Origin of the sequence: Gottfriedia sp. NPDC056225, assembly GCF_042267765.1 — a bacterium.
Taxonomy (GTDB): Bacteria; Bacillota; Bacilli; order Bacillales; family Bacillaceae_G; genus Gottfriedia.
Map to the genome: position 1 here is coordinate 1 of NZ_JBHJTJ010000018.1, position 57,671 is coordinate 57,671.

General features: G+C 33.3%; 51 protein-coding genes, 1 pseudogene and 2 riboswitches (1 of these 54 running past the window's edge). Of the genes and pseudogenes, 16 read left to right on the forward strand and 36 right to left on the reverse strand.

Annotated elements, in window-relative coordinates:
* The first annotated feature begins 195 nt into the window (after positions 1–195).
* From ACFCYN_RS13260 to ACFCYN_RS13275, 4 genes are all read left to right on the forward strand, one after another.
* On the forward strand, positions 196–2,421 hold the full coding sequence (locus ACFCYN_RS13260) for an alpha-galactosidase (RefSeq protein WP_375949753.1): 2,226 nt from the start codon (positions 196–198) through the stop codon (positions 2,419–2,421).
* 206 nt (positions 2,422–2,627) lie between these two features.
* Positions 2,628–3,821 (forward strand): COG4705 family protein, encoded by a 1,194-nt coding sequence (locus tag ACFCYN_RS13265; RefSeq protein WP_375949755.1) that lies wholly within the window; start codon positions 2,628–2,630, stop codon positions 3,819–3,821.
* A 364-nt stretch (positions 3,822–4,185) separates the two neighbouring features.
* Positions 4,186–4,734, forward strand: a complete 549-nt coding sequence (locus tag ACFCYN_RS13270; RefSeq protein ID WP_375949757.1) for a hypothetical protein — start codon at positions 4,186–4,188, stop codon at positions 4,732–4,734.
* 102 nt (positions 4,735–4,836) lie between these two features.
* Complete coding sequence (locus ACFCYN_RS13275) at positions 4,837–5,148, forward strand: hypothetical protein (protein WP_375949759.1); 312 nt, start codon at positions 4,837–4,839, stop codon at positions 5,146–5,148.
* A 249-nt stretch (positions 5,149–5,397) separates the two neighbouring features.
* Here the strand turns inward: ACFCYN_RS13275 and ACFCYN_RS13280 are convergent, their stop codons facing one another.
* The 16 genes from ACFCYN_RS13280 to ACFCYN_RS13355 all read right to left on the reverse strand — a co-directional run bounded on the left by ACFCYN_RS13280 (position 5,398) and on the right by ACFCYN_RS13355 (position 26,274).
* A complete protein-coding gene (locus ACFCYN_RS13280; RefSeq protein ID WP_172444999.1) occupies positions 5,398–6,063 on the reverse strand; it encodes a DUF2642 domain-containing protein in 666 nt (221 codons plus the stop codon).
* 26 nt (positions 6,064–6,089) lie between these two features.
* Entirely contained in the window at positions 6,090–7,427 is a 1,338-nt protein-coding gene (locus ACFCYN_RS13285) for an arsenic transporter (protein ID WP_216854247.1), read from the reverse strand.
* A gap of 351 nt (positions 7,428–7,778) precedes the next feature.
* Positions 7,779–8,300: a GNAT family N-acetyltransferase gene (locus tag ACFCYN_RS13290; protein WP_172445001.1), complete on the reverse strand. Its 522-nt coding sequence runs from the start codon at positions 8,298–8,300 to the stop codon at positions 7,779–7,781.
* A gap of 270 nt (positions 8,301–8,570) precedes the next feature.
* Positions 8,571–9,092, reverse strand: coding sequence for a DUF2628 domain-containing protein (locus ACFCYN_RS13295; RefSeq protein WP_375949762.1), 522 nt, complete (start codon positions 9,090–9,092; stop codon positions 8,571–8,573).
* 191 nt (positions 9,093–9,283) lie between these two features.
* Positions 9,284–9,709: a VOC family protein gene (locus tag ACFCYN_RS13300; protein WP_172445003.1), complete on the reverse strand. Its 426-nt coding sequence runs from the start codon at positions 9,707–9,709 to the stop codon at positions 9,284–9,286.
* A gap of 251 nt (positions 9,710–9,960) precedes the next feature.
* Positions 9,961–10,443 carry a CcdC protein domain-containing protein gene (locus ACFCYN_RS13305; RefSeq protein WP_172445004.1) on the reverse strand — a complete coding sequence of 161 codons (483 nt, stop codon included), beginning with the start codon at positions 10,441–10,443 and terminating at the stop codon, positions 9,961–9,963.
* Positions 10,444–10,763: 320 nt separating this feature from the next.
* Positions 10,764–12,362: a xylulokinase gene (locus ACFCYN_RS13310; protein ID WP_375949764.1), complete on the reverse strand. Its 1,599-nt coding sequence runs from the start codon at positions 12,360–12,362 to the stop codon at positions 10,764–10,766.
* 42 nt (positions 12,363–12,404) lie between these two features.
* Positions 12,405–13,889, reverse strand: coding sequence for an L-arabinose isomerase (gene araA / locus ACFCYN_RS13315; RefSeq protein WP_375949766.1), 1,485 nt, complete (start codon positions 13,887–13,889; stop codon positions 12,405–12,407).
* 72 nt (positions 13,890–13,961) lie between these two features.
* Positions 13,962–14,657, reverse strand: coding sequence for an L-ribulose-5-phosphate 4-epimerase (araD, locus tag ACFCYN_RS13320; protein WP_172445007.1), 696 nt, complete (start codon positions 14,655–14,657; stop codon positions 13,962–13,964).
* Between the two features lie 97 nt (positions 14,658–14,754).
* A complete protein-coding gene (locus tag ACFCYN_RS13325) occupies positions 14,755–18,489 on the reverse strand; it encodes a CBM35 domain-containing protein (protein WP_375949769.1) in 3,735 nt (1,244 codons plus the stop codon).
* A 66-nt stretch (positions 18,490–18,555) separates the two neighbouring features.
* The gene (locus ACFCYN_RS13330; protein ID WP_375949771.1) at positions 18,556–20,691 is read right to left on the reverse strand and encodes a glycoside hydrolase family 36 protein; all 2,136 of its coding nucleotides are present in this window, start codon (positions 20,689–20,691) and stop codon (positions 18,556–18,558) included.
* 12 nt (positions 20,692–20,703) lie between these two features.
* Positions 20,704–21,549 carry a carbohydrate ABC transporter permease gene (locus tag ACFCYN_RS13335; protein ID WP_098121207.1) on the reverse strand — a complete coding sequence of 282 codons (846 nt, stop codon included), beginning with the start codon at positions 21,547–21,549 and terminating at the stop codon, positions 20,704–20,706.
* 23 nt (positions 21,550–21,572) lie between these two features.
* Positions 21,573–22,523 carry a carbohydrate ABC transporter permease gene (locus tag ACFCYN_RS13340; RefSeq protein ID WP_216854158.1) on the reverse strand — a complete coding sequence of 317 codons (951 nt, stop codon included), beginning with the start codon at positions 22,521–22,523 and terminating at the stop codon, positions 21,573–21,575.
* 109 nt (positions 22,524–22,632) lie between these two features.
* Positions 22,633–23,931 carry an ABC transporter substrate-binding protein gene (locus ACFCYN_RS13345; protein WP_257131595.1) on the reverse strand — a complete coding sequence of 433 codons (1,299 nt, stop codon included), beginning with the start codon at positions 23,929–23,931 and terminating at the stop codon, positions 22,633–22,635.
* Positions 23,932–24,118: 187 nt separating this feature from the next.
* On the reverse strand, positions 24,119–25,141 hold the full coding sequence (locus tag ACFCYN_RS13350; protein ID WP_375949773.1) for a LacI family DNA-binding transcriptional regulator: 1,023 nt from the start codon (positions 25,139–25,141) through the stop codon (positions 24,119–24,121).
* 398 nt (positions 25,142–25,539) lie between these two features.
* The gene (locus ACFCYN_RS13355; protein ID WP_172445012.1) at positions 25,540–26,274 is read right to left on the reverse strand and encodes a GntR family transcriptional regulator; all 735 of its coding nucleotides are present in this window, start codon (positions 26,272–26,274) and stop codon (positions 25,540–25,542) included.
* A 356-nt stretch (positions 26,275–26,630) separates the two neighbouring features.
* Here ACFCYN_RS13355 and deoD point away from each other — a divergent pair, with 356 nt between their 5' ends.
* Positions 26,631–27,341 carry a purine-nucleoside phosphorylase gene (gene deoD / locus ACFCYN_RS13360; protein ID WP_172445013.1) on the forward strand — a complete coding sequence of 237 codons (711 nt, stop codon included), beginning with the start codon at positions 26,631–26,633 and terminating at the stop codon, positions 27,339–27,341.
* A gap of 352 nt (positions 27,342–27,693) precedes the next feature.
* Entirely contained in the window at positions 27,694–27,936 is a 243-nt protein-coding gene (locus tag ACFCYN_RS13365) for a hypothetical protein (protein ID WP_375949776.1), read from the forward strand.
* Between the two features lie 104 nt (positions 27,937–28,040).
* Here the strand turns inward: ACFCYN_RS13365 and ACFCYN_RS13370 are convergent.
* The 7 genes and pseudogenes from ACFCYN_RS13370 to ACFCYN_RS13400 form a co-directional block, all read right to left on the reverse strand.
* Positions 28,041–28,606 (reverse strand): annotated as a pseudogene (locus ACFCYN_RS13370) (SpoVR family protein); the annotation flags it as partial.
* Positions 28,607–28,862: 256 nt separating this feature from the next.
* Entirely contained in the window at positions 28,863–30,197 is a 1,335-nt protein-coding gene (gene glnA / locus ACFCYN_RS13375) for a type I glutamate--ammonia ligase (RefSeq protein ID WP_172445015.1), read from the reverse strand.
* Between the two features lie 116 nt (positions 30,198–30,313).
* Positions 30,314–31,615: a glutamine synthetase family protein gene (locus ACFCYN_RS13380; RefSeq protein ID WP_375949778.1), complete on the reverse strand. Its 1,302-nt coding sequence runs from the start codon at positions 31,613–31,615 to the stop codon at positions 30,314–30,316.
* A gap of 57 nt (positions 31,616–31,672) precedes the next feature.
* Complete coding sequence (locus ACFCYN_RS13385; RefSeq protein ID WP_172445017.1) at positions 31,673–32,074, reverse strand: MerR family transcriptional regulator; 402 nt, start codon at positions 32,072–32,074, stop codon at positions 31,673–31,675.
* An 837-nt stretch (positions 32,075–32,911) separates the two neighbouring features.
* The gene (mtnA, locus tag ACFCYN_RS13390) at positions 32,912–33,961 is read right to left on the reverse strand and encodes an S-methyl-5-thioribose-1-phosphate isomerase (RefSeq protein WP_172445018.1); all 1,050 of its coding nucleotides are present in this window, start codon (positions 33,959–33,961) and stop codon (positions 32,912–32,914) included.
* A 3-nt stretch (positions 33,962–33,964) separates the two neighbouring features.
* Complete coding sequence (gene mtnK, locus ACFCYN_RS13395; RefSeq protein ID WP_375949779.1) at positions 33,965–35,134, reverse strand: S-methyl-5-thioribose kinase; 1,170 nt, start codon at positions 35,132–35,134, stop codon at positions 33,965–33,967.
* Between the two features lie 80 nt (positions 35,135–35,214).
* Positions 35,215–35,373, reverse strand: a riboswitch (SAM riboswitch).
* Between the two features lie 51 nt (positions 35,374–35,424).
* Positions 35,425–36,219: a carbon-nitrogen family hydrolase gene (locus tag ACFCYN_RS13400; RefSeq protein ID WP_375949841.1), complete on the reverse strand. Its 795-nt coding sequence runs from the start codon at positions 36,217–36,219 to the stop codon at positions 35,425–35,427.
* Between the two features lie 143 nt (positions 36,220–36,362).
* Here ACFCYN_RS13400 and ACFCYN_RS13405 point away from each other — a divergent pair, with 143 nt between their 5' ends.
* From ACFCYN_RS13405 to ACFCYN_RS13425, 5 genes are all read left to right on the forward strand, one after another.
* A complete protein-coding gene (locus tag ACFCYN_RS13405; protein ID WP_375949780.1) occupies positions 36,363–37,550 on the forward strand; it encodes a pyridoxal phosphate-dependent aminotransferase in 1,188 nt (395 codons plus the stop codon).
* Between the two features lie 58 nt (positions 37,551–37,608).
* Positions 37,609–37,713: riboswitch (SAM riboswitch) on the forward strand.
* Positions 37,714–37,776: 63 nt separating this feature from the next.
* Positions 37,777–38,997: a 2,3-diketo-5-methylthiopentyl-1-phosphate enolase gene (locus ACFCYN_RS13410; RefSeq protein WP_172445021.1), complete on the forward strand. Its 1,221-nt coding sequence runs from the start codon at positions 37,777–37,779 to the stop codon at positions 38,995–38,997.
* Positions 38,998–39,004: 7 nt separating this feature from the next.
* On the forward strand, positions 39,005–39,658 hold the full coding sequence (locus ACFCYN_RS13415) for a 2-hydroxy-3-keto-5-methylthiopentenyl-1-phosphate phosphatase (protein ID WP_172445022.1): 654 nt from the start codon (positions 39,005–39,007) through the stop codon (positions 39,656–39,658).
* A complete protein-coding gene (locus tag ACFCYN_RS13420) occupies positions 39,655–40,281 on the forward strand; it encodes a methylthioribulose 1-phosphate dehydratase (protein WP_172445023.1) in 627 nt (208 codons plus the stop codon). Before ACFCYN_RS13415 ends, ACFCYN_RS13420 begins: the two co-directional genes overlap by 4 nt.
* Positions 40,282–40,300: 19 nt before the next feature.
* On the forward strand, positions 40,301–40,813 hold the full coding sequence (locus tag ACFCYN_RS13425) for a cupin domain-containing protein (protein ID WP_172445024.1): 513 nt from the start codon (positions 40,301–40,303) through the stop codon (positions 40,811–40,813).
* 49 nt (positions 40,814–40,862) lie between these two features.
* Here ACFCYN_RS13425 and ACFCYN_RS13430 read toward each other — a convergent pair whose 3' ends face one another.
* Complete coding sequence (locus ACFCYN_RS13430; protein WP_375949782.1) at positions 40,863–41,561, reverse strand: DUF421 domain-containing protein; 699 nt, start codon at positions 41,559–41,561, stop codon at positions 40,863–40,865.
* A gap of 357 nt (positions 41,562–41,918) precedes the next feature.
* On the opposite strand from ACFCYN_RS13430, the gene yjeM reads away from it, so the two are divergent.
* A complete protein-coding gene (yjeM, locus tag ACFCYN_RS13435) occupies positions 41,919–43,418 on the forward strand; it encodes a glutamate/gamma-aminobutyrate family transporter YjeM (protein WP_375949784.1) in 1,500 nt (499 codons plus the stop codon).
* 82 nt (positions 43,419–43,500) lie between these two features.
* Positions 43,501–43,641: a hypothetical protein gene (locus ACFCYN_RS13440; protein ID WP_375949786.1), complete on the forward strand. Its 141-nt coding sequence runs from the start codon at positions 43,501–43,503 to the stop codon at positions 43,639–43,641.
* Positions 43,642–43,679: 38 nt separating this feature from the next.
* On the opposite strand, the gene ACFCYN_RS13445 is transcribed toward ACFCYN_RS13440, so the two are convergent.
* The 5 genes from ACFCYN_RS13445 to ACFCYN_RS13465 form a co-directional block, all read right to left on the reverse strand.
* Positions 43,680–44,192, reverse strand: coding sequence for a hypothetical protein (locus tag ACFCYN_RS13445; protein ID WP_375949787.1), 513 nt, complete (start codon positions 44,190–44,192; stop codon positions 43,680–43,682).
* A 132-nt stretch (positions 44,193–44,324) separates the two neighbouring features.
* Positions 44,325–44,543 carry a hypothetical protein gene (locus tag ACFCYN_RS13450; RefSeq protein ID WP_098121772.1) on the reverse strand — a complete coding sequence of 73 codons (219 nt, stop codon included), beginning with the start codon at positions 44,541–44,543 and terminating at the stop codon, positions 44,325–44,327.
* A gap of 39 nt (positions 44,544–44,582) precedes the next feature.
* Complete coding sequence (locus tag ACFCYN_RS13455) at positions 44,583–44,738, reverse strand: hypothetical protein (RefSeq protein WP_375949789.1); 156 nt, start codon at positions 44,736–44,738, stop codon at positions 44,583–44,585.
* A 469-nt stretch (positions 44,739–45,207) separates the two neighbouring features.
* Positions 45,208–45,822, reverse strand: a complete 615-nt coding sequence (locus ACFCYN_RS13460) for a TetR/AcrR family transcriptional regulator (protein ID WP_172445027.1) — start codon at positions 45,820–45,822, stop codon at positions 45,208–45,210.
* Entirely contained in the window at positions 45,776–47,038 is a 1,263-nt protein-coding gene (locus ACFCYN_RS13465; protein WP_216854164.1) for an MFS transporter, read from the reverse strand. The genes ACFCYN_RS13460 and ACFCYN_RS13465 overlap by 47 nt, the downstream gene beginning before the upstream one ends.
* Positions 47,039–47,331: 293 nt before the next feature.
* Here ACFCYN_RS13465 and ACFCYN_RS13470 point away from each other — a divergent pair, with 293 nt between their 5' ends.
* On the forward strand, positions 47,332–48,792 hold the full coding sequence (locus ACFCYN_RS13470; protein ID WP_375949791.1) for a flavin monoamine oxidase family protein: 1,461 nt from the start codon (positions 47,332–47,334) through the stop codon (positions 48,790–48,792).
* Between the two features lie 443 nt (positions 48,793–49,235).
* Here ACFCYN_RS13470 and ACFCYN_RS13475 read toward each other — a convergent pair whose 3' ends face one another.
* From ACFCYN_RS13475 to ACFCYN_RS13495, 5 genes are all read right to left on the reverse strand, one after another.
* Positions 49,236–50,510 carry an ATP-binding protein gene (locus ACFCYN_RS13475; protein ID WP_375949793.1) on the reverse strand — a complete coding sequence of 425 codons (1,275 nt, stop codon included), beginning with the start codon at positions 50,508–50,510 and terminating at the stop codon, positions 49,236–49,238.
* Between the two features lie 487 nt (positions 50,511–50,997).
* Positions 50,998–51,975: a VanW family protein gene (locus tag ACFCYN_RS13480; protein WP_375949795.1), complete on the reverse strand. Its 978-nt coding sequence runs from the start codon at positions 51,973–51,975 to the stop codon at positions 50,998–51,000.
* Positions 51,976–52,090: 115 nt separating this feature from the next.
* Positions 52,091–52,975, reverse strand: coding sequence for an aminoglycoside phosphotransferase family protein (locus ACFCYN_RS13485; protein WP_375949797.1), 885 nt, complete (start codon positions 52,973–52,975; stop codon positions 52,091–52,093).
* A gap of 56 nt (positions 52,976–53,031) precedes the next feature.
* Positions 53,032–53,481 carry a VOC family protein gene (locus tag ACFCYN_RS13490; RefSeq protein WP_172445031.1) on the reverse strand — a complete coding sequence of 150 codons (450 nt, stop codon included), beginning with the start codon at positions 53,479–53,481 and terminating at the stop codon, positions 53,032–53,034.
* 26 nt (positions 53,482–53,507) lie between these two features.
* Positions 53,508–54,692 carry a MalY/PatB family protein gene (locus ACFCYN_RS13495; RefSeq protein ID WP_375949799.1) on the reverse strand — a complete coding sequence of 395 codons (1,185 nt, stop codon included), beginning with the start codon at positions 54,690–54,692 and terminating at the stop codon, positions 53,508–53,510.
* Between the two features lie 397 nt (positions 54,693–55,089).
* Between ACFCYN_RS13495 and ACFCYN_RS13500 the strand changes: the two genes are divergently transcribed.
* The gene (locus ACFCYN_RS13500) at positions 55,090–55,278 is read left to right on the forward strand and encodes a hypothetical protein (protein WP_098172804.1); all 189 of its coding nucleotides are present in this window, start codon (positions 55,090–55,092) and stop codon (positions 55,276–55,278) included.
* A gap of 103 nt (positions 55,279–55,381) precedes the next feature.
* On the opposite strand, the gene ACFCYN_RS13505 is transcribed toward ACFCYN_RS13500, so the two are convergent.
* A complete protein-coding gene (locus ACFCYN_RS13505) occupies positions 55,382–55,990 on the reverse strand; it encodes a hypothetical protein (protein WP_375949801.1) in 609 nt (202 codons plus the stop codon).
* Between the two features lie 394 nt (positions 55,991–56,384).
* Between ACFCYN_RS13505 and ACFCYN_RS13510 the strand changes: the two genes are divergently transcribed.
* Positions 56,385–56,993 carry an RraA family protein gene (locus ACFCYN_RS13510; RefSeq protein ID WP_375949803.1) on the forward strand — a complete coding sequence of 203 codons (609 nt, stop codon included), beginning with the start codon at positions 56,385–56,387 and terminating at the stop codon, positions 56,991–56,993.
* A 96-nt stretch (positions 56,994–57,089) separates the two neighbouring features.
* Here ACFCYN_RS13510 and ACFCYN_RS13515 read toward each other — a convergent pair whose 3' ends face one another.
* On the reverse strand, positions 57,090–57,671 hold the 3' portion of the coding sequence (locus tag ACFCYN_RS13515; RefSeq protein ID WP_375949805.1) for an NAD(P)H-dependent flavin oxidoreductase. The gene runs 498 nt beyond the window's last position; only the last 582 of its 1,080 coding nucleotides appear in the window; the start codon falls outside the window, past its right edge — the gene reads right to left on this strand; it ends in the stop codon at positions 57,090–57,092.

The following is a 57,671-nucleotide window of genomic DNA, read 5'->3' on the forward strand; positions in this document are numbered from 1 at the left end:
TAATAAAACTCTAATATGAAATTCTCATGAAAATTAAGATAAAATTTCATTTAAATTTTTATTTTTCTTCGTAAAAATGTAAAAAATATTAATTTTTTAATAGTTTGTATCATAACAATTTGACAAAGTTAACTTTCAATATAGTTAATTACGTTTACTAGGAAAACATTAAATTTAAAACCTTGAGGTGTTATTATGCTTATTTTTGTAGATGAAGATCAAAAACAGTTTCATCTTACAAATGGAAAAATAAGTTATTTGTTTTATGTAATGAGAAACGGTCATCTAGGGTCATTATATTTTGGAAAGGCTATTGATATTCATTCTGATTTTTCTCAAATTCTAAATGATCATACCCCGACAACCTATACTTCTTATTATTCTGGTGACCGATCATTTAGTCTTGAAACGTTAAGACAGGAATACCCAGTCTATGGAACTTCTGATTATCGGGAACCTGCACTTAGTATCCGTCAGCTTAATGGAGACCATATTTCAAATTTTATCTATAAATACTATTCAATAACAAAAGGAAAACCCCTTTTACAAAGTTTACCAGCTACTTATACAGAGAATGAAGAAGATGCAGAAACCATTCAAATTGTCTTAGAAGATTCAATCCTTCATGCCGAACTTATATTATCCTATACAATTTTTAAAAATTTATCTGTCATTACTAGAAGTGCGTATATTTATAATCAATCGTTGCATCCATTTTATTTAGAACGATTTATGAGTGCATCCATTGATTTTCCTGACAAAGAATTCACTATGATTCAATTAAGTGGTACTTGGGCAAGAGAACGACATATAAAGGAACGAACTTTAGAACAAGGTACCCAAAGTATCTCTAGTATACGCGGGTCGAGTTCACATCAGCATAATCCATTTATTGCTCTTAAAAGAAAAGAAACAACAGAAACGCAAGGTGAGGTATATAGTTTTAACTTCATTTATAGTTCAAATTTTTTAGCCAATATAGAAGTCGATCAATATGATACAACAAGGGTATTAATGGGAATCCACCCATTTCGATTTACATGGAAACTATCTGAAAATGAACACTTCCAGTCACCTGAGGTCGTAATGGTATATTCTGAAAATGGTTTAAGCGGAATGAGTCAAACCTATCATGATCTATATCGCAACCATTTAATAAGAGGAAAATGGAAAAATGCTGATCGACCAATTTTAATTAATAATTGGGAAGCTACTTATTTCAATTTTAATGAAGAAATTCTTCTTAATTTAGCTAAAGATGCAAAGGAATTAGGAATTGAATTATTTGTCCTAGATGACGGATGGTTTGGGAAAAGGAATAATGCTTCTACCTCTTTAGGTGATTGGTATCCAAATTTTGCGAAATTCCCTAATGGTTTTAAAAATTTTGCACAAAAAATTAATGAACTAGGGTTAAAATTTGGACTTTGGTTTGAACCAGAAATGGTAAGTGCAAATAGTAATTTGTTCAAAAATCATTCTGATTGGATCATTAGTACACCAAATCGCCCAATTACACTAGGAAGAAATCAATTTGTATTAGACTTCTCAAAGACAGAGGTCATAGAGGAAATCTATCTTAAAATGGCCAGCATTATACGAGAAACAAATTTAGAATATATAAAATGGGATATGAATCGAAATATTACAGAAGCTTATTCAAGTTCACTAAATTCCGATCAACAAGATGAATTTTTCCATCGCTATATTTTAGGGGTTTATGATTTATTCGAACGATTAATCACTAAATTTCCAAATGTCTTATTCGAATCATGCGCTGGTGGTGGAGGACGATTTGATCCTGGTTTACTTTATTATGCCCCACAAGCTTGGGCTAGTGATAATACCGATCCAATCGAACGAATTAAAATACAGTATGGTACATCACTCCCCTATCCAATTTCAAGTATCGGTTCTCATATATCCGCATCGCCTAACCATCAAACTCAACGTTATACCCCATTATCAACGAGAGCAAATGTCGCCTTGTTCGGAACATTTGGTTACGAATTGAATCTATCTGTTCTTTCCGAAGCAGAAAAATTAGAAATTAAAAATCAAATTCTGTTTTATAAAGAACATCAATCATTAATCAGAAATGGTGATTTTTATCGTTTAATTAATCCGTTTAAAGGAAATGAAGCTGCTTGGATGATAGTTAGTAAAGACAAAAGCGAATCAATTATAGGCTGGTATAAAATACTTGCAACTCCAAATCCAGCTAAGTTTCCAAAATTAAAATTGGTCGGATTAGATCCAAATCTCAACTATTTAATAAGTGGCCAAAATCAAACTTTTTTTGGAAGTGAGTTAATGTACAATGGTATTCCGCTATCACCTGAATTCAACGGTCCTAACAAAAAGACTGCTAAACGATTCGGTGATTTCCAATCTGTGATTATATATTTAGTCAGTATTTAATAGAGTTAGCCAAAAAGAATCTTCACCGTGAAGATTCTTTTTGTTTAAAAAATGTAAGCTAAAGATCCGTCAGATCAATGTTCTATTAAAAGATTAAGGTGCTCTAAAAAATTTTTAATAAAATTGCCTGCATTTTCATTTTCCTTTCATAATTATTTGTGAATATATAAATGTAATTAAATAGATCAAATGAAAGGAATTTAATGATGGAGGAAAATAAAATTAATCTGAAAGCATTGCTTAACAAAGTACCTGAAGTAACAATTTATTTCTGGATTATCAAAATTTTATGTACAACTGTAGGAGAAACATTTGCTGATTTCCTGAATTTTAACCTTGGTTTAGGATTAGGGCTAACTACGATTATCATGGGCGTTGCATTTTTTATCTCACTATTTTTTCAGTTCAAAGCAAACAAATATTCTCCAAGTATTTATTGGATAACTGTTGTTCTAATCAGTGTATTTGGAACATTGGTAACTGACAACTTGACTGACGCAATGGGAGTACCTCTTGAGACGAGTACAATTGTTTTCTCCGTATTACTAGGATTAACGTTCCTATTTTGGTATCTTAGTGAAAAAACACTCTCTATTCACTCAATTTTCACAAGAAAAAGAGAAGTTTTCTATTGGCTTGCCATTCTTTTCACTTTTGCACTAGGAACTGCAGTTGGAGATTTATATTCAGAACAACTTGGGTTAGGGTACTTTAATACAGGATTAACAGTAATTATTGTTATTCTTTGCGTCTTTTTAGCCTGGAAGTTTTTGAAACTGGATGGGATGTTAGCTTTTTGGATTGCATATATACTAACTCGCCCACTTGGAGCATCTTTAGGGGATTACTTGTCCCAACCAAAAGTGAATGGTGGATTAGGGTTAGGTACTACAAATACAAGTATTATCTTTCTAGTCGCAATTTTAGCAATCATCGTTTTCCTTGCTGTTACAAAAATTGATATTTCAGCAAAAGATGAATACACAAAAACAAACAAAGTAACCGATCGTAAGAAAAATATAATGACACAAACTATTTTGGTACTATTTATTTTCTTAGCAGTTGGTATTGGAGGCTATGTTAAATTATCATCAAAAGCCGCAACTACTGAAACAACATTATCTGGCCAATTATCAGATTTTGTTACGATAGAAAATAATCTACTAACTGAAGTGAATACAAAGAACTTTACTACAGCTAAAAAAGATGCTGACAATTTGGAACATCAATGGGATCTATCAGAGGCTAAACTTAGAAAAATAGATGGAACCACATGGACTAAAATTGATGGCACAATCGATGTAGTATTAGCAACTGTTCGTACAACGAATCCAGATGCTAGCAAATGTAAAACTGTAATCAATCATTCGCTTAGTGTAATAGACGCTGCGAATAAATAAAAATCGTTTACGAAATTGGAGCAGAAATTTAAAAATTTTGTTTTTTATTAAAGTCTCTCCTCTTTCCATAAACATAATGATTAAGACACTAGTTTTTGAAGATCAACTTCAAAAGCTAGTGTCTTAATTTTTTTAAAAACCCCTTTTTCTACTTCGTTTCTCATAATAGTCAGCATTCGACTTCTTGTTTATTTTCTCCGTTCATTTAAAGATATTAGATATTTAAACGTTTTCTAGAATTGTACGACAATTTAGTTTAACAAGGATTTAATTAAATAGTATAGAAATATATATAGATTAGATATTTATTAAAACGTACTTAACGGGAAATTAATAATACTCCATCAAATAGGAGGAATGTGGCTTGAAGAAAAAATGGATAATTTCAGCATTGATAGTTCTCTCTTTATTTGGTTGTAACAATACGAAAAACGGTACTTTAAATACATCTAATTTAAAGAAAGTTGAACAATCAAAAGGAAATATCACTGAGGAACAATTAAAAACCTTACCAGTGAGGTATGAAGCGTCCTCATTAAAAGAAGGGTTAGATTCACTTCCTTTTAACGTAAAAATTCCGAATGATATTCCATTTGATGCTATGCCTTTTCGAATTTCTACAATTGATGATATTAAACACGATAGAAAAAAATTGAGAGTTGGTTTTACAACATTTTCAAAAGAAAAAGACGAAATGATTATCTTAACGATTACCGTTCACAATTTTGAAGTGGAGTATAGTGGTACCAGCGAGGAGGTTAAACTGTCAGGTGGAGTAATCGGTCACTATTATGGAAATTCGCTCACATTTGAAAAAAATGGTATTTATTACGAAATCGGATACAATAACAAGAATATATCATCTGAACAACATAGGAAAGACATGATCAAAATCGCAAACCAAATGCTATAAATTTTTAAATAGCAAAATAAGACCCATATTATAAAACAAGTTGTTTAACTAACATATGCGATTGGTTGAAGGATTAAAAGTTTTAAAAATAGGTGAAAACAATTGAAACTAAAGACATTTTATACGTTTATTTTATTACCATTAATCACACTGGGAGTAATTTACTTAAGGATAAAACATAAAATTACTACTAGTACATTCGGGTTAATTGGTCTATTTCTTGCAATTATTGGATATGTACGTATTCAATTTTTTGAAACTATGAAAACTGAAGAAAGACCAAACACTGACTTAGAAGACCATTTAAATCCTATCAAAAATAGGAAATATTATGTTGGTGGATTAGTAATGGTTTTAGGCGTTTTTTACTTTTTAATTTTGATTTTTAGCACTTTTGGGGAAATTAAAAATTAAATCAACTAGTTTTATGTAAAAGAAGTAGATTTCCATCTACTTCTTTTTTAATTCGCTTTCTTATATAATTGATTCTTATTTATCAACTCCAAACTTAATATAGTTATAAGTTAGAAATGTAAGATAATAATTTTTGAAATACATCCACATCATTTGTGATTAGGAAAACGGGAAGGAACATCAGTGTAATTACTGGAAGGAGATTAGCAATGAAAAGGAAGATAAATAATCTTTTTATGAATTTCATTGCTATGGAGTGTGATAAGATTTAATATGATTCAGCCTCAATAATGTTACCTCTCCACTTGCAGCTACTAATTCAATTACTCCTTCCTCCACTTTTTTGAGCAAACCAATTTTCATTGGATCAAGTCCGCCATCAAAAACGACAAATTTTCCTTGTTCTTTTTTTAATTGTGATTCAATTAAACGTGAAAATGGCATATTGGATGGATTTACTGGTAATATTTCGATTTCTGCGTTGTAGGGATTTGCATTATGGTTGTATGGTGTTAGCCATTTTAAATGAGATAACGAGATATATAACATTTTAAAAACTGGTGAATAAAACACGATATAGTCACTTAATACGTTTGTAATATATCCATGAAATGTGATGTTTCCAGTTACATAAATTTCTGCAAAAATTCCTTTTGCATTCATTAATATTTTTCGATAAGATACTGTGCCTATGTCTTCAGCAATTGAAGGGTTAACTGGATGATCGATCTTATCTTTAAAGTTGTTACTAAGATTAACCCTGTGGACATGAAACCATGGAATATAATAATATTTCTGACCGTTATATAAAACTAATACGTCTTTTCCATAATCAGTTAGAATGCCTTCAAAATAATTCTCTCCTGATAATTGGACATAAACTTTTTCACCAAGCAATGATTGTACATTACTCAATTATATTTCCTCCTTTATTCTTTAAATTAAGCAAATACTAATTGCACCCAATAATATAGTAGAAACAGCGAAACAATTGTTGTTAATGGGATTACGATTATTGATACATTTAGATAATCCTTCCATTTTACTTTAATATTATTTTGTTTTAATATGTGCATCCATATTAGAGATGCTAAAGTACCTACTGGAAGTAATAATGAACCAATATCACTACCGATTATATTAGCTAGATAAATAGTCTTTAACGTTATTGGATCAAGACCCATTTCTGTCAGTGTAATCGTTCCAACCATCAGTGCTGGATGATTATTAAACAAATTCGATAGGATTGATACTAGTCCACCCATAATAAAACTTGCTTGTAATAATCCTTGATTTACGATTGGTTCACAGAATTTTACTAAGGCTTCAGTTAAACCAGCATTATGCAGTCCGTAAATAATCACATACATCGAAAATGCAAAGACTAAAATATGCCAAGGTGTCTTCTTTAAAATATCTACAGGGCTTGTCCGTAAGTGATACCATCTCCAAGCCAATAAGACGAGTGAACCTAAAACTGCTACATATTGAATCGGTATTCCCATAAATGAAGCGACGAATAATAAGCAACGCATTAGGAACACAAATCCTAATACCTTTAACATAAATTTTGTTCTTTTTTGTTTTGTTTCTACTGACATTTTTCCTTTTAAAGGATGAAAGTTTTTAATAAAAAAAGACTCTTCAATATCATCGGTAGACACTGGTAATCGTTTTGGTAATTTATTTCTTAATACCATGTACATTAGCCATGACATAAAAAGTAATCCTGTACTTGCAGGGACAAACATCATAGCTGTGTGCATATAGAGAGTCATATGAACAATTTTTAAAGCGATTAAGTTTACGATATTACTTACACCAATCGGAGCACTTGAAGCTGTAGCAATTAATGCGCCACTGAGAAGATATGGGATTTGTTGATGTGGTTTTAATCGTAGGTTTTTTAATAGAAGAATTAAAATCGGAGTTGTTATTAAGATACTGCCGTCATTATTGAAGAGTAATGTCATTAAAAAGCAAAGTAGCTGGATATACCAATATAATCTGCGCCCTGACCCTTTTGCTAAACTTGCAAGCCTAGCTGCAGACCAATGGAAAAATCCAAAGCTTTCTAAAATAATCGCCATGACAATCGTTGCAATGATGGTAATCGATGCTTCACCAATTTTGTGTACAATATCGATTAAATTACTTTTTGTCACAATCCCAGTTAGTAAAATGATGACTGCCCCAATTGCAGCAGGCCATGCTTCATTTATTCCTTTTGGTCTCCAAAAAATGATTGCCATTGTTAAAAGAAATACACTAGCACTCATTAGAATTTCAAAATTCAATAAAACTCACCTTCTTTTAAAATATTTTTCAATAGAACTTGTCCATTTGTTATATTATTATTCAAATATAACATTCATGTTTTAGGTTATTTCATTAAATTATGAAAGATAGTTGTTTTACCTATATAATTCAAATGTCCCGTAAAGATAAATGACTATCGTGGCATTTGTCCAATGTAGTTGGGAGATTATCCGCTTTTACTATATAAATGAAAATAAAAAAGAGAAGCTCTCAATAAAGAGCTTCTCAGAATGTTTAAATATATATTAGTCAATAGTTAAAATGTTACTAATTGTTGGAAGAACAAATTCTTCATAAAAGAATTCTTATATTCAAAACTTTGCTAATACATTTTCAATATCTTTCCATTCGTAAACTAGAAGATTCAATTCTTTCCCTGCCATATTTATCTTTTCAGATTTCAATAACTCAGCCCCATAATACTCGTAAAAATATCGGGTTTTATTGTCTTCTAACACTTCAACGAATACACTATTAAAATTTAATTCTTTAAATTGATTAAAAAGTTGCTTTAATAATTGCTTTCCAATTCCTGTTCCTTGATATTCTTCAAGTAGATAAATAGAAGTTAAGTCACCCGAATGTTCAACTTTATTCTTTTCTCTTTTACCGCATGTCCCAAAACCAATAATTTCTCCCTCATTATTTTCTGCTACATAAATAAAATTTCTTTTATTAGAAAAATTTTGATTCCATATATCAGTTCTTTGATCATATGATAGGCTTTGTAAAAAATGATCTGGTATTATGTTTCTATAAGTAGTTCTCCAACTATCGACGTGTACCTTAGCTATTCCTTTTGCATCATTTAGATTAGCTTTTCTAATATTCATTTAATCCACCTCAAACTTTAGAATTAAATATATATATTACAGTTAACACTTGGATAGTCCTTCTATTATTCCATATTCCTCCAGTTCGCACAAAAATAGACTACCTAAGTAGTCTACCGCCGTTCTGTTAACTTTTGCTAGATTTTATAGAATGCTTCAGCTAATAATTATTACATCTATCGTGAGGAACATGGCTTAAAAATTTAAAATGTGTACATTCATTGGTAATCTATCTGTTTTTTTCAGCTTTAGAAAGCCGTTAAATGATTTTCATTTATTCCATTGGTACTCAATAAGGGAGAGTACCGTTATGATAGCGATTGTGAGCACAATTACAAGTGCTACTGATTTACCACTTGTACCACCAACACGTTCATATTCGGCGTTTTTTTCTTGTGCTGAAATTGATGTTCTTTTAATTGCATCAATTTTCTTCGCAGCATGAGCGAAATACATCGCGTTGCCGTACATTCCGAGGAGAACACTGATGATTAAATTCACAAAGCGGTCTAATGCACTCACCTGGCTAAACAATAAATCGGACAGGATATAATAAGCAAAATAAATACTGACCCATCCCCACATCTTACGGTACGCCATCCAGTACACACCTAAAAAGAAACTTGCCCAGTTCCAACTCAATTGTTTGTGTTCCTGTGCGTAATCATAGTCAGATTGCGAAAAAATTCTTAAACGATTTGCGTACACATTCGAATTGTTGCCTGCAAACTGCCAAAATCGTTCGACATCATTTGTGTCCGTTATATTACTTGTTTGATCTTGTTCTGACATAGATATTTCTCCCTTCTTTAATTAATAATATGAAAGACAAAATTGTTTATGAAAATAGTTTTTTGAATTATCTGAATATTACTTACTTCCATCGAGGCATTCGAAATTTGAGTCTAAAACGTTTGGGTATTTATTTTGGATTCAAAACAAAAAAAGATCTTCGAATTTGAAGATCTTCTTTATAGACTATTTTATTGAGCTGGTATAGTTGAAATCTGCCATGTAACACCAAATTTATCTACTACTTGTCCGTATAAGGGACTCCAAAAAGTTTCGTGTAGTGATATGATGACTTTCCCACCATCTTGTAATTTGCCGAATACTTCTTTCGTTGTTTCGACGTCAGTAATTGATAGTGCTAAAGAGGTTTGATCGCCAATTTGATAAGGTAGACCTGTAAATGTGTCAGAGATCATTAAATCTGTTGAACCAACTTTGAGATGTGCATGTAAAATGCGGTTTTTCTCTTCGTCAGTTAGATTTGTATTTTCTTCCCCAGGCATGTCTCCAAATCTTTGAAGCACAAGGGTCTTTGTATTGAATGCATGTTCATAAAATGAAACAGCTTCCTGTCCATTTCCATTCAATATTAAATAAGGGCTGATACCTAAAATCATAAGAAACACCTCTTTTAAAATTTTGAACTAACCTCTACATAGAGTTTCCATTTCTATATTTTCTACTTTAAGTCCTTAATTCCTTTAAATTTTAAAGTGGGTTATTTTAGTCTTGGTTTAATGCCTCACTGAGTTTTAAATGCTAGAAATTAACTATCCTTTACACTTCCATTTACTCTGATACACCTTTAACAGAAAGGATTTCGCTTTGATTCGCAAATAAATATAGTTATATCGTATTAGAATTTATTCTAATGGGATTCTTTATTTTTTTTATTATATATTCCTCGAAACTTAAGAAATGAAACAATTCTCCAAGGGATAATATATGCGATTGCTATAGTTATAAACAGTGCTGCCACAGTCTCTGCGCCAAGATTCTTTAAATAATCGCGGAGTACAAACCGGATAATAAAGATCATTACAAAGAAGACGATGAAACTTTTATTCTTTGTAGCGTATATATGTTGATCGGATCGGAGCTCATAGTTAGTCGTCCAAATAAGTGGAATAGATAAAATAAATCCAAATAATAGTGCACAAATCCATTCCCAGAAAGCAGCATGAACCGCTGGATTCAAAATAATGGGAATACTAGGTATCAGTATATAGAATATTGGGAGGAGTAGACGAACTCCATTTCCTTTAATTGGGCGATACATCGCTCTCGTTCTACGCCATAAAACTAATGCAGCAATCACAATAACAATCATGTAAAAAGAAGAAGCATTCATAATTTCACTCCCATAATTTAACATTAAACATTTATGTATATTCTTTAGTTAACTAGTTAAGAAGTATAAAAGAAATAGATGAATTACTAATGGTAATTTATAAAAAACTCATTGAATAGTTGTTCACTAGGAGATTTCTCCATTTTTATCTCTCAACTACTACTTCTATTGTTTTAGTATAAAATTAATTTTTTAATCCTTTAGCGAATTTATCTACTATAATATTGATTAGCGAATTTTTATCTTTTCTCTATTTCTTCTTTTTAACCAATAAAAAACCCCCAACACAAATAGCGTCAAGGGGTAAGATTTCTCATTCATTATTTAAGAAAATCTATTGCTGCTCTTTCGATTTCCAAACCATTAATGTAACGTTCCATAAATAACTCAAATCCTTCTACATCTTTTGGATCAGGAGATATTGATTTCCCTACTTTTTCTATAAATACTTGCTGGTTTAAATATTCTTCCAATAATTCGTTGCCTGATTTGTTGAGCATATAAGATGCTAGCAGTGCAATCCCCCATGCTCCTCCCTCTCCTGCTGTTTCCATTACCGATACTGGAACATTAAGAGCGGCGGCCATGATGCTTTGTCCTACACCTTCCGTTTTAAACAAACCACCGTGACCTAGTATTTCATCTAGTTTCACTTCTTCTTGTTTGAGAAGAATATCCATCCCAATCTTCAGTGCACCTAAGGCTGTATATAGATGAACACGCATGAAATTAGCCAGATTGAAATTGCTATTTGAAGAACGTACAAACAATGGACGCCCCTCTTCGAAGTGAGTCATATGTTCACCTGAAAAGTAACCATAAGCAAGTAAACCGCCACAATCCGGATCTCCTTGAAGAGCTAAGTTATAGAGAGTTTCATATAATTTATTTCCATCAACTTCCATCCCTATTACTTTTGAGAATTCATCAAACAGGCTGGTCCATGCATTTAAATCTGAAGTGCAGTTATTAGAATGAGCCATGGCTACCAAATTACCACTAGGTGTCGTGACTAGGTCAATTTCAGGATATACTTTGGACAACTCATTTTCTAATACTACCATTGCAAATACAGAAGTTCCCGCTGATACATTGCCGGTTCGCTTAGCTACACTGTTTGTTGCGACCATACCAGTACCTGCATCACCTTCTGGCGGACAAAATGGAATACCAGGCTGAAGTTCTCCAGTAACATCTAGAAGCTTTGCACCTTCTTTTGTAAGATAACCTGCATATTCGCCTGCAACCAACACCTTGGGCAGAATCTCTTCTAGTTTCCAAGGTAAATTATGTGCTGCAATCAAATCATTGAATTGATCAATCATTCTTTGATTATAGTTTCTAGTATTCAAGTCAATTGGAAATACACCTGAAGCTTCACCAATTCCTAGCACTTTCTGTCCTGTCAATTTCCAATGGATATAACCAGCAAGAGTAGTCTGAAAGGTAATATCTGCTAAATGTTCTTCCTGATTCAAAATTGCTTGATATAGATGTGCGATACTCCAGCGCTGAGGAATTTGATAGTTAAATAACTCTGTTAGCACTTTTGACGCATGTTCGGTAATATTGTTACGCCAAGTACGAAATGGTACTAAAAGTTCTGCATCTTGGTCAGACGCCATATATCCATGCATCATTCCACTAAAGCCAATAGCTTCTACTTTTTGTAAGGTGACTCCGAATTGGCGTTTTACTTCATCAGCCAACTTTTTATAGCTGTTTTGTACACCCTTCCAAATATCCTCTTCACTATAGGTCCATATATTGTTGATATAACTATTTTCCCAATCATGACTACCCGAAGCAATCGGTACATGATCTTCTCCAATGAGCACTGCCTTAATTCGAGTTGAACCAAGTTCTATTCCAAGAACTGTTTTACCACTTTGAATGGCGTCTCTTCGATCGAGACTCATCTTACTCACCTCAAGCCCTAGAATTTATGCAAATCTATTAATCTATCTGTAAATAACATCGTTCCAACGTAATTCATTATTGAATGCCTCTGTTTTAGTATCTTTGTTAATTACAACCATCTCTATTCCAGTAAGTTCAGCGAAATCTCTCAGCTGTTCAGTCGTTACTTTGAAAGAAAAGCTAGTATGGTGCGCTCCTCCGGCTTGAATCCAATTTTCAACCGCTTGATTTAAGCTGGGTTCGGTTTTCCATAACACTCTTGCAACTGGAAGATTTGGCATCTCTATTTCTGGTTGAACTGCTTCAACCTCATTAACTAGTAATCGAAAGCGATGTCCAAGGTCAATGATCGTTGCATTTAATGCGCTACCGCCTCTCCCATCAAATACAATTCGAGCTGGATCTTCTTTGCCACCAATTCCAAGTGGATGGACCTCAATTTTTGGACGAGTTGCTGAGATTGAAGGGCAGACTTCAAGCATATGCGCACCAAGAACCATTTCATTTCCCGGTTCAAAATGATAGGTGTAGTCTTCCATAAATGATGTCCCTTCATTTCCTGCTATAATTTTCATCAATCTTACAAGTGCTGCCGTCTTCCAGTCACCTTCACCTGCAAAACCGTATCCTTGTTCCATCAAACGTTGAACAGCAAGACCTGGAAGTTGTTTCATGCCATGCAAGTCTTCAAAAGTTGTCGTAAATGCAGTATATCCGCCTTCTGCAAGAAAATTCTTCATCCCTAGTTCAATTCTAGCTTGATAACGGATTGAATCTCGGATTGGACTATCACTCAGCCCTTCAGGCGTAATGTCATATTGCTGCTCATATTCAGCCATTAACTGGTCAATTTCAGGTCCGGTTACATCATTCATTCGCTGAACGAGGTCTCCCACTCCATATCCATTCACAGTCCACCCAAGCTTGATTTGTGCTTCAATCTTATCACCCTCGGTTACTGCAACTTGACGCATATTATCACCAAATCTTGCAATTTTAAGATTTTTACTTTCCTCAAATCCTGCTGCAGTTCTCATCCAGCTGCCAATTCGTTCTCTTACTGTTGGATTCTCCCAATGGCCCATAATAACTTTACGCTTAATATTCATGCGAGCTGTGATAAAACCATGTTCGCGGTCTCCATGCGCGGCCTGATTCAAGTTCATGAAATCCATATCAATTGTATCCCATGGTATATCTCTATTAAATTGCGTGGCTAAGTGTAGATATGGCTTTTGAAGTGAAGAAAGACCCGCAATCCACATTTTAGATGGTGAAAAAGTGTGCATCCACGTAATGATTCCAGCACAATTTTGATCAGCATTTGCTTCTAACATTAATTTACGGATTGATTCTGAATCTTTTAATACTGTTTTAAAAAGTACTTTATATTGGATACGAGAATCATCGTCCAGCCCATTTACAATCGCTTTAGAATTCTCCTCCACTTGACGAAGTACATCTTCTCCATACAATAATTGACTTCCAGTTACAAACCAAAATTCATAGTTTTTTGTAGATAACAATGTAAATCCTCCTAAGTAAATAAAAGATCGTAATCTAAAAAAATAGGTTAAGTTAAACTAAACTCCTCTGCATTACTTTTGGCCATAATAGGCATTTGCACCATGCTTACGAAGATAATGCTTATCAAGAAGAAATTGGTCAATCGCCTTTATTTGAGGGTTCAGTATATAAGTATTTAACGCCATTTTTGCTACTTCTTCTAAAACCACGGCATTATGTACCGCTTCGTAAGCATTTTTTCCCCAACTAAATGGAGCGTGACCAGATAGTAAAATACCTGGTACTGCCACAGGGTCAAGCCCTTCTTTTTTGAAGGTTTCAATAATAACGTTTCCTGTTTCACGCTCATATCCACGGTCAATTTCCTCCCTTGTCAACGTACGAGAACATGGAATATCTCCATAGAAATAATCCGCATGAGTTGTACCAAGTGCAGGAATTTTCCTCCCTGCTTGGGCCCAACTTGTAGCCGCCGGAGAGTGAGTATGCACAATTCCACCTATTTGAGGAAATGCACGGTATAAGGCAAGATGAGTTGGTGTGTCAGAAGAAGGTCTTAAGGATCCTTCAACTATATTTCCGTATAAATCTAAGACAACAAGATCATCTATTTGTAGCTCGTCATATGGTACACCACTGGGTTTAATGACAACCAATCCTGTTTCATGATCAATTCCACTCACATTTCCCCAAGTAAAAGTGACTAAACCATGTTTTGGAAGCTGAAGATTCGCTTCCAAAACATCTTTTTTTAATCTTTCTAACATGATGTCTCCTCCTTTGGATTAGGCAAATTTCGCCACAATCAAAGTGATTTTAAAGACGGGAGTTTCAGATTTACTTACTAGATTGAAATTTTCATATCTACTTAATATAGAACTCAAGTTCAGCAACATTGCCATACCCGCCATCAGGGCTAACATATCGAATATAGCGATAAGCTGTTTCGCCTGATAATTCTGCTACATTCCATCCAAGCTCAGGTGTTGAAGAAATCGTGTATAGATCAACAAAACCTTCAGTCTGTGATATGTTTGAGCCTTGAATTTTTCCTCCTACCATTCTTCCTGTATAGCCTGCACGCGGATAGTAACGTATTTCTTTTACCACACTTTGATTACCTGATCCTAAGTCAATTCCTGTATAGCCACCATTTGCTTGACTAAAGTCATAGAAAGTATTGATATTTCCATCAAATGCCTTATCAAATTCCCCGCCTGGTGCCCATGGAGGATTTTTTCCAAATGGCACTCCTGTTACTTGAGCTAGCTGATTTGTAATATTTACGACCATTTCACTTACAACTCCAGATCCATCCGCTGCCGTAGCTACAACTTTCACTTGACCATTTTTACCTACTTTATTTGCAGATAACAATCCATCCGAAGAGATCGTAGCTAATTCAGTTTCTGAACCATTTAAATTAAATACGGACCACTTAACACTCTGCTCAGCATTTGCAGGAATAACCTGTGCTTCCAGTTGCAATGTGCCACGATTTGTCGTAATTGTTTTCTCTCCATTTTTTCCGGTCAAACTAATTTTAGATACATTATCATAAAGATCAATCGAATTAACGCTGTCCTCAATAGTAACTGAATCTCCATTACTTTTTCCTAAAGTTATATTCGATGATGAAATATAGGTCGTTAACTTTTCATTTACCTTAGCTTTCATATTGATTTTTACTAGATCACTCACTTGTTTAAAATGTCCTGGTGCGCCTTCTAGTACAATATCCACTACTCCTGGCTCGACTGATTTCTTAGTTGTAACCTTAATTTTGCTACTTAGAGATTCAGCTGAAACAAAATCCATTGTTTCAGAATCATAGTTTAGTTGCATCTTAAATGAGTGAATATTATCTTCTAAATCGTTAAGCGAATAAGTAAGATTAAACGAATTATTTACTTTTACTGAATTCGGTCCTTTTACCGATAATGTCGTATCAGTTGTTTCTGGTGCTGCAATCTCAATTTTATCAATATTCGGTGCATATTGTTCATAATCCGGTGACTCCGTATCGTTATAGAATCGAATAGTGTTAGTACCTTTTTTAAGATTTACCTCCAAAACAATCGATTTAAATGTTTCCCAACTATACGTACTTCTAAAGTAAGTCTTTTCTCCAGATCCACCATTAACGCTTATGTTTGCATGTCTTTCAACTACGTTTGCATTATAATCATGATTACCTTTTTGTTCATTATTTGCATAGTGAACAATCAACTTATATTTTCCACTTTTTGGAACGACAATTTCATTAAACTGAAGATAATTATTGGCACCTTTTCCGATTAAACCAACATATTTATTCCCTGAAGCATATGCGCTTTCTTGTACATTAGCTGTGCCAGCAACAGTATTACTCGTTTTTTCAGCCTCGATAACTTGAATTAATCCCTCAGTATCCTTAGGTGCCGCTTTTACCTCTAGATTATCGATATTTAAATTACCTTTTACATTCTTTAATTCTATTAAGTTAATTCCAGCTTTTAGATAGCGAATTTCTGAATGAGTATTCCAATCATCTTCTGAATTTGTACGTTCTAACTTAATATCCTTCACTTTGTTTCGGTCGACATAGTATTCCACACTGCTGTTTGCACTGTCTGTTGAGTACTTAAAATTCGCCTCATAATATCCATTTTTTTCTACATTCACGACAAACATAACGCCTGAATGATCATCTTTTGAAAAATCAACATAACCAGTGCCACTATATTGATCAAGTTTTGAGTTTACTATTCCATCTGTTTCAGCATATTCCGCCTCGTACAAATCAGCTTTTGGAGCTAAAACCCCTGCATACTTACCAACTCGTGTAATGTCAATTCGGTCTAGAAGAGCTACTCTCGTTAAAAGGCCATCCTGCATGACGGGCATTCCAGAGAACGTTAGTGTATGTTCACCAGCTTTTAAGTCTAAATATACCTTTTTGATGCCTATAAATTTAAAGCCAATATTAGCTGGATAAACAATTTCGGTTGCATCTCCGTTATCAACCTTAAACGCGTGTTTCGCAGTTTTTCGTCGATCGGCAATCGCTGCTTCAGGGCCTAGTGGACCGTTTCCATAATAAACATCCATTAAATATTTTCCATCTTCAGGTACATTGACTGTAAATTTCACACTGCTATTTTCATCATCAATGCCTCCAACTTGTTTCCCACCAGAAGTCGGCCATTCTATATATGCGCTGCTATTACCTAAATCATATACACTTGCTTTTCCACTAAGCTTTGCATTTTCTGCTTCATAGATTTTTTTCCATGGCTGTTTCGGATAGGTTGTTTTTGCTGTTGCAGGAGTGACAATCGCTTTATATGCAGACATATTGTTCATATTTGAGACAGGAACGATTACTTTACCATCAACAACTGGATAATCTTTTTCTTGTACGACTACTGGATTACCTGCAGCACCATCAAATCCAGTCCAAGCACTTTCCCAAATCGTTACATGTACTGAATTACCAAATTCTTGGTGCTTATTAAGCCCTTTTAACACAAGATCAGCACTACCATTAGTACCTCCAAAAACGACTTGAGATTGCTTTTTCGATTGGTCAATTGTTGCAATTCCTTCTAATCCCATTTCGTTAACATTTGGAGGAGTTACTTCAACCGATTGTTTTCCCTTCATTTCCGCGGTCCATTTATAAAGCCACCAAGCTCCATTAACTTGATTATTTCCTACAACCAAGTCATTTAAATTGTCAGCCATATGCCAATATGGAAGTTCTCCATATACTTTACTTCTTTCAAACTTTGCAAGAAATTGCAAAAGTACGCCTTGATTAGATGGATCTCTCGGACGAGCATATTCATTAATATTAATTTCAAGCGGTCCTATTCCTAAGTCTTTTTCGATTGAACGAAAATCATTATATCTGGAGTTCCATCCTGAGAAGAAATTATCTCCTAGTTCATGCCAAGTTACGATATCAGGTAAAACATTATTTTCTTTAGCAAATTTGAAGAAATTATGATAAACAGTGGAGTTATAGCTAGCAAAGTTTGGTCCTGCAATCTTGGCATCTGGATGAAGTGATTTTATTTTCTCAACGACAGTTTTCCAATCTGAGAAAAAACGTGCTTGTGCATCAGCATTCATTCCGCCATACCAAATTTGATCTGGTTCATTGAACGGTACATAAACAAATGTATTTTTATTTGGATTCTCAACAACTTTTTTCACAATCGTTTCGACTTTATTCACATAATCTGGTATACCAGTAAATTCGTATGGCCACTTTTCATAATAATCCTGCAAGTAGATTTGTATTTGTTGACCTCCCGCTTCAAGGAAATAGTCTGAAATCTTTAAAGCATCACCATTTGGATGTTGCAACCCATCTGGGGCTTTTTGAACTGCTGCATTTGGCTTAAGCGGGATAATCGTGTTAATGTCAGGAACATTTGGTTCACTCATACCATATAAGAAACCAGCTCCTCCGTTTAACATCTTTCCAGTTTCTTTCGATAAATCAACTTCTAGCTGTGGGTCGGCTGCTGCAGAGGTCTTTCCCGGTGCAAAGCTAATTCCGCTGCAAATTAAGATTGTACAAAAAAGACAGGTAACGATTTTTTTTAACATTCATTTGTCTCCCTTTTTATTATTTTTACAATCTAGATCTCCACGGTGTAAGAACTTGATGAATTTTTAGTTTTTTTTCTGATTGTTTACTGTAACTTCAAATAGTCTTGCAGCATTCCTTTTAGGAATATTAACTGTTAATGTGCCACTATGTTTGTTCCATTTGTAATCTACTTCACCTTTTGATGGATAAGCTAATTTCACTTCTACATCTTTATTATTTAGATGGTTTAAAGGGATAAAGAATTTTTCCTCACTTGAATCCTGTCTCCAAACGGCTATAAAATTCTTATTTCCGTTTCTTAAGGCAAAGCTCATCCAAGAATCACCAAGATTAGGTAAACCGGTTGGCCAATAAGGGGTACTAGTTGCGATGTATTGACGAATTGTTTTATAGTATTCAATTGCTTCTTTTACTAAAAGAAAGCGTTCTGGACTTATTTCAGCAAGATGTCCGCTTTGATGAATTCTTAGGAGTAAGCTATTTACCATGTTAAAAATTACTTCTTCTTCATCTCCTTCTTTTAACGGATATGACCAAACTGCACACTGTTCGGGTGTTACTAGAGAGGCAGCTGCAGCAGCTATTGTACCATTTTTTAAGTAGTCTGTTTGATCACTGCTAGATTGAAGGCTATGACGGCTTAGTAAACTATAATCCATTCGCATCCCACCGCTACTACAGTTTTCGATTACTAAATCAGGATATTTTGCAAATATTTGATCAAGCCAGCCTAAATAAGCCCGGTTATGCTCAAGTAAACCATCACCCATTGAATCTGCATGATAATCAGTACCCACTCCAGCATTAATGTTATAGTCCATTTTGATGTACCCAACACCATACTCGGCTACTAATCTATTAATTATTCCAGTTGCAAAATCTCTTACCTCAGGATTTCGATAATCTAACTGATACCTAGAATGATCAATCACTCTCTTACCATGTCGCAGAAAAAACCATTCATCTGGAACTTTACTTGCAAGTGGGCAGTTGATTCCCATTACTTCTAGCTCTAACCAAAGTCCAGGTACCATACCCATGCTCCGGATATAATTTAAAACTTCAGTAATTCCATTTGGAAAACGCTCTTTAGAAGGAATCCACTCCCCTACTCCATCCCACCAATAACCATCTGAATACCACCCACAATCGATGCAAAAATATTCGCAACCAGCTTCAGTTGCAGCATCAATTAGCGGTAGCAATTTTTCTGTCGTTGGGTCGCCGAATAAGCAATTCATATAGTCATTAAAAATTACTGGTAAATGTTTATTATCATTATTTGGACGACGAATTCTTCTACGATATGTAGTAATTTCTGAAATTGCATTTTCCATCCCCCCACAAATTGCGCCAATTGCAACAGGTACAGAAACAAAGGTTTCGCCAGGAATTAGCTCTTTCCACCACTGATTCTCATTTTCTGTAGGTCCACTTAACTGTAAATAAAGTGAACCCGCTATATCGCTTATTTCCCAATGCCAAGAACCGTGGTGTTCAATTTGCCAAATAAAACCTGTTCCAGTCTCTGTATTTTCTAAAAAAGCCATTGGAACATATTGTGAAGTTGACCACGTTCCAGTACTTGAATAAGATAATCTTTTCATTGAAAATTCATTAACTGTGTATAACCCCAATTCGGTCAATGAGTATTGTTGCCATTGTGCTTCTCCATACCATGTATTATGGGGGATATGTAATCTCATTTTTTCCTCTCTGTTTGCTAACCCCTCTTTATCAATACCTGTATAAGCAAAAGATGAAACATACTCCATACCAACTGGCTCGTTTCCTTTATTAACAACCTCTGTCCACGTTCTTACAATCTGAACACCGTTAAAAAATTGCAAAAATGAATTGACCTCAACATTAGTTACTTCATCAATCATTTCAAACACAATTCTACGGCCGTTTAAATTGCCAGTATCCATAAAATTTCGTAATTTTAATCGTCTCCCCGGATTTGTTACAGTATGTTTTGAACCATGATGATAATTTTGATTTTCACCAGAAAAATTAATTTCAACAAGACGATACTTACTTCTTTTACGATCATCCCAATTTAAATACTCATTTGAAGGAATAGACGAAAAGTGAAGAAATCTAACATCTTTGTCCTCGGTGACCTCAAATGCAAGGAAAATTCCGTTTTCTTCGATTTTGATTATTTTTCCAACTTTTTCTATTACTTCTGACATGTTGAAACCTCCTTATCCTTTAACTGAACCAGCTGTCATACCTTCGATCAAATATCTTTGTAAATAAATGAACATAATGACGATTGGAATTACTGCTAACACAGATGCAGACATGATACTACCCCAATCTGTAGAATATAGCCCTTTAAAAAGTGTGATTCCTGGTGTTAACGTACGATGAGCTTCGTCATTAATGAAAACATAACCAAACATAAACTCATTCCAAGCGTTAACAAACGCAAATAGTGCTGTTGCTACAATACTTGGAATAGAAATCGGAAGGATAATTTGAAAAATTATTCGAACCCTTGAACAGCCATCCATTTCCGCTGCTTCTTCTAACTCATATGGAATAGAATCAAAGAATCCTTTTAACATAAAAGTGCATAAAGGAACCATAAACGTTGTATATGCTAGAATCATAGATGCATATGTGTCCAACAAGCCAAACCTTTGCATCAAGATATAAAGTGGTACTAATAATAGAACCCCTGGAATCATCTGAGATAATAGCATCGTTATATTTAGGAATTTAACCCCTTTAAATCTTTGAAACCTACTCAATGCATAGCCAGCAAAGATCGATACCAATATCGATATAAGCGTTGTAGAAATTGCAACTATGAAACTATTCATAAAAAACGTAATAAATTTTGTATTTACTAGCACATTTTGAAAATGTGAAAAAGTAGGATGTTTAATAAAGAAACTAGGATGGGTACTACGTATTTGATCAGTTGGTTTCAAGGACGTAACCAACATCCATAGAAATGGGAACACGCAGAATATCGAGATGACGATTAGTACAACATAGGTTACAATTTTACTGACGAGCATCCTTCTTTTACTCATTAGCATGTCACTATCACTCCTTACATAGATTAAACTCTATTTTTTCTGACATTATAGTAGTAATTGACTACAAAAATAGTAATCATAAATCCGATCATCATCGTTGCCAAAGCTGATGCTGACCCAACATCAAACTGTTTCATTGCATACCGATAGATCATAATTGGGAGGGTTTCAGTCGCATTAAGTGGTCCGCCTTCTGTCATTACCCAAATAAAATCAAAATTTATAGCTGTCCAAATTAGATGTATAAATATTAATACAACTGATACCGGTTTTAATTGTGGCAACACAATTTTAAAAAACCGCTTCATCGCACCTGCTCCGTCAATCGCTGCTGCTTCTAATAATTCTTTAGGAATCGATTGCATTGCAGCTAGTAAACAAATAGTATAGTATGGAAAACTTCTCCAAATATTAACAAAGGTTACTGTTAGCAATGCTGAATTTAATTCACCTAACCAATAGTAAGGTTTATCTAATATCCCAAACTTTGTAAGAAGAAAATTAATAATTCCATAATCAGGGGTTAACATCCAGATCCATGTCGTTCCCGCAATGACAATTGGAACAACCCAAGGTATAATAATTAATCCTCTAAAAATCGCTCTTCCTTTTAACTTTTGATTTAAGGCTACTGCAGAAATTAAACCTAAAATAAACTCACCTGCTACAGAAAGTACAGTCCAGATGGTCGTATTGGAAAGTGCCTTAGTAAAATTTTCATCATGAATAACATTTTTATAATTTTCCAATCCCGAAAAGGAAGTTTTTAAAGTACTAACGAGGTTTTTAAAATGGAAGCTATCCCACACGACATTGATCAGAGGCAATGCAATTAGGGCAAGAAAGAAAAGTATCGCAGGAATTATAAATAAATAAGCTTGAAACATATTCTTCTTTTCTTTGGAAAGTCCCCGTTTCACTTTTACTTGTTTTAATCCAAATTCTTTATTAACTTGCTTAGTTTCTATGTTCAAGAGTATGTACCCCCACTTTCGATACGGATGTTAAACGGATGATTTTAAGTAATAAAAGAGCAAGTATTGCTTGCATGCCTATACAATACTTGCTACTTCTTAAACGAATTTATTTACCGCTAAGTTCGCCTGATTTCTGTAAATCACTATTAATTTGATCTGATAACCATTCTGCAACTTTTTTAGGACTTTGCTTTTGCAATAATGACTTTGCAAGTGCATCCTCCATACTTTTTGTAACGCCACCTAAAGAGATTTCAGGATAGGTTACTCCAGTTGACGCTAAGTCAGTAAAACCTTTACCCCACTGGCTATCGCTGACAACATCTGTACGTGGAGAATTAGTCGGACGAATGTTAGATTGCCATTCTTTTCCTAAGATATAGCTTGCAAATTCCCATGTTTCTTTCGGATGTTTACTGTTTTTGTATAAATATAGAGGGCTAATTTCTAGGAATGTTGCTGGTTTTTCCTTATAAGGAGGAGCTGCTACTTTTACATCTTTCATTTCTTTAGGATTTTCTTTTGCTCGATCTTCAATCCATGGTCCGTTTACGACCATTGCATACTGTCCAAGAGAGAAGTTAGTATCTTCTTCTTCCCATCCCCATGCTTTCGCATCCGCTGGAATTACGCCTTTATCTTGCATTTCTTGATAAAATTTAAAAACGTCTGCCGCTTTTGCAAGTTGATCGGGATTATCTTTCCAAGTATTTTTGAATTTGCCATCATCCATTTTCTCAGCAATCTTAAGATCATTTGAAGCTAAGTATGCAAGTAGCTCTTGAGGCGAACGCACTCCTGCACCTGCTATACCGAAAGCTGGTTTACCAGTAGCTTTTTTAATATCACCTGCTACTTTAATTAAATCGTCAAAGGTTTTTGGAGGTTCTTGAACCCCAGCTGCTTTTAACATATCTTCATGGTATAAAAGTGCTCGAATTCCCAAATATTGAGGTAGAGCAGTAACCTTCCCTTCGAATGTTAGGGCTTTCATTACATTCGGATAAATTTTATCTTTATCAGCCCAAGCATTTACATAAGGAGTTAAATCCTGTAAAGCACCCATTTTGTTAAATTCTCCATACCATTCACTTAACCCCCAGCTTAAATCTGGAGCTGCACCACCACTAATTGCTGCTACTAATTTATCGTGAAGAGCATCGAACGTAATAACTTGCGTATTAATCTTAATATTTGGATGCTCATCTTCAAATTTTTGAATTTGCTCTTTCGTTTTTTTCTCTTCTTCAGAACCTGGTGCCCATGAAGCCCAGTACTGCAAAGTCACTTGTTTATTTCCGTTTTTATCAGTCGAAGCTTCTTTCGAATTATTACATCCGGCTAATGTAGTCGAAAAGACGAGTAGTAACATAAATATTATTAAAAAGGACTTTTTCTTCACCACTATAAAATCTCTCCCTAAGATTTTTTATAAAATAATTACAAATTGCAAACTCTCATATTCACTAAAGTAACCACTTTAAGACAAAATGCTAGAATGATGGTTAAGAAATAACTAATGCTAAACATTAGAAAACTATGTAACTACTAATCTTTTTCTACATAAAACCACCTCCAATATTGATCATCTTTCAAACACCACCACTACTTTCTCTGACGATTAATTTTGTTGGAACTGTTACTTTTAAAGGAATATTCCTCCCGTTTATCCGGTCGAGTAATAGCTTCACTCCCGTTTGCCCCATCTCTTTTGTAAATACTTTCACAGTTGTTAATGGTGTGCTCGCAAAACTTGCCAATTCAATATCATCGAAACTAACAATTGCTATATCATTTGGAACTGAAAGCTTTGCTTCTTGGAGTGCTTTTAATGCACCAATTGCCATTGGATCACTCGAAATAAAGAAAGCATCAGGCAGCTCCTTTTGTTGGATAGCCTTTTTCATTAACTCATACCCTTGAGACATGGAATATTCCCCAATAAATGTATACTTTTGGTTATATATCCCTCTTTCTTTCATTAGCGTTTCATACGTTGTAAGACGTTTATCTTCAATAACAACTGTCTCATTTTTCAAATATTCAATATCCACTCCACCTATATAACCTATCCGCTTGTATCCTCGCTCAAATAAATGCATCAATGCGGTTTCTGTAGATTTAACAAAATCAATAACAACTGAATCATATAAATCTTCATCTGGAGAATGATGGATATATACCACGTTTTCAATGTTATCGCTAATAGCTTTGAATGCCCTTTCACTAATTTTCCCAACTATTATAATCCCACCTAAATCTTTAAATAGGTGATTTGAACCAATATCATTCCACCTAAACATGAAAGTCGAAGAAATACCTTGGTTCAGCAATTCCTCTTCTACTCCTTGTCTAATTGTTAGGAAGTATGGATCAGCCATTTCTTCTTCCAATGTTTTAGAAAGTAAAATCCCAACACTAATCCCTGGCTTATCTGATTCCTGCTGTTCAACTCGCCTTTCTAAAACTGTCTTATACCCTAGTTCCTTTGCAGCTTGTATTATACGTTCTCTCGTTTCTTCTAAAACTGTAATCTTTTGATCATTATTTAAAACTCTTGAAACAGTAGCTGGTGACACTTGAGAAAGTTTTGCTATATCTTTAATAGTAGCCATATTATGAACCTCTCTACGTAATATTTTAGTGATTTTTAATTTATATTTACTAATTTATTTACTGATTATATTTGTATGTTAACAGATACTGTAAATGCTTTCAATATCTTTTTTCTAATTTTTCTAAAAATTTCAACAAAACAACAGTTTAACTGCAGAGCTTAATCAAATTTTATTGTATATAACCACTAAATATTACCGGTAAATTATTTACTAAAAAAATAAATCCATATTTAGTTACTTAAAAATTTCCTGACGCATAAAAAAACCACCTAAAAAGGTGGCTAGATTTTCGATTTTCTTTTCTATTCATCCCTTCAGAACTTTTAATAAAATCGTTCTGCAGTTTTCATTTGCATTTCTTCTTTTTTACTATTCTTTATAAATCGCTTATTCCACTATTTGTTTATTCGATTAATTTTTATTGAACTAAGTTCGATTGGAATATAAATCTTATTTTTAAGTACAATATTCCCCAATGAGTTATATAGATTTTCAATTAATAATACGAATAAATTATTATTTGAACGTAATTCATAATTTGAAGAAGGAAGGACTGATTCTGTAAATTTTATTTCGATTGTCGATGAATGTATTAGCATATAAATATCTTCTTCAAGTATTTTTAATACACTTTGTTGATCGTTAAGATTCATTTGATATTGGGAAGCTGTTTCACTTGGGAACATTGTAAAAGCATGTGCGACTATTTTATCTTTAGATTTGTACCATCTATTAAACCTAATCATCACTGCTGAATCTTTATTAAAGATCCTTTTAATGTAATCATAATCGTCCGAAAAACTAACTTCTAGAGAAGCATCTATATCATCAATTGTTTCTGTACAGCATTGAAAAACAGTATTTTCAATTTTTTCTAGGCCAACACTTCTTATATTCACATTTTGTTTTATAAAGTGCCCTTGTCCATGAATTGTTTCAATATAACCGTCCTCTTTTAGTAAACCCAATGCTTGTCTTAAGGTCATTCTACTAACATTCATCATCTTAGATAGTTCTGGTTCTGAAGGAAGCTTACTTCCAATCGGATAGACTCCCTCATTAATTAGTTTAAATAATTTTTCATAAATCTCTACATATAGAGGTAATTTTTTTTTATTTTCAACGGACATAACAACACTCCTTATAAGTATTATATCGAGTTATGAATTATTCGCAATCTTGTCTGTTAAGTGTAAAGGGAAAATACAATTAAAAAATGCGAAAGTTTAAGTTGTTATTGCTTTCTATATTATGTTGAAATATAATTTAGTTGTATCGAATTAGACAACTAAGTATACAACTATATTTCATGGTACAAATTCAGTCTTTTTGGAACTTATTGTTTTTGTTTTATTTTGTAAGCGAAAACATATTAAGAAAGAATGAAAAGCTTTAGATAAATTGACATGCGAAAAAGGAAGAATATTAGTTGTATAGGTTTTCTTAGTTACGTAAATAAAAAGAGTAGAAATGGAGAGAAGATAATATGACAACACCACATAATACTGCTAAAACAGAAGAAATCGCAAAAACAGTTTTAATGCCAGGGGATCCACTACGTGCGAAATATATTGCGGAAACTTATCTAGAAAATCCAACTCAATTTAATACTGTACGTAATATGTTTGGCTATACAGGAACTTATAAAGGTAAACAAATGTCTGTAATGGGATCAGGAATGGGCATGCCAAGTATAGGAATTTATTCATACGAATTATATAAATTTTATGATGTAGAAAATATTATCCGTGTTGGTAGTGCAGGTGCTTATACAGATGAACTAAACATTCATGATATTGTGCTTGTAGAAAGCGCTTGGAGTCAATCAACATTTGCAAAAACTCAAGCAGGCGTAGAAGGTGACATTCAGTACCCTTGCGAAACCTTAACAAACAAAATTGAAGAAACTGCAAAACAGATTAATACTCCGATCGTTAAAGGAAGAATACATTCAAGTGATGTATTTTATTATGAAAGTTCAGTGCCAAATTTTGTTGATTTTTATAATGACCATAAGTGTATTTGTACTGAAATGGAAAGCTATGCACTTTTTCATAATGCGAAAGTATTAGGAAAGAACGCAGCTTCTTTACTTACAATTTCAGATTCTTTAGTTACTCATGAAGAGATTAGTGCTGAAGCAAGACAAACTTCATTCGATAAAATGATGAAACTTGCATTAGAAGCTTGTTTGTAAAATGTAGAAATATTAGATGTATTTAGGTACAATAGCATTTATTAGTAACTTAGGATTTTTGGGGATTGCTTTATAATAGTAGAAAACGTTAAAAATCAAACAAAAATTTTATAAATAATAATATAGATATTATTTGAAAATGAAGACAAAGATTAATTAATCTTTAATTCAACAAACACATGCGTTAGTTATTATGAAAAGCAGCCAATGGCTGCTTTTTTATATCAGCATTTTGAAGGATAGTTGATTAATGCATGGTATAATTAGCTTTTAATTCATTAAGTGATTAAAAATAATAATATGGATTAACAATTAAAGTCTTACAAAAAAATTTTAAAAAAGGGTTGAAGTAATGGAGAAAATTTGTGGGCCGTGTTCTAAAAATATAGGAATCTCTAAAGAAGAACGCATGAAACTAGCAGACTCACGTATTAACAAACAGATATACATCTGTCCAAATTGCGAAAATGAGCACAGTTATGTAAGTGCAGTAAAATTAGCTGTTCAAGTAAATAATACTTCGAAACAAGTAATTGAAAAGAAAAAATCCACAAAGAAAAAGATAGTGGAATCAGAACAATTTACATTATTTTAGATTTAATATTTCCATAAAGTCGAACTTTTTATTTCAGAATTCAAGTTGAATACTGGCTAAATTAGCAAGCAATTCCTACAAAAAAGCCACCTTTTAAAGGTGGTCTAAATATACTTCCGATGAATATTCTTCCCATCATAACTAAACAACACAGACTTATTCTCAATATTCATCTCTAAATGTACAACTCTACCTCACAACTGATGAATAAAAGGCATTACCTTCTCCACATAATTACATCTAATCCCATAATTTTGATCTCTCACATTTTCCCATGCCTTGTCGGTAACCTTATATTCCTTACCCCGTCGCTGGATTAAATACTTTCTTCACACATGACAAGCTCTTTTGTTAAGTAGTTTCGAATAAATGGGCTATCGGACTCTAATTCACGAACTTCAAACATTTTTTCTCTTCCGCTGCCAGGTTTTACACCTAACTCACACATTTCTTTAGATGGATGATTGTATCATTCTTCAATGTCTCCAAACATACGTAATCCTAAGTAATATGGATTAAAGCTTGTTTTCGATGGTTGAACAGCAACCGCCTTTAGTTTCGCGTGTTCGCTTGCTTAGTTTGAGTCTAGGTTCAGTTCACTCATGATGCGGATGTGCCAGTAACTTGCCCAGCCTTCATTCATAATCTTAGTTTCAAGACATAGCCAAAATTACGCCATTATTTCAGCATACCTTGTTTCGTTCCATCTAATTCACGACTATAATTTTGATTACATAAAAGTACGTAAGCAATATACTAAACATTCACCTATCAATGAAGATTTTTCTATGTAGGCAGTGTTCACTTTAATTTTTTTAATAATTTTCCGGGCATTTATCGGGCATTTTTTGAAATATTTTATAATACGAAAATAGCCCGTTAATAGAAAAAACCCTCAACGCCAACAGCGTCAAGGGTTGATTTGATTAATATACTGACATGTATTGATCTCTTTCCCAAGGGTGAACTTGAGTACGGAAGATATCCCATTCGATTTCTTTTGCTTCTACAAAGTGTTCGAATAAGTGAGATCCTAAAGCACCTACGATAACTTCATCAGTTTTTAATAGGTCAAGTGCAGCTGCTAAAGTTGCTGGTAAGTCGATGATACCAACTTCTTCGCGCTCTTCTTTAGACATAACGTAGATGTTACGGTCTACTGGAGCTGGAGCTTCTAATTTGTTTTTGATTCCGTCTAAGCCTGCTGCTAATAATACTGATAATGCTAAGTATGGGTTTGCAGCTGGGTCAACTGAACGTACTTCTACACGTGTGCTTAAACCACGAGATGCAGGAATACGAATTAGTGGACTACGGTTTCTTGCAGACCAAGCAACGTAACATGGAGCTTCGTAACCTGGTACTAAACGTTTGTATGAGTTTACAGTTGGGTTTGTAACAGCTGTAAAGTTTGGTGCGTGTTTTAAGATACCTGCGATAAAGTGACGTGCAGTTTCGCTTAAACCTAATTCACCAGACTCATCGTAGAATGCGTTTTTGCCATTTGTAAATAATGATAAGTTACAGTGCATACCTGAACCGTTAACACCGAATAATGGTTTTGGCATGAATGTTGCGTGTAAACCGTGTTTACGTGCGATTGTTTTTACAACTAATTTAAATGTTTGAATGTCATCACAAGCTTTGATTGCGCCAGCATATTTGAAATCAATTTCATGTTGTCCTGGAGCTACTTCGTGGTGAGATGCTTCGATTTCAAAGCCCATTTCTTCAAGTTCAAGAACGATATCACGACGGCAGTTTTCACCTAGGTCAGTTGGAGCTAAGTCGAAATAACCACCTTTATCGTTTAATTCAAGAGTTGGTTCGCCTTTTTCATCTAATTTAAATAAAAAGAATTCTGGCTCAGGTCCTAAGTTGAAATCCGTGAAGCCTAAAGCTTCCATTTCTTTTAACATACGTTTTAAGTTATTACGAGGATCTCCTTCAAATGGAGTACCGTCTGCATTGTAGATATCACAGATTAAACGAGCTACTTTTCCTTTTTCAGCAGTCCATGGGAATACTACCCAAGTGTCTAAATCTGGGAATAAGTACATATCTGATTCTTCGATACGAACGAATCCTTCGATTGAAGAACCGTCAAACATCATTTTATTATCTAAAGCTTTTTCAAGCTGACTTACTGGAATTTCAACGTTTTTGATAATTCCTAGTAAATCCGTAAATTGTAAACGTATGTACTTTACGTTTTGTTCTTTTGAAATACGGAAAATATCTTCTTTAGTAAACTTAGCCATTATAAAAGTTCCCCTTTCGTATGCAACAAACAAAATTAGTCTAACACACTTTAAAATAGAAAAGTAGAGAGATTCTACTTCCACTTTTCTATTTTTTTTATTTTAAATTTTAGTGATTAGCAGTTTAAATATGTTTCTTTTTCCCATTCTGATACACGCAGTCGATATGCATCCCATTCTTCTTTTTTGTTTTGAAGGAAGGAATAAAATACGTGTTTCCCTAAAACTTGTTGTAAAAATTCACTGTTTTCTAGTTCTGCAACTGCTTCAAGTAAGCTTCCAGGTAATGTTTCAATTCCTTCTGCTTTTCTTGTTACATCATCCATCTTATACAAGTTTTCACTACGTTCAGATGGAGGAGTTAATTTTCTTTCAATTCCATCCAATCCTGCAGAAAGTAATACAGCTAAAGCTAAATATGGATTTGCAGATGGATCTGGATTTCGTACTTCGATTCGAGTACCTGCACCTCTTGCAGCTGGTATACGAATTGTACATGTACGATTACTTTGTGACCAAGCTACATAGACTGGCGCTTCATAACCTGGCACTAAACGTTTATATGAATTAACAGTTGGATTTGTGACTGAAGCATTTGCTCGAGCGTGTGTTAATACACCTGCAATAAATTGTCGAGCTGTTTCAGATAACCCAATTGAATCATGTTGATCATAAAATGCATTACCATTATCATTTCCTAGACTCATATGACAATGCATACCTGAGCCATTTTCACCGAATATTGGTTTTGGCATAAATGTTGCAACTAAACCATGTTTTTCAGCAATTGTTTTAACTGTATATTTAAATAATTGAATATTATCAGCTGTTTGTAATCCTGGTGCGTATTTCCAATCGATCTCATGTTGACCGATTGCGACTTCGTGATGTAAAGCCTCAACTTCTAATCCTAATGACTGAAGTGCTTTCGTAATTTCACGACGTATTGTAACTGTTTTATCTAGGGGAGCTACATCAAAATATCCACCGTTGTCATTTGGCACTAATTGATTTCCTTCTTTAGAAAATAAGAAGAATTCTGGTTCAGGGCCGACATTAAATGAAGTAAATCCTTTATCAGTTGCTTTTTCAATTGCACGTTTCAATACATTTCTTGGATCACCTTCAAACGGTGTCCCATCAGGATAATGAACATCACAAATGAAAAGTCCAACTTTCTCTGTAACATCAACTTTCCAAGTATTCAAATCTGGAAAAAGCATCATGTCACTTGCTTCAATTTTCGTGAAGCCATTAATACTTGAGCCATCAAACATAGTTTCGTTGTTAAGTATTTTTTCAATTTGAGTAATCGGTAGTTCTAAATGTTTGAATACCCCTTCTATATCTGTAAAAAATAACTGTACAAACTCAAGGCTATATTTATCAACAGATTTTAAAATCGTTTCTTTAATCATTTATATTTCCCCCCATATAAATATAAAAGCTAGAAAAATCCGGTCTTAATCAATATCTTAATGAAAGAATCGAGACATATCTCCTTGGCGTAGAGAAGTTTTTCCTAATTTACCATTTTGATATAACTCTTGGCGAAGCATTTTTCGAAGCTGTTCATCTGATATTGATTTTTCAACTATAACTTGTTGCACGACAGTTTCTTTGGATTTTTCTGACGATTTTAAATGGAGTACTTCTTTAATTCCTGCTAAATTCAAGCCTTGTTCGATAAATGTTTTTATCTCTAATAATCGATCGACGTCGTTGAAAGAAAATAATCTACGATTACCTTCAGTACGTGCCGGTCGAATTAAATCATGCTCTTCATAATATCGAATTTGTCTTGCAGATAATTCAGTTAACGAAATGACTATTCCAATCGGGAAAAGTGGCGTTGAGCGTCTTACTTGATCATTCATAGCAATGCTCCTTTCGTTCTTCTATTAGTATTTTATTCCATGTCAGATAATCTGTCAATATGATGTTAGAAAATCTAACATGAAATTATTTGTTTTTTATTCTATGCAATATTTATTAAAATTCTACTATTTATTTAAAAAAAAGAGCCCATCCGAATGGTCAGCGTATCGACACATAGGCGGCCTATTTTAAATTCCAAAAAAATTGCAGTTCTTCGTCTGTCTTACAGCTAAATGTGGGTATTTTTGAAGTATTTTTCATTTAGATTTGCATGTATGATCCTCATTTATAGATTTCCAGCTGTTTTCGTTACTTTTTTACTTCATTTAAGGTGAATTAGCGCAAATTTACTAAATTTTTATTTTTGTGCATCTACTTTTGAGCAATTGTTATGATCAGATACCCTAACCCGTATGGGTAATATCTTATCCAAATTAGAATTCCTGTTAATTTAATTGCAGTTTCACTATTTTTATTTGCAGATTCTCTAGTTTTATTTGCACTACGACCTTTATTTGCAGTTTCACTTTACTTAATCGCACCTTTCACAGTTTAATTTGCACGTTCAACTCAAACTACTCTTATTTTTGAATTTCCTATAAATATAAAAATAAGGATGCCTAAAAATGTTACACTTTTAAGGCATCCTGTTTCTATTAATATTCAATTATAAAAATCGTTTAGTTAATGCAAAAATAGTACATCTAAATTCATAGGAATATACAAACTCACATAAAGATACTCATCCGCTCGTAATTACTTTTTACTAGTTTCTTCCTATATAAATAATTTCGGAATAACTTTGTATTAATTCACTAGATAATGCATTATTTATATTAAACTTCTTCCCAACCTTTGAATGTTTCTTTAAAATTACTCGAAACAATTCCCTTTTCTGTAATAATTGCTGTTATTAGTTCATTCGGTGTTACATCAAATGCTGGGTTAAGAACATTAATTCCTTCAGGTGCAATTTGAATATTTCCGATATGTGTTACTTCCGTTCGGTCGCGTTGTTCGATGACAATTTCATTACCTGATTCGATTGATGTATCGATTGTTGATAAAGGCGCAGCTACATAAAATGGAATTTGATAAAAGTTTGCTAATATCGCTAATTGTAATGTTCCAATTTTATTTGCAGTGTCACCATTTGCAGTAATACGATCAGCTCCAACAATGACTGCGTCCACTTTTTTATTTTGTAATAAGTAGCCGACCATATTATCAGTTAGTAATGTAACTGGGATACCGCTTTGGTTTAGCTCCCAAGATGTAAGTCTTGCGCCTTGAAATACTGGTCTTGTTTCTGTTGCATACGCAGAAATTTCCCAGCCTTTTTCTTTTGCTAAGTGCAATGGCGCAAGCGCTGTACCATATCGGCTTGTAGCAATACTACCTGCATTACAATGTGTCAATACAGCCGCTCCATTATGCAATAATGTTAAAGCGTTTTCACCAATTTCCTTGCAAGTCGCTTCATCTTCTACATGTAGTTTGATCGCTTCTTCCATAATGATTAACTTAGCCTCAGAAACTGTCTTTGCTTCTTTGCTAGCTCCAATTAGTCTTTCAACCGCCCAAGCTAAATTTACTGCAGTAGGTCTTGCGCTAATTAATTCATCAGCTAATACTCTTGCTTGAGTATGAAATTCATCGATCTGTTCAGTCTGAATTTCTCGAACGCCTAAATATAGACCATAAGCTGCTGCTAAACCAATCGCAGGTGCGCCTCTTACTTGTAGCTTAACGATTGCTTCTCGTACATCAAGCAATGTAGTTGCATCAAAATAATAAATTTCAGTTGGTAATTTCGTTTGATCTAAAATTTTTAAACTCTCACCGTTCCATTGTAAAGATTCGGGTATTTGCTGTAATGTAGTCATCGATTATTTCTCCAATCCAATTATTAAATTACCAATATTGTTAATATTAAATCTATTTTTAATGCAAAATGCTCCGAATTTTAAGACTTTTTTCTTTACTTGAATTTTTTGATTTTCCTCAAGTGAATCAATATCTTCAACATGAGCAAGACCGATACTTCTTCGGATTAATTCGCATCCAATTACTCCAATTGCGTCCACCCAGTACCCCTCTAATTTTTCTTTAATTAGAGCCTGTTGGTTAAATGGTCTAACACTATGCTCTTCCCATAATCGAATAAATGTTTCATTAAAAACTTTTTCAATGTTTAAAATATGTTCAACAATTTCTTCTTTTTGCTCAGTTCGGCTGAAAAGTTGAAAAATTAAATTCGCTTGAATTTGACCTAAATCAAACCCGATTGGTCCTACAAACGCAAACTCTGGGTCAATAACTTTTGTTTCTGTTGTAGACACGAAAATACTTCCTGTATGTAAATCTCCGTGTAATAACGCTTCTTTTTTTGATAAAAAGTCTAATTTTAACTTTGCTACTTCTATTTGTAGAGCTTCATCATTCCAAAGTTCTTGAATTACTTCTGTTAGCTCTGCTTCATAACTGTTTGTTTCGCAGTTAAAGTATGGGTCAGTATAAACAAGATTTTCTGTTATATCACAAAGTTCTGGATTGTTAAATAGATACTCTAGCTCTTTTTTCTTAGCTGGAGTTGTTCCGAAATCAGAAGTAAAAAATAACGATTTTGCTAAAAAATCACCGATATGTTCTGCCAAAAACGGGTAACTCTTTTTCTCAATTAAGCCTTTTCGTAAAATTTGTAAATGTGAAAGGTCTTCCATTACTGTTACAGCTTGCTCTTCATCATGTTCTAAAATTTCCGGTGAATGTAATGGAATTAAATCATTATATATTTTTGTTGCATTACTCTCGATTGTTGCTCTATTTAATGTCAGAGGCCAGCTTTCACCAACAACTTTTGCATAAGGTAAAGCTTGTTTTATGATTAAGCCTTTTTCGCTTCCTACTGGTGTAACTTTGAAAACTAAGTTTAAATTTCCATCGCCGATCTCTACACTTTCACATAATTCATTTGTAAAATAACCTAATTTTTGTAAATAAGTAATTGCAGTTACCTCTGTTAAAGGTCTATATTCTTTTCTTTGAATGACAGTCATACAATTCATCCCCCTCGATTTTGACAAAATAAAAAGCCTCTTTTCCGAGACGAAAAGAGGCAATGTTAATTGGCTTTCGTCTCTTATCTACCAGAAAATTACTTTTCTGTTGGAATTAGCACCGTGCCTTACTGAGCAATTAAGCTCAGGCGTATTTATTACGCCCCATCTCACAATGGTATTACAGTCGGTTGCTGGGCATCATCGGGCCAAATCCCTCCGCCTACTCGAAATAAGAGTTCGCATATTTGATTTTATACTCGTATTTTAATTTAAAGAATTTTAGTTTGTCAATTACTTTTTTGTAATTTTTTATAGATTCCTTCTCTTCTGTCTTCGAAGATTGGGATTGTACCGCGTATTTCATCGACTTTTTTAGGATCAATTTCGCCAAAAATGATTTCCTCATTCGGACTACCTTTTGAAATTACTTCTCCCCAAGGATCGATTATCATCGAGCCTCCTCCAAAAGTATTCGCTAAATCCTTACCTACTCGATTACATGCTACGACATAGCATTGATTTTCAATTGCTCTTGCTTTTAATAATGTTTCCCAATGATTCATTCGTTGAATTGGCCATTCTGCAACAAAAAATAAAACTTTTGCGCCTTTTTGAGAATGAGCTCCGATCCATTCTGGGAAACGCAAATCATAACAAACAAAACCTGCGGCAGTTAAACCATAAATCTCAAAAAGCCCATCGGTCTCACCTGCTTGAAGATAGTGATGCTCGTTCATTAGCTGGAACAAATGAATTTTATCATACGTTTTAACGATTTCACCTGTTTTGCTTATAACAATTAAAGTATTGGTGACACCATTTTCTTGCGCAATTGGAAATGATCCACAAATTAACGTTACATTATTTGATTTTGCTATTAACTGGAGTTCAGAAATAATTTCCTCTTGATCAGCAGTATGCAATCCAATTTCTTTCAAACAATAGCCTGTTGTCCATAACTCCGGTAATACAATTACCTCTACATTTTCTTTTACAGCCTCAATAATTTTAGATTTCATATTCTCAAAATTAGCTCTTGATTTGCCTAAAATAACGTCAGATTGAATGCAAGCAATTTTCAACATAATTTATTCACCCTATTCTAAATTTTATAGACATTTTTAAATCGAGCATATATGATGGTGAAAGTTATTGCAACAGTCGTTCATGAAAATCATTCGATTACAAAACGATCTAATCTACTTAAATAAATTCTATTTTTGGAGTGATTAACTTGAATCATAATAAACTATTAAACAATTTACCTAAACAATTTTTTGCATCACTCGTTCAAAAAGTCAATGAGTCAATCAATAAAGGTCATGATGTGATAAATCTTGGTCAAGGAAATCCAGATCAACCAACACCAGACCATATTATAAAAGCGTTGCAGCAATCTGTTGAAAATCCAACAACTCATCGTTATTCACCTTTTAGAGGGATGAGTACATTAAAAAAAGCTGTTGTAGAATTTTATAAACGCGAGTATGATGTTGACTTAGACCCAGAAGAAGAAGTGGCTATTTTATTTGGCGGAAAAGCTGGATTAGTAGAGTTACCACTTTGTTTATGTGACGAAGGAGATACGATTTTAGTTCCAGACCCAGGATACCCTGACTATTTATCTGGTATTTCTCTTTCTAAAACGGTACCTTATATGCTTCCGTTACTTGAGCAAAATCAATTTTTACCAGATTATAGCTTAATTCCTCAGAAAGTTTTAGATGCTAGTAAAATTTTATTTATTAATTATCCAAATAACCCTACTGGTGCAATCGCAACAGAAGAATTTTTTAAACATACTGTGGAGTTAGCAAGAAATAATCAAATTACAGTTTGCCATGATTTTGCATACGGTGCTTTTGGATTTGATGGCAAAAAACCATTAAGTTATCTTCAAACTCCTGGTGCAAAAGAGTGTGGTATTGAAATTTATACACTTTCTAAAACTTATAATATGGCTGGTTGGAGAATCGGTTTTGCAGTTGGTAATAAAGAGGTCATTTCAGCTATTAATCTATTACAGGACCATCTTTACGTTAGTATTTTCCCAGCTGTTCAAGAGGCTGCCGCTGTTGCATTAACAGAATCTCAAGAAAGTGTGAAAAAATTATTAGCACTTTATGAAGATCGCAGAAATGTCTTTATTAGCGGTTGTCATGAAATTGGTTGGGAAGTAACAGCCCCAGCAGGTTCCTTCTTTGCTTGGTTAAAAGTTCCTTCAGGATTTACTTCACAAGAATTTGCAGATTTTTTACTTGAAAAGGCACATATTGCAGTTGCTCCTGGGAATGGTTTTGGCGAATTCGGTGAAGGCTATGTAAGAGTCGGTCTATTATCAGATAGCGAAAGACTAAAGGAAGCGGTTACTAGATTAAAAGAAATCGAATTATTTTCAAAATTTAATGTTTGACATTTAGAATTGTTCATGAAATAATGCGATTATATCAAGAATTCAAAATTAAATATTAACTTTATTCAGAGTAGGTGGAGGGACCGAGCCCGATGAAACCCGGCAACCGGCTAGTTAGATAGCACGGTGCTAATTCTCGCAGCGTTTTGCTGACAGATAAGGTGTAGGTAAACCTCTCCTTAGTGAGAGGTTTTTTGTTTGAATAAATACTTCCGGAGGTTATGAAATGAGTGGAATAATAGCAACTTACCAAGTTTACGATAAAAATCACAATTTAGAAAAAAAGGCAGAGTCAATCGCACTTGGTTTGACAGTTGGTTCTTGGACGACTTTACCACAAAACGATCAAATCCAATTGCAAAAACATAAAGGCAAGGTACTTTCTATTCACGAAGTTGAGTGTGAAGAAAATGTCATTAACTTTTTAGGCGATAAACCGACAAAAGGAATTATTGAAATCTACTATCCTAGTTTAAATTTTTCAGCTGATATTCCAGCAATTTTAACAACTGTTTTCGGAAAACTTTCACTTGATGGGGAAATCAAACTAATTGATTTAAATTTTACTGATGACTTATTAAGTCTGTTTCCTGGACCAAAATTTGGTATAAAAGGTATTCGAGAAAAATTGGACGTATATGATCGCCCTTTATTAATGAGCATTTTCAAATCAATCATTGGTAGAGATATTCCATACATTTCGGAAGAATTAAAAAAACAAGCATTAGGTGGCGTCGATTTAATAAAAGATGACGAGATTCTTTTTGACACTATCACATCAATAACTGACCGTGTCACTCACGGGAAAAATATTTTGAATCAAGTCTACGAAAAAACAGGACACAAAACTTTATATGCGGTGAATTTAACTGGCCGTACATATGAGTTAAAGGAAAAAGCGTTACGTGCAGCTGAGGCGGGTGCCGATGTATTTTTATTAAATGTATTTTCTTATGGAATTGATGTACTTCAAGGTTTAGTAGAAGATCCTTCAATCAATGTTCCAATTATGGCTCACCCTGCTGTTTCAGGAGCTTTTACTGCATCGCCGATTTACGGAATTGATGCTGGCTTATTACTTGGTAAACTTTTACGAATTGCAGGTGCCGACTTTAGCTTATTCCCATCACCATACGGTTCAGTTGCATTACAAAAAGAAACAGCATTAAAAATCGCCGAAAATTTAACAGAATCAAATGGATTAAAAGAAACATTCCCAGTTCCATCTGCGGGAATTCACCCAGCGCTTGTACCTCAATTAATTCAAGATTTTGGAATAGAGCAAGTCATAAACGCCGGTGGTGGTATTCACGGTCATCCAGATGGTCCGATTGGTGGAGGAAATGCATTTAGAGAAGCGATATCTGCTACTTTATCTGGTGTTGAATTAAAGGATTATGCACTTCCAAATACATCACTTGAGAAAGCATTACAACTTTGGGGGTAAATAAACAATGGCAATAAAGATTTTTTGTGATTTTGATGGAACGATTACCGAAGGAGATAATATCGTCAATTTAGTTAAGCAATTTGCTCCTCCTTCAGTAAGCGAATTAACAAGCGAAGTATTAAATGGCAATATATCGATTCGTGAAGGCGTCGAGAAAATGTTCGCTACAATCCCTTCAACGAAAAAACAAGAAATGACTGATTTTGTAATCGATCGTACGGTCATTCGAGATGGTATTAACGATTTTATTCAATTTGTAAATGATCAACAAATTGAGTTAAAGGTTGTTAGTGGCGGCTTAGACTTTTTCGTTCATCCTATTTTAGCAGAGTACCTTCCACCTTCTGCTATTTTATGTAATCGTACTGACTTTACAGGTTCAACTGTAAAAATTCATTGGGATCATTCATGTGATACATTGTGTTCGAATGACTGTGGAATGTGCAAGCCTTCTGTTAAGAGAAAATTTAGTGAATCAAATGATTTTATTATAGTCATTGGAGATTCAATTACTGACTTACAAATTGCAAAAGAAGCTAATTTGATTTTTGCAAGAGATTTCTTAAAGAATAAATGCGAGGAACTTTCCCTTCCGTATATTCCTTTTGAAAACTTCTATGATATCCGAGCTTCACTAGAGAAGGAGGTACTAGTATGAAGGACTTTTTCAAACATTATGATGAAATCCGCGAAGTAAAAAAAGTACTTGCTGACCGTGATTGGTTTTTAGGAACTAGTGGAAATTTATCAATTAAAGTAAATGACGAACCTTTAAACTTCCTAGTTACAACTAGTGGTAAAGATAAAACAAAACATACGTATGACGATTTTTTACTTGTGAATGAATTTGATCAATCTGTTTGGGATGATTCAAAGAAACCTTCAGCTGAAGCAATTTTGCATCGTTTAATTTATCAAAATACGAATGCTAAATGTGTTCTTCATGTACACACTTTAGCAAATAACTTTATAACAAAAGATTTTCCATACCAAGATGAGTTATCTTTTTCAGGTATCGAAATTATAAAAGCATTAGGATTATGGGAAGAAGATGCAGAAATTACAGTTCCAATTATTAAAAATCATGCACATATCCCTACCCTAGCAAATGAGTTTCTTCCACATATTAAGAACGATCATGGAGCAGTCCTAATTCATAATCACGGTATTACAGTGTGGGCAGAATCAGCATTTGAAGCGAAGAAGCATTTAGAAGCTTATGAGTTTCTATTCCAATACGCATTACAAGGCATACAAAAAAATTTATTTATTAAAAATTAATTAGTTGGAGGAATGCATTATGGCAACAATTTGGGTAGAAAAAAAAGATTTTCATATTACAAGTGATGTAGAAGTGAAAGCCTATTTAGAGGAACAAGGCGTTATTTATGAAAATTGGAATATCGAGCAATTACATAGCTCATTAAAAGAAAAGTTTATCTTATCAGATGATGAAAAAGCGTCGATTCTTGAAACATTTAAAGCTGAAATCGATGATATTTCTTCAAGACGTGGCTATTTAGCAAATGATATTATTACTCTTTCAGAAGCAACACCAAATCTTGATGAGTTATTAAAAAACTTCAATCGTGAGCATCATCATACGGATGATGAAGTTCGTTTCATTGTAAGCGGCCATGGTTCTTTTATTATTGAAGGAACTGAAGGTTTCTTCCATGTTAAATTAAACCCCGGTGATCTAATTTCAGTACCACCAAATGTTCGTCACTATTTCACATTAGCAGATGATCGTAAAGTAGTAGCTGTTAGACTATTTGTGACGACTGAAGGATGGGTACCTATTTACGAATAATCGTATATAAAAATCAATTGACTCATATCCATTTTAAGATGTGAGTCAATTATTTTTCTACTTCATTTAATTGATCTTCTCGGTAATCAATATATAACGATCCATCTGTTTGTACTTCTACTAAAAATACATCTGAAATTGAGTGAATTCCTGCCCTTTCAAGCTGAGCATTTAACCATTTTTTATCTAAATTTAAATCTGATAGTGCATCTTCATTTACTTCCCCATCAGTAATCACTGCAGTTGAAGTTGGAAATACCAATGTTTTTTTCCACGCTTTATTTTTTTTCGTTTTAACATCTTTTGTTTTCATAACCGATAGACTTCCATCAATTTCAAAAATTGCGTATTCTACATCTTTGAAAGAATAAATATTCTCACATCGGAGCATCCCTTGAAATTGTTCAGTATCTAATCTAGCCTTTTTTAATGCGTTTTCCATTATTTTCCCTTGTCTAATTAATATAATAGGTTCCCCAAGAATTAATCGACGGGCTGATTTAGATTTTAAACTGATATACCCCATAATGATCGTCAAAACTGCCCAACCAACTAATCCGATGATGCCATCCTCAATATCTAATGTTTTAGATGTCGTAAGTGATGCAGCAATATTCCCAATCGTAATTGCCGTAATAAATGTAAAAACATCTAATTGGCTAATTTCTTTCTTCCCCATTAATCTAGTTAAAATAAATAAAACAAAAAATGAGCATATAACTCTAAATAAAACTTCATTTAAGCTCATTTATTTCATCCTTTCTTTCAAACAAAGCAGTTTTATGTACTTACTAATCAACTTAGCGTTTGAAAAATCGAAATAAACTATTCCTTAATATAGAAAAAATAATGTTTGCTAAACTTCGAGATACACCAATTGTACTGGATAAATTTCAACATTTGAAAAGAAGTAATTGCTATCTTCATTTTTTCCCGCTAAAGTAAACAAATTTAGAATTGAAATTTTCGTTCCTTCAATCCGATTCTATTTCTAATCACGCTAAACAATCTATTTATACTCTTCATTTTAGCGACTAATAATTTACCGATTATTGAAGAAAATATTTATATTCTTTCATAATCATTAAATTATTGAGGTGAGGTCTTGAGTAAAAAACTTTCGCTAGTCGGTTTAATATTAATGGTGTTTACAACCGTATATGGCTTTGGTAATATACCAACTGCTTTTTATTTAATGGGATATAGTGCAATTCCATGGTATTTACTTTCAGCTATTACGTTTTTTATTCCATTTGCTTTTATGATGGCTGAGTTCGGAGCAGCTTACAAGCATTCTGAAGGTGGTATTTATACATGGATGGCTGATTCAGTTGGGCCAAAGTTTGCCTTTATTGGTACATTTATGTGGTTCTCATCCTATGTAATCTATATGGTAAGTGTTTCTTCAAAGGTTTGGATACCACTTTCAACGTTCATTTTTGGTAGAGACAAAACGCAATCACTTTCCTTATTTGGCCTTTCCTCTACACAATCAATCGGTTTATTAGCATTACTTTGGATGCTAGTGGTTACTTTTTTTGCTTCAAAAGGAATTGAAAGTATTAGTAAAGTTACAACCATTGGTGGAATAACTGTTTCCTCATTAAATATAGTACTCTTAATCACCAGTATCATCATTTTTGCACTTAATGGAGGGAAGTTTGCTCAACCAATTAAAACATTTTCATCTGCATTCGCTCATTCACCGAATCCAAATTATATATCCGGCCTTGCTATATTATCATTCGTAGTATTTGCCATTTTTGCATACGGTGGCTTAGAAGCTATTGGAAGTTTAGTTGATCAAACAGAGAATGCCGAACGCAATTTTCCAAAAGGTATTACAATATCAGCAATTATTATTTCAGTTGGCTATTCATTAGGAATTTTTTTAGTTGGTATTTTCATAAACTGGTCGCATGATTTAAGCGCGAGCTCGACCAATTTAGGAAACATCACATATGTACTCATGTATAATTTAGGTTTAGAGCTTGGAAAAGCTTTTAATCTATCGTCAGCTACATCAGATACTATAGGCACTTGGTTTGCAAGAATCACTGGTTTATCAATGTTCCTTGCCTATACTGGAGCATTTTTCACCTTAATTTATGCACCATTAAAAACGATTATTAAAGGCACACCAAAATACTTATGGCCAACTAAATTCTCAGATACAAATGAAAAAGGTATACCAGTAAATGCTATGTGGATCCAATTTGCAATCGTTTCAATCACCATTATCCTTACTTCTTTTGGCGGTCAAGGCGCATCTTCATTTTTTAACAAATTGACTCTAATGACTAACGTTTCGATGACTTTACCTTATATATTTTTAGGAATTGCCTATCCAATGTTTAAAAAGAATGATCGAATCGACAAACCATTTCAAATATTAAAGTCAAATTCTACTGCTTTATTTGCAAGTATACTCGTCATATTAGTAGTTGGGTTTGCTAACTTTTTTACAATCATCCAACCAGCTATTGAAGGTGATTTTAACTCGACAATATGGATGATAGCTGGTCCAATCTTCTTTTCAATATTAGCATTATTAATCCTTAATCGCTCCAGGAAACAAAACCAAAAAGAGAAGAAAATCGCTTAACAATTCTTTCCCACAATTTGTTAACATCACTTTTGAAAGTAACTTAGAATTGTGGCACATACTAATTTTGGAGGTGATAATTATGGGTCACAATCAAAATCCACATGTAAAAAAGAAAAACAAAAATAAAGGGCAACCAATACCAGCTGCAATCAATTCTGAAGGCTATTTTGCCCCAAGTAAATCAAATACTGAAGCACTTAATGAAACTAAAAATCAATAAAAAAATGACCGTCAAATTTTTTTGGCGGTCTCTTATAGTTATTTACTCATCGAATCTGCAGTTTTTACTAAATCTCTAATAGTAAATTGTTTACCTGTTTCCTCTGAAAAAAGAAGTGAAATTGAATGATATAGCCCATCTTTCTTCCAACGAATCGTTTTTGTATTATCATCATCATCAACAATTAAAACTTTTGTACCATCTTTTAATTTTGTTATTTTTAAAGGTTGCTGATTTTTTGGGAAGGTGTATTTTTTATTATGATAAGTGATGACAAACATTGTGATCTCTTCTTCTTCATTTGAGTAATTAAAAGAAGTAGCATTAATAGCTCCATTTGATTTATTATTTAGTACATCCATTGTGACGTCCTTTGCTCTAAACGGTAGCCTTTCTGGTACTACTAGCTCTTCTTGTACATCTTTAGGTAATTGATCTACAACGTTTTTCACAGTTTTAGGATATTCTTTTTTTAATGATTCAACTGCATTATTACCATGCGAACAAGCTGTTATGAAAAGAATTGAGAATAAAAGAATTATTTTTTTCAATTCACTAATAGCCTCCCTATTTTTCCAAATCTATCGTTTAATTTTTCTATTTAATATCTCTAAATATCTTCATTTTAACCTTAAAAAAATAAAAACTGCCTTTATTGTATAAGACAGTCTTTAATCTTATTCTTATAGTTCAACAATAACAATTTTCCCTTGTTGTACATATAATAATATTTCTGCATTTTCCGTTTCATTTCGGTATGTATAACATGTAAGATCTTCAATCCCACCGTGTGAAACATCGTGAACTGTATTTATTAGTTTGTATTTATTACCTCTAAATTCTATTTTTCTTTCGATAGATGGCTGTTCTTCTAAAATTTGTTCCTTCGTTCGAAAATTCATGTAATCACTCCTTTGTTCATCAATAGTATTGCCATAATCTTAGTTTTCAATTTTAAGTGCCGTACCGAATCCAATGACATAACCGTCAAAATCCCGCACAGAAAATTCCTTCTTCCATACTCCCAAATCAAACTCAGTTAATTCAGGCTCGGAATCAATCACAGCACCATTTGCTTTTAATTCATCATAAAGCAAATTTAGTTCATCAAAATTATTAACATAAGCGTAAGCATTCCAAGTATCTTTAGTCGACCTAACAGCTTCCTTATTCTTCGCTTGAATTAATTTGAAACCTAATCCAAAATCATCTCTTACCGCCCAATATTCGTTAACTTCAGACCTCCTCCTAACTTTTGTTTTCCCATACTATGTAAATTCAATTATTTTATCTATTTACCTTCCATTTCACATAATGATAACTTCTTTATTTATCAATCTTTTACTACATGATAAAAATTTAAGTGTCTAAATTATAGCGAATTTAATTGCAGTTTTTTTAATTTTATTTGCACTTCGGCCTTTATTTGCAATCTCTGATTTCTTATTTGCACATTGAACAGTTTAATTTGTACTTCGACTTTTATTCAACCACTTTTTCTTCAAAATATTTCCTATAAATAGAAAATGAGGGTGTCCATTACCCTTTTGGACACCCTCTCTTTTATTAGACTTCTAGAGCCATTTTTAAAAGTTCTACAAACAAGATTGATTGTTCTCTCATCATCAATTCTTCATTCGAAATGATTGCATAATCTAATGCTAGTCCATCAATAAAAGAAACAATCATTCTTGCTACTATTTCACTATCATACTTAGAGCTAAATTCTTTATTTTTTTGACCTTCTTTAATGACATCAGAATAGATTTTTATTCCAAAGTGATACCGCTCTTTTCCATATTTTCTTCTTCTACTATCATTTCGACCAGTTATAAAAAACTCTAAAACACTCGGTGCCAAAGGATCCATTTTATCATTTGGCACCCTGCTTTCACCAAAAATCCTTAATAAGAGCAATTCCCAATATGAATCAACTTTTTGATTTAACTTCTCACGTGTTTCATCGTATACTCTTGAGAGTGAATCAGCTAATATTGCTTCAAACAAATCTTCTTTATTAGCAAAATATTGATATAATCCTCCTCGACTTACGTTTGAAGCATCCATTACATGCTTCATTGTAGTTCTTTCATAGCCATTTTCGATAAATACTTGTTTAGCCGCTTCTAATATTTTAGTTCGACGTTGCTGTTGGTGCTGCTTGCTGACTTTCGGAGACATCTTTCTTCCCTCGCTCTAATCTGTTTTTTGTTAAAAGTCCGATTAGTGAAACAAACACTAAAAGCGACGCAGTTATAATAAAAGTTGGAATAACACCTAAAACCGTTGATAACCATCCTCCTAATAACGGGCCGATAATTGTTGCTGTAGTTGTTACACTTCCAATTACACCAAATACTCTCCCTGTTAACGCAACAGGTGTTTCGACTTGAACTGATGCCTGGAATGGTACAAAAACTAAGCAAGCTGCAAAGCCTGCAAACAGACCTAATAATGGTGCCCAAACAATTGAATAATCGACATTATAATGTGTAAATACCGCCATCATACCAAAACCAAGTCCGATTCCACAAACTCCAATTAACATTAAAGGATAGGCACGATAATTCGTTTTCTTCACTAAAATTAAACTAGAAAAAAACATTCCAACCCCAGATCCAGTTACTAAATAGCCGAATAAACCTGGAGACGCATTTTTAAGTTCCCTGATTAAAACGATAATTTGCGAATCTGATAATTGCAAGATTAATAGACTAAAACCTAAAAACAACATACCTACTAAAATTTGTGTATTTGATTTAATAAATGTAACGCCTTCCATAAATTCAGCTTTAAAAGTAGATTTGCCCTTTTCTTTTTCTTCTTTAATCTGTTCAACAGCTTTTGGTAGGAAGAAAATTAAGATTGCCGAGATAATAAAAGAAACTGAATTAATATAAAATACTGGTGTAGTACCAGCTGCTGAAACTAGTATCCCACTTAAAATCGGTCCAAAAATTTTCGTTGCCGAGTCAATCATCGTTGTAATAGACATCGCACTCTTTATTTCTTCATTCGGAACTAATTCTTTTAACTTACCATTTTTTGCAGGATTAAAAATTGCTGAAAACAATCCAATCGTAAACAAACAAATGTAAACCATCCACAAAGTATTTGCTAATGCAAGGATAACAAACAATCCCGCCCGAATAAGATCAGAGATAACCATTAAATATTTTCGCCCAAACCGATCTGCTATCGTCCCTGCTACAGGGCCTAATAAAGCCATCGGGACAGCAAGACATAAAATAATAAATGATACTTCAATCGGCGTTGCATTCCACTTTATCCCAACAAGAGTAACAATTGCCACAATACTTAACCAATCTCCTATACTAGAAATTGCTTGAGCCGTCATTAATGTCAAGAAACCTTTATTATTCATGATCCCCTTCATCAAACTTACCCCCTTAAAACGACATTGGTGTCTTTTTTCATTTAATTATAGCGACACTAATGTCGTTTTTCAATCAGTTTTTTCTGATATTTCCAACTATTTATTAATTCTTCGTTTAAATTTATTCAAAAATGGGATTAAAAGTATATTTTTTTTGCTTACTTGCAAACTTCTCTTAAAGTAAGTTGTCTTTGCGCAGTTTTTATATAGCTGTAGCATTAATTATTCTAAATATGATTAAAAGAGAATAAAATTTCAAATGATAAAAAAATTTATAGAAAGAGTTGGTTCTTATGAGTCTAATCCATAAACTTTCAAAGGACCAGATGATTTCCATCATTCGTAATGGATTAACTACAACAAATAATCCACAAAAAATTACGATTGTTGGAGCAGGATTGGCAGGTCTAGTAGCCGCTTCATTATTAAAGGAATCAGGTCACCAAGTGATCATATTAGAAGCAAATAATCGTGTCGGTGGAAGAGTTTATACGGAAAGAGAGGCTTTTACAAATAACCAATACATGGATTATGGTGCTATGCGTATACCCGAAACTCACTATCTTGTTTTTGAATATATTAATAAATTTAATTTATCAGTTCATAGGTTTATTAATAGTACTCAAAATGACTTGATTTATATTAATGGAGTAAAAACTACAAAAAAGGAATACGAACAAAATCCAGATATTATAGGCTATCCAGTCATTCCTTCTGAAAAGGGCCTTAACTATGAACAACTTTTAGAACTAGTTATTAAACCTATTTTAGATTATATTAATCAGAATCCTGATGCTAATTGGGAAGAGATTATCAAACTTTTTGATCATTATTCGATGGATCAGTTTTTAAAATATAATCCTAATGGTACTAAATTATCTCAAAATGCTGTTGAATCAATTAAAGCCCTTCTAGGTACAAGAGGTTTTCCGGAATTAGCATTTACGGGTATTTTAAGAGAATTCAAGATTCTATTTTCAAATCCTTATTTATTCGAAATTACAGGAGGAAACGATAAACTGCCAAATGCATTTTTACCTCAACTAAAAAACGAACTATTTTATGGGCAAAAAATGACTAAAATAACTCAAGATAAGGATCAAATAACAATTCATACAGTACACACAAAAAGTAATGAATCATTTCAAACTTCTTCAGATTTGGCAATTATTACGGTTCCATTCTCTGTACTTAATTTTGTAGAAATAATACCTCAGAATTCCATTTCGTATAGTAAGTGGCTTGCAATCCGAACTACTCACTATATGGCATCAACTAAAGTTGGATTACAATTTAATACGAGATTTTGGGAGAAAGAAGGATTATATGGTGGAAGGTCAATCACTGATTTACCGATACGGTTTACTTATTATCCTAGTAGAAATTTAGGCAGTGATGGCCCTGGGACTGTATTAGCTAGTTATACATGGGAGGATGATGCCCTATACTGGGATAGTTTGTCTGAAAATGAACGAATACAGCAAGCATTAAAAGATTTATCCTATTTATTTGGCAATCAAGTATATACCGAATTTGTAACAGGCTTCACTCATAGCTGGACCCAAGATCCATATGCAGCCGGAGCAGTTTCAATGTTAAAGCCTGATCAACAAAAGGAAATTGGAGATTATATCGCTTCTCCAGAAGAACGAATACATTTTTCAGGTGAACACACATCTTCAATACCAGGTTGGATGCAAGGTGCAATTGAATCTGGCATTCGAGTTGCTTATGAAGTAAATTCGCAAAATTAATTGAATCTAACCAAATTGATTGTAAAGTTGCTTAGGCAACTTTTTTTTATTGTAGGTAATCGCATTATTTACGTAAAACTGACAGAAAAATTATATACTACTAATTTAATCACACTGTCCAATTGAAAGGGATTGAAAAAAGTGTTTATGTCGACTTATAAGAATATTAAAACTAAGTGAAGGTGAGACACTAGTGGTAGCAATTTTAAATCTATTAAAACCAATTCTATTAATCCAATGGTTTTATAGAGTAAAGACAGAAAAAGCTATAAGAGACTCTATAAAACTATTGAAGAATAAAAAAAATTACTGAAAATTTGTCGGATTAATGTCATCGTGCTCAAGTAGTCAATTTCTCAAACAAAAAATAGAAGCACAAATTGGCTCCTATCTTTAATTTAATTTATTTTTTTATCCCATGTACACCCAAATACTGAATCCAATTATTCAAAAGAAAACCCAACAGATTGACCCTTTTCCCAATTTTGTTTTTTCTGTTTACGTAAACTTGATCTCATTTCATCGCAAAGTCGAATAATATCAACCTTTTGTTCACAATCCCACTCGATAATGATTGAAATATATAACTCATTCAATTGGGCATATGAAAAATCACTAGTTGAATCAATTAATAACTGCATTTCTTCATGATTTAAAATTCGAGATAGTTTCTTCTTCTGTAAATAACTAGAGCGCATTTCTTTTGTAGGTTGCTTAATTTCATAAGCTCGATCAAATCTACCAGAGCGATTCATTAATGCTGGATCGATTCTTTCAGGATAATTAGTTGTCCCAATTAAAAATAAACCTTCTTTTGAAGTTGCACCATCTATCGTATTTAGAAATACTGAACGTACTGATGCAGGCATACTATCAATATCCTCTATTACCAATACCATTGGCGTTAATTTTAATACTGAACTAAAGACTTCCTTAATCGTGTAACTTGAAGTATATTCTGTTATTTGCCAATACGCAACTGGTGCGTTAATACTACTTGCGATTGATTTTACTAAAGTCGTTTTTCCATTACCCGGATCTCCAAACAATAAAAATCCTCGTTTATAAGGGATTTCATAAGTTTTAAAGAACTCTCGCCCTTCATTAAAGAAATGGTCAATTGATCTATAAATTTCTCTTTTTAACGGCTCTTCTAAAAACACATCTTCCCTACTAACCATTTTAGTGATATTTTCAATTGAAGTTTCTACACCGTCATCTGTATCTGTATATACCGTTACATAATTTTTAATATAATCTCGTTTTCTTTTTAACACATATTGAAAAAAGGATGAAAGACACGCATCATTTTTAGCAAAAATTAAGTCTCTATTATACTGATTATCAGCTTCAAAAATCATTGCTTTCGATAAAGCTACTCCATAATTCGGATAATAATATAGCCCATTTTCAACTCGAGGTTTAATAATGAGTTCCATTACTTTTTCAGTGTGATTCGAAGAAATAGTTTTTGTTTCAAGCTCTTTATAAATATGGCTGATTAATTGAACCTCTATTGATTCTTCTTTAAGATCCTCTTCAAGAATTTCCCAAATTTCATTTGTTGTTTCTTCATCAGAATACATATGGAATTCTACTCCAAATTGTTCAAAAAGCTTATGTTGGATTGTTGAGATGATCTTCCCGTAGTCGTAATAAAAAGGTAAAGTATTTCGTTCCATATCTTTCGAATCAAATAAGACAGTTCTTTTTGTCATGCAATTCTCCTTTGTTTTCCAATCTTTCTTATCATTCTAAATCCTTCGTTTCTATATGTCTAGGGTTGAACGTATTAGATAATACTTAATTTTGTATTAAATATAAGGGCTTGCCTACCTAAATACGAACAAATTTTGAACTTTATTCATAAATTTAGTATTTTCGTGCATAAAGTACTGATTTTTGTTCATAAAAGACGGAATATCGTTCATAACGGGTTTGAGGCAATTTCTGTGGGTTGAAGTTTATATTTTATATTACGAACATTAAGTGAACAATATTGATAAAGTTGTGAACTCCGTTGATATAATACTAGGTTTCGTTGATAAATAGGCTATTCTCGTTGATATATTCCTTATTAGATATAAATCGTATATTAGAAAGTATAAAAATCGACTAATTATACCCACCGATTCACGAAAACACTAAAAACCCACAAGTTAAATTAATTTACCTTGTGGGTCACTATATAATTGCTCAATACTTTTAATCTCCAACTGAATTATGCGGTGGTATAATCTTTCCTTTTCTAGAAGGATTGGAATGATGTCGGTCTTCTTCTGTATTTATTTCCTCAGGTAGACGTTTTGGTGCAATCGGAACATTTTTCATTTCATAATTAATCACATCTGAAGAATGTAGTGTAACAATCATGCTACCACCATATCTTTTTGCTCGAATTAAGATTGGCTGATTATATTTATTTTGGAAACGGAAGTCAGGCCCGTACCAGCTAACTGTCGCATCACGGCCTGATGGTACATAGGGAACTCGCCTACTATGGGAATATCGTTCAATAATTTTCAAACCAGCTCGATCAACGGCATTAAAAAGCGTTGAAGACACTTGGCATATTCCTCCTCCAACGCCCTCAGACAATTCGCCTCTTACGATAATTGGAGCTCGTTTATATCCCTTTGCGCCACTTCTTTCTCCTACAACCTTATTGAAGGAAAAAATTTCATTCGGAAAAACGACATAATTATCTATTGCTTTTGCAGCAAGTGAAATATTGTGTACACGGCTTGTATTATTAGAATTAAAATATGTTACATATTGACCGATTTGTTGAATTTTAATATGGGCTAATAATTCGCTATCTACTTTCGGATAAATATCTAACTCTGGTACTTCAATTTGTGATGGACCTTTTCCATAAAAATATGTAGTAAATTTATCTTTAAACTCATTTCGATAAAGTTTGTAACCCACTTGACCAGGCACAATTCTACCTTCTTCATTAATAGATGCATTGATTGGTTTACGATAAATTTCTTGATCAAGTTTTTCAATAAATTCATTAAACTTTTTATCATTTATCATTGGTGTCCCTGGAAGTGCCATTGTAAAATCTGTCCGATTTACAACTGCAATTGGATGACCCTGTTGAATAACAGTTAAGCTGTCAGGAAGTTCAACAGATTGTGTTAATATGAAAAAACTAGCTAATAATTTTTGCAACATAGTTGGATTACCTCCCAACTTTAGTATGAACAAGATTTAATACTTTCATGTTTTTTCCTTTTTAAAGTTTTCCAAAAAAAATCGAGCTGCAATAATCACAGCTCAATTCAATTTACTAATTATTCGAAATGTATTCTTTAACTATGATATTAATCGTGTTAAAAGCCTCATCTTCAATTGCTCTATTAGAACCCTTATTTGCATCATAAGTAATTAAAGCCTTCCATAATGCCCAACCTCTTGCTCGATTCCAAGTGTTTTCATCAAACTTTAAAACCTCTTTGAAGGTTTTTCTACTATTCGCATCGAAAAATGTCCACGCCATTGCAGCATCGCAAGAAGGGTCTCCCACGCCAATAATTCCAAAGTCAATTACAGCACATAGCTTATCATTATTTACAAGTAAATTCCCAGGAGCAATATCACCATGTACCCATACTGGTTCTCCGTCCCATTTGGAGTTAAGAGCTGTTTGCCAAATTTCTGTTAATAAATCTTCGCTAAAAATCTCTTTTGTTCGATCGATTGTATCTCTTGTTTCTTTGTCGTAAACAGCTAGATTTCCGCCTCTATAGAAATTATGCTCTCCTGCTTTTGGTCCGTGACTTGCGTCAATTAACTGTAGTTCATTTAAAAATTGCCCTAAATCAGTTGCAAAATTATTTAAATCACTTAAATTATTTTTATTCAATGTTTCCCCAACAATCCATTCATTTATAGTCCAAGGCCATGGATAGTATTTACTTGGTTTTCCTTTAGCTAGCGGTTTAGAGATTGGTAAACTTAGTTTACTTGCCAATATTGGCAGCCAAGTATGTTCCTTTTCAACTTGAGGGACATAGCATTTTGCACTTGGTAATCTAATACTCATTCGATCTCCTAAATGGAAGGTTCTGTTATCATGTCCGCTTAATTCAACAGGTTTTATTTCTAAATTAGACCAGTGTGGAAATTGTTCTTTGATTAAGTTTTTAACTAAATCAACATTTATATTTTCCATTTTTTCTCCTCAGTGTTAATGCTCATTTTATAAAACATTAACAATTAATCTATTTTTTATTGTTGAGTAATTAAAATGAATGTAACGCCAAATTGATCTGTTACTGTTCCAAATGCAGGGCTAAATGGAACCTCCTCTAGTGGTGCGATGATCTGTCCACCTTGTCGTAATGAATTAAAAATACTTCTAGTTTTTTCTACATTGTCTACTGAAAGGTTAATAGTAACTTCTACTTTTTTATTTTGAGCAGGCTGGACAAATTCCACTTCTTCACTACTTACGTCTGGATTTGTCTGAGTAGGTGCGTCAAATAAAATCAGTTCACTTTCACCAATTTTTAGTATTGCGTTAGAAATACGACTCTTTAAGGCTTCAGAACAAGGGAATGGCATTTCTCCATAAGTTTGTATAGAAAGGATTTTTGCCTCAAGTTCACTTTCATAAAAATGAACTGCTTCTTTAGCATTACCACTCATTACAATACATGGTGTAATTTTCATAGTCATTAAAACTACCTCCTTGTTAATTTTGATTAAACGTTTAATTTATAAGCTTTGACTGCTTTCTCTAAAAGTGCCATAGCTTCTTCTAATGTTTTTTTAGTGCAGGCATAATTTAATCGCATAAAACCATCACCATTTAGTCCAAAACCACGGCCTTCATTTAAACCTAATTTCGCATCGTTTATTATGAATTCGTTTAAATGGTCGCCTTTTAGGCCAAGACCTCTAAAATCAAGCCATCCTAAATAGGTCGCTTCTGTAACTCTCATTTTCACTTCTGGAATATTAGTTTTTAAGTAATTATGTATGTACTCTGCATTACCTTTTAAATAGACCAGTAACTCATCTAACCATTCTTCTCCTTCGTTATAGGCTGCAATTACTGCATCAATACCAAATATATTTAAATTTTCCAAACTCGCACGTGCAATTGCATGTGTAAACTCAATTGATAGTTCTGGATTTGGAATAATTGCAAGTGAAGAAAATAAGCCTGCAATATTAAATGTTTTACTTGGAGACATAAACGTTATACTCATGTTTGCCGCGTCTTCACTTAAAGAATAAAATGGTGTATGACTACCTTTTTCAAAAACTAAATCAGCGTGAATTTCATCTGCTATGACAATGATTTTATTCTTTTTACATATTTCGAATAGTCCTGATAATTCTTCTTTCGTCCACACTCTTCCGACTGGGTTTGCTGGGCTACATAAAATTATCATTTTAGTTTTAGTTGTTATTTTATTTTGTAGATCTTCTAAATCCATATAATAATAGCCATCTTCTTCGATTAAACAATTTTCAATGATGTTTCTACCATTATTTTTAATCGTACTGAAAAATGGGAAATAAACTGGTGGTTGAATGATGATTTCATCTCCAGGCTTCGTAAATGCATCAATGGCTAAATTTAACGCTGGAACAACACCAGGTACAGTCTTTAACCATTCGCGTTTAATTGAAGTATTATAGCGCTTGTTTGCCCATTTCATAGCTGAAGCAAAAAAATCTTCAGGAATATGGCCATACCCGTAAATAGGATGTTGGGCTCTTTTTGTGATCGCTTCAACAATTCCAGGAGCGCAAGCAAAATCCATATCAGCAACCCATAAAGGTAAAACTTCTGTATTACCAAATACTTTATCAACCGAATCCCACTTCGTACTATTCGTTTTTCTTCGATTATGTTCTTCATTAAAGTTAAATGTCATATTAATCCCCTACCGTTCTTCATTCAATCAGTAATTACAATAATTAAGTTTTTAGTTAACTAATAGTATTTCTGCAAACGAAATTTATATCCTAATTATACTATTCCAAAAAAAAATTCAAATCTATATTCTTCAAATTTTTAATTTAATACTCATAATGCTGATCTATAAAATTGTTAGTACGTGAAAATACACAAGAAACTTTAAGATTCGATGAATTGGTCATTGTAATTAGAACTAGAATTGAGCCAAATTAGGAGTTTACTACTGTGCGTCGTTTTAATTTTAATGAATGAAGAATTTTTTACAATTAGTAAGGAGATAACAATTATAGTATTTGTTTAAATAATACATGGTTGCAAATATGTACCAAAAGGTAATGAATGGAGGTTATGTAATGAAAAAAGAGGATGAATATACTGATGATATGAATCAGTTGTTGGAAATTATAAATGCAAAAGGTGACACTGGTGAACTGCTTGAAATTGTTGACAAATATAAGCAAGCAGAAAATCCGGAGTGCAATCACGATCTCTTTTATCAAGAGCTTAGAGTGATCGCTGAGGATAGTGCTAAAGAAGATTAAAAATCTATCTAGAATATGCTAATAAGAGTAGTGGAACTTTTTTGCTCCACTACTATTTATCTATTACTAATACTATACTGAATTATTATGTATTAGAGACATTTTATAAACTATATTTCTCAGTCGGAATTTTACCTTTTAAAATATCGTATTCGGCTTTCATCTCACCAAACTTCTGAGCATTTCCGTTATCCGGTGCATAATCTGGGTGCCACATTTTTGTATATTCTCTCATTTGCTTCTTCCAAACTTCAGCATGTTCATTAGGATCGAAGTATTTAAAATTATGTTTTTTATTTTTTTTGATTGAAGTAGAGTAATTCCTTAAATACTCTTCCCATACTCTAGCCCAATCAACTATTTTCTTTTTGTATTCTTTTGCTTTCTCAGCATTTTTTCTTTTTTCTTCCCTTTTCCAGTCTTCCATTCTTTGACTAAAATCTTTTACGCCTTCTTTTGAGTTTCTCCATCTTTGTTCTGCATCTCTTATTTCCTGATCTGTAATACTATCCGAATCTGCATTATTGTTAAGAAATTCATTATGATTTTCAAATTCATTTTGATTTATTTGAAATTCGTACATTTCTTCAATCATTTTTTCCAATAGTTCTGCACTGGTTTTCCCTGTAAGTTGGGATAGCTTTTCTAATTTTTCTGTAGATTCTATTTTAACTTTGTGAGTTATATAGACGTATTTAGCTTTTCCTCTCAAGCACCTCAACTCCTTAATTAAATGTTACTATACAAGGATGTATCTATATATTAAAAAATGAAGTCAATCATGTTACATTACATGCACTGTATGTACATATAATTGAGCTATGTTTGGTCTAAAAAGTATCATATATAAAATATTAATAATAATGGGTTTGTTGTTATTTACGTTTGGCAGTTTTCATTCAAAGAGAATCAAACAACAGAAATGTTTGTATTAAAAATTAAATAATTTTTATTATCAACTTATTTTATTCTATATTAATCCATTGCAACCTTTTTTAAATCGATAATTATTTTTTATCAAGCTCAATAATTTTTTTAAAATTCTAACTTAATTAAGTTTTTTGTACAATTAATATATGAACTAATCGACTTGAGGAGTGATTTTTATGATTAATCAATTTAAAAAAATCCCAACAACTTGCATTTCAGATGTGATGGATGGATTAAATAATATGGATCCTTCCATTAAGCCTTTAAAAGAAGAATATAATTTTGTAGGAAAAGCACTAACAGTTAAAATTCCTGTTGGTGATAATTTAGCAGTGTTAAAAGCAATTCGAGAAGCGACTCCTGGAGATGTGATAGTCATTGATGCTAAGGGAGATCAGTATCGTGCAATTGCAGGAGACTTTGTTGTAGGAATGGCAAAAACAATGGGGGTTTGTGCGATTGTTGTTGATGGGGTAATTCGCGATATAAGCGGTACGAAGAAATTAAATTTCCCAGTATTTTGTAAAGGCACCACCGTAGCTTCAAGTGGGAAACATGGAATTGGAGAAATTAATGTGCCGATTTCTTGTGGAGGTGCATCAGTAAACCCAGGAGATATTATTGTAGGTGATGCTGATGGAGTAGTTGTAATCCCTCAATCTGATGCAAAAACAATATTAGAAAAGTCTTTAGATAAATTGAAAAAAGATGAAATTAGAGAAGTACAAGTTTCTCCTAATATTGATGCGATTAAGTCTTATATTGATCAAATGCTATTGAAGTAGTCGAAAAATGTTTACTTTAATAGATTAATAAGGTTCTTTAATTAGCCTTACGAGAACTAAAATAAGAACCTTATTTAATCGCATTTTCATTAGATGTTAAAATTCTATTTTTATTTTTTTGACATCATCTATTATTTTAGTAATCAATTCTTTTACAGTTACATTATTAGCTAATCTCGGACTTTGTCCTGACCAAAGAGACATATACTCTTTATTACTTTGTTTGGCAGCTGCTATTCTAATAGTTTGTGTAATCGTATTTTGTATAGGAAACTGAGGAACTGAGTTTTCGTGTTGTCTCATTTCCATAACAAATTTATTTCCGACTCCTCTTGCCCATTTTCCTGAAAATGAACGAGTCAAAACTAACTGCTCTTCAGTTGCATTTAAAATTGCATTTTTATGTACTTCATGCGCCCCACTTTCAATACAGGTTAAAAATGCAGTACCCATTTGTACCGCTTTTGCCCCTAAGCACATCGACGCAGTTAATCCTCTTCCATCCATAATTCCGCCTGCAGCAATTATTGGGATGTTAACGTGGTCTACAACTTGTGGAATAAGTGACATTAAACCAATTAAACTTTCCTCATCGTCACTTATGAAATTACCTCTATGCCCACCTGCCTCACTACCTTGAACAACAACTAAATCCATTCCTGCTTTTTCGATTTCAAT

What these genes read in the sequence shown, in the direction of transcription:
- ACFCYN_RS13260 (WP_375949753.1), top strand. Translation starts at nt 196, where the DNA reads ATGCTTATTTTTGTAGATGAAGATCAAAAACAGTTTCATCTTACAAAT.
- ACFCYN_RS13265 (WP_375949755.1), top strand. Translation starts at nt 2,628, where the DNA reads ATGGAGGAAAATAAAATTAATCTGAAAGCATTGCTTAACAAAGTACCT.
- ACFCYN_RS13285 (WP_216854247.1), bottom strand. Translation starts at nt 7,427, where the DNA reads ATGAGTGCTAGTGTATTTCTTTTAACAATGGCAATCATTTTTTGGAGA.
- ACFCYN_RS13290 (WP_172445001.1), bottom strand. Translation starts at nt 8,300, where the DNA reads ATGAATATTAGAAAAGCTAATCTAAATGATGCAAAAGGAATAGCTAAG.
- ACFCYN_RS13295 (WP_375949762.1), bottom strand. Translation starts at nt 9,092, where the DNA reads ATGTCAGAACAAGATCAAACAAGTAATATAACGGACACAAATGATGTC.
- ACFCYN_RS13300 (WP_172445003.1), bottom strand. Translation starts at nt 9,709, where the DNA reads ATGATTTTAGGTATCAGCCCTTATTTAATATTGAATGGAAATGGACAG.
- ACFCYN_RS13305 (WP_172445004.1), bottom strand. Translation starts at nt 10,443, where the DNA reads ATGAATGCTTCTTCTTTTTACATGATTGTTATTGTGATTGCTGCATTA.
- ACFCYN_RS13310 (WP_375949764.1), bottom strand. Translation starts at nt 12,362, where the DNA reads ATGAGTCTCGATCGAAGAGACGCCATTCAAAGTGGTAAAACAGTTCTT.
- araD (WP_172445007.1), bottom strand. Translation starts at nt 14,657, where the DNA reads ATGTTAGAAAGATTAAAAAAAGATGTTTTGGAAGCGAATCTTCAGCTT.
- ACFCYN_RS13325 (WP_375949769.1), bottom strand. Translation starts at nt 18,489, where the DNA reads ATGTTAAAAAAAATCGTTACCTGTCTTTTTTGTACAATCTTAATTTGC.
- ACFCYN_RS13330 (WP_375949771.1), bottom strand. Translation starts at nt 20,691, where the DNA reads ATGTCAGAAGTAATAGAAAAAGTTGGAAAAATAATCAAAATCGAAGAA.
- ACFCYN_RS13335 (WP_098121207.1), bottom strand. Translation starts at nt 21,549, where the DNA reads ATGCTAATGAGTAAAAGAAGGATGCTCGTCAGTAAAATTGTAACCTAT.
- ACFCYN_RS13350 (WP_375949773.1), bottom strand. Translation starts at nt 25,141, where the DNA reads ATGGCTACTATTAAAGATATAGCAAAACTTTCTCAAGTGTCACCAGCT.
- ACFCYN_RS13355 (WP_172445012.1), bottom strand. Translation starts at nt 26,274, where the DNA reads ATGTCCGTTGAAAATAAAAAAAAATTACCTCTATATGTAGAGATTTAT.
- deoD (WP_172445013.1), top strand. Translation starts at nt 26,631, where the DNA reads ATGACAACACCACATAATACTGCTAAAACAGAAGAAATCGCAAAAACA.
- ACFCYN_RS13365 (WP_375949776.1), top strand. Translation starts at nt 27,694, where the DNA reads ATGGAGAAAATTTGTGGGCCGTGTTCTAAAAATATAGGAATCTCTAAA.
- glnA (WP_172445015.1), bottom strand. Translation starts at nt 30,197, where the DNA reads ATGGCTAAGTTTACTAAAGAAGATATTTTCCGTATTTCAAAAGAACAA.
- ACFCYN_RS13380 (WP_375949778.1), bottom strand. Translation starts at nt 31,615, where the DNA reads ATGATTAAAGAAACGATTTTAAAATCTGTTGATAAATATAGCCTTGAG.
- ACFCYN_RS13385 (WP_172445017.1), bottom strand. Translation starts at nt 32,074, where the DNA reads ATGAATGATCAAGTAAGACGCTCAACGCCACTTTTCCCGATTGGAATA.
- mtnA (WP_172445018.1), bottom strand. Translation starts at nt 33,961, where the DNA reads ATGACTACATTACAGCAAATACCCGAATCTTTACAATGGAACGGTGAG.
- mtnK (WP_375949779.1), bottom strand. Translation starts at nt 35,134, where the DNA reads ATGACTGTCATTCAAAGAAAAGAATATAGACCTTTAACAGAGGTAACT.
- ACFCYN_RS13410 (WP_172445021.1), top strand. Translation starts at nt 37,777, where the DNA reads ATGAGTGGAATAATAGCAACTTACCAAGTTTACGATAAAAATCACAAT.
- ACFCYN_RS13415 (WP_172445022.1), top strand. Translation starts at nt 39,005, where the DNA reads ATGGCAATAAAGATTTTTTGTGATTTTGATGGAACGATTACCGAAGGA.
- ACFCYN_RS13420 (WP_172445023.1), top strand. Translation starts at nt 39,655, where the DNA reads ATGAAGGACTTTTTCAAACATTATGATGAAATCCGCGAAGTAAAAAAA.
- ACFCYN_RS13425 (WP_172445024.1), top strand. Translation starts at nt 40,301, where the DNA reads ATGGCAACAATTTGGGTAGAAAAAAAAGATTTTCATATTACAAGTGAT.
- ACFCYN_RS13430 (WP_375949782.1), bottom strand. Translation starts at nt 41,561, where the DNA reads ATGAGCTTAAATGAAGTTTTATTTAGAGTTATATGCTCATTTTTTGTT.
- ACFCYN_RS13440 (WP_375949786.1), top strand. Translation starts at nt 43,501, where the DNA reads ATGGGTCACAATCAAAATCCACATGTAAAAAAGAAAAACAAAAATAAA.
- ACFCYN_RS13450 (WP_098121772.1), bottom strand. Translation starts at nt 44,543, where the DNA reads ATGAATTTTCGAACGAAGGAACAAATTTTAGAAGAACAGCCATCTATC.
- ACFCYN_RS13460 (WP_172445027.1), bottom strand. Translation starts at nt 45,822, where the DNA reads ATGTCTCCGAAAGTCAGCAAGCAGCACCAACAGCAACGTCGAACTAAA.
- ACFCYN_RS13465 (WP_216854164.1), bottom strand. Translation starts at nt 47,038, where the DNA reads ATGAAGGGGATCATGAATAATAAAGGTTTCTTGACATTAATGACGGCT.
- ACFCYN_RS13470 (WP_375949791.1), top strand. Translation starts at nt 47,332, where the DNA reads ATGAGTCTAATCCATAAACTTTCAAAGGACCAGATGATTTCCATCATT.
- ACFCYN_RS13475 (WP_375949793.1), bottom strand. Translation starts at nt 50,510, where the DNA reads ATGACAAAAAGAACTGTCTTATTTGATTCGAAAGATATGGAACGAAAT.
- ACFCYN_RS13480 (WP_375949795.1), bottom strand. Translation starts at nt 51,975, where the DNA reads ATGTTGCAAAAATTATTAGCTAGTTTTTTCATATTAACACAATCTGTT.
- ACFCYN_RS13485 (WP_375949797.1), bottom strand. Translation starts at nt 52,975, where the DNA reads ATGGAAAATATAAATGTTGATTTAGTTAAAAACTTAATCAAAGAACAA.
- ACFCYN_RS13490 (WP_172445031.1), bottom strand. Translation starts at nt 53,481, where the DNA reads ATGACTATGAAAATTACACCATGTATTGTAATGAGTGGTAATGCTAAA.
- ACFCYN_RS13495 (WP_375949799.1), bottom strand. Translation starts at nt 54,692, where the DNA reads ATGACATTTAACTTTAATGAAGAACATAATCGAAGAAAAACGAATAGT.
- ACFCYN_RS13500 (WP_098172804.1), top strand. Translation starts at nt 55,090, where the DNA reads ATGAAAAAAGAGGATGAATATACTGATGATATGAATCAGTTGTTGGAA.
- ACFCYN_RS13510 (WP_375949803.1), top strand. Translation starts at nt 56,385, where the DNA reads ATGATTAATCAATTTAAAAAAATCCCAACAACTTGCATTTCAGATGTG.